The sequence below is a fragment of the Empedobacter tilapiae genome (assembly GCF_004785645.1).
Lineage (GTDB): Bacteria > Bacteroidota > Bacteroidia > Flavobacteriales > Weeksellaceae > Empedobacter > Empedobacter tilapiae.
Genome location: NZ_SRPE01000015.1, coordinates 1 through 57,671, shown reverse-complemented (window position 1 = coordinate 57,671; position 57,671 = coordinate 1). Strand labels below are relative to the sequence as shown.

Annotated in this window: 55 protein-coding genes and 1 rRNA gene (1 of these 56 running past the window's edge); 20 read left to right on the top strand and 36 right to left on the bottom strand. The window is 30.7% G+C overall.

Translation table 11 applies throughout. The features are described 5' to 3' along the window. From E4J94_RS16465 to E4J94_RS16455, 3 genes are all read right to left on the bottom strand, one after another. On the bottom strand, nucleotides 1–2,230 hold the 5' portion of the coding sequence (locus E4J94_RS16465) for a DUF748 domain-containing protein (protein ID WP_135836879.1). Its footprint begins 578 nt before the window's first position; 2,230 of the gene's 2,808 nt are visible here — the first part of the coding sequence; the start codon lies at nucleotides 2,228–2,230; the stop codon falls past the left edge of the window. Between the two features lie 62 nt (nucleotides 2,231–2,292). Then, the gene (locus E4J94_RS16460) at nucleotides 2,293–2,919 is read right to left on the bottom strand and encodes a carbonic anhydrase (protein WP_135836878.1); all 627 of its coding nucleotides are present in this window, start codon (nucleotides 2,917–2,919) and stop codon (nucleotides 2,293–2,295) included. Between the two features lie 5 nt (nucleotides 2,920–2,924). Next, complete coding sequence (locus E4J94_RS16455) at nucleotides 2,925–3,203, bottom strand: GNAT family N-acetyltransferase (RefSeq protein ID WP_038337243.1); 279 nt, start codon at nucleotides 3,201–3,203, stop codon at nucleotides 2,925–2,927. Nucleotides 3,204–3,472: 269 nt separating this feature from the next. Between E4J94_RS16455 and dnaN the strand changes: the two genes are divergently transcribed. From dnaN to E4J94_RS16440, 3 genes are read left to right on the top strand one after another with little or no spacing between them, the layout of a single operon-like run. After that, nucleotides 3,473–4,591, top strand: a complete 1,119-nt coding sequence (dnaN, locus tag E4J94_RS16450; RefSeq protein WP_038337242.1) for a DNA polymerase III subunit beta — start codon at nucleotides 3,473–3,475, stop codon at nucleotides 4,589–4,591. 36 nt (nucleotides 4,592–4,627) lie between these two features. Continuing rightward, complete coding sequence (gene pheT / locus E4J94_RS16445; protein WP_135836877.1) at nucleotides 4,628–7,057, top strand: phenylalanine--tRNA ligase subunit beta; 2,430 nt, start codon at nucleotides 4,628–4,630, stop codon at nucleotides 7,055–7,057. A gap of 13 nt (nucleotides 7,058–7,070) precedes the next feature. Then, entirely contained in the window at nucleotides 7,071–7,505 is a 435-nt protein-coding gene (locus tag E4J94_RS16440; protein WP_135836876.1) for an META domain-containing protein, read from the top strand. A gap of 37 nt (nucleotides 7,506–7,542) precedes the next feature. On the opposite strand, the gene E4J94_RS16435 is transcribed toward E4J94_RS16440, so the two are convergent. The 5 genes from E4J94_RS16435 to E4J94_RS16415 all read right to left on the bottom strand — a co-directional run bounded on the left by E4J94_RS16435 (nucleotide 7,543) and on the right by E4J94_RS16415 (nucleotide 12,781). Next, nucleotides 7,543–8,919, bottom strand: a complete 1,377-nt coding sequence (locus tag E4J94_RS16435) for an AAA family ATPase (protein ID WP_135836875.1) — start codon at nucleotides 8,917–8,919, stop codon at nucleotides 7,543–7,545. Nucleotides 8,920–9,049: 130 nt separating this feature from the next. After that, nucleotides 9,050–10,348 carry a cation:proton antiporter gene (locus E4J94_RS16430; RefSeq protein WP_135836874.1) on the bottom strand — a complete coding sequence of 433 codons (1,299 nt, stop codon included), beginning with the start codon at nucleotides 10,346–10,348 and terminating at the stop codon, nucleotides 9,050–9,052. Nucleotides 10,349–10,434: 86 nt separating this feature from the next. Further along, nucleotides 10,435–11,277, bottom strand: coding sequence for an OmpA/MotB family protein (locus E4J94_RS16425; RefSeq protein ID WP_185145655.1), 843 nt, complete (start codon nucleotides 11,275–11,277; stop codon nucleotides 10,435–10,437). 148 nt (nucleotides 11,278–11,425) lie between these two features. Beyond that, nucleotides 11,426–11,881 carry a peptidoglycan-binding protein LysM gene (lysM, locus tag E4J94_RS16420; protein ID WP_135836872.1) on the bottom strand — a complete coding sequence of 152 codons (456 nt, stop codon included), beginning with the start codon at nucleotides 11,879–11,881 and terminating at the stop codon, nucleotides 11,426–11,428. A gap of 63 nt (nucleotides 11,882–11,944) precedes the next feature. After that, a complete protein-coding gene (locus E4J94_RS16415; RefSeq protein ID WP_135836871.1) occupies nucleotides 11,945–12,781 on the bottom strand; it encodes a hypothetical protein in 837 nt (278 codons plus the stop codon). A 125-nt stretch (nucleotides 12,782–12,906) separates the two neighbouring features. Here E4J94_RS16415 and E4J94_RS16410 point away from each other — a divergent pair, with 125 nt between their 5' ends. Then, nucleotides 12,907–13,947 carry an asparaginase gene (locus E4J94_RS16410; protein WP_135836870.1) on the top strand — a complete coding sequence of 347 codons (1,041 nt, stop codon included), beginning with the start codon at nucleotides 12,907–12,909 and terminating at the stop codon, nucleotides 13,945–13,947. A 61-nt stretch (nucleotides 13,948–14,008) separates the two neighbouring features. Here the strand turns inward: E4J94_RS16410 and mdtD are convergent, their stop codons facing one another. Continuing rightward, nucleotides 14,009–15,412, bottom strand: coding sequence for a multidrug transporter subunit MdtD (gene mdtD / locus E4J94_RS16405; RefSeq protein ID WP_135836869.1), 1,404 nt, complete (start codon nucleotides 15,410–15,412; stop codon nucleotides 14,009–14,011). A gap of 73 nt (nucleotides 15,413–15,485) precedes the next feature. On the opposite strand from mdtD, the gene E4J94_RS16400 reads away from it, so the two are divergent. The 5 genes from E4J94_RS16400 to E4J94_RS16380 all read left to right on the top strand — a co-directional run bounded on the left by E4J94_RS16400 (nucleotide 15,486) and on the right by E4J94_RS16380 (nucleotide 19,690). Next, nucleotides 15,486–16,142 (top strand): TatD family hydrolase, encoded by a 657-nt coding sequence (locus E4J94_RS16400; protein ID WP_135836868.1) that lies wholly within the window; start codon nucleotides 15,486–15,488, stop codon nucleotides 16,140–16,142. 14 nt (nucleotides 16,143–16,156) lie between these two features. Then, the gene (locus tag E4J94_RS16395) at nucleotides 16,157–16,879 is read left to right on the top strand and encodes a tRNA threonylcarbamoyladenosine dehydratase (protein WP_135836867.1); all 723 of its coding nucleotides are present in this window, start codon (nucleotides 16,157–16,159) and stop codon (nucleotides 16,877–16,879) included. Nucleotides 16,880–16,939: 60 nt separating this feature from the next. Then, nucleotides 16,940–17,647 carry a hypothetical protein gene (locus E4J94_RS16390; RefSeq protein ID WP_135836866.1) on the top strand — a complete coding sequence of 236 codons (708 nt, stop codon included), beginning with the start codon at nucleotides 16,940–16,942 and terminating at the stop codon, nucleotides 17,645–17,647. A 96-nt stretch (nucleotides 17,648–17,743) separates the two neighbouring features. After that, complete coding sequence (locus tag E4J94_RS16385; RefSeq protein WP_135836865.1) at nucleotides 17,744–18,367, top strand: hypothetical protein; 624 nt, start codon at nucleotides 17,744–17,746, stop codon at nucleotides 18,365–18,367. 288 nt (nucleotides 18,368–18,655) lie between these two features. Continuing rightward, the gene (locus E4J94_RS16380) at nucleotides 18,656–19,690 is read left to right on the top strand and encodes a DUF3667 domain-containing protein (RefSeq protein ID WP_135836864.1); all 1,035 of its coding nucleotides are present in this window, start codon (nucleotides 18,656–18,658) and stop codon (nucleotides 19,688–19,690) included. Nucleotides 19,691–19,779: 89 nt separating this feature from the next. Here the strand turns inward: E4J94_RS16380 and carB are convergent, their stop codons facing one another. The 7 genes from carB to E4J94_RS16345 all read right to left on the bottom strand — a co-directional run bounded on the left by carB (nucleotide 19,780) and on the right by E4J94_RS16345 (nucleotide 28,666). Next, a complete protein-coding gene (carB, locus tag E4J94_RS16375; protein ID WP_135836863.1) occupies nucleotides 19,780–23,010 on the bottom strand; it encodes a carbamoyl-phosphate synthase (glutamine-hydrolyzing) large subunit in 3,231 nt (1,076 codons plus the stop codon). A gap of 11 nt (nucleotides 23,011–23,021) precedes the next feature. Then, the gene (carA, locus tag E4J94_RS16370; RefSeq protein WP_135836862.1) at nucleotides 23,022–24,110 is read right to left on the bottom strand and encodes a glutamine-hydrolyzing carbamoyl-phosphate synthase small subunit; all 1,089 of its coding nucleotides are present in this window, start codon (nucleotides 24,108–24,110) and stop codon (nucleotides 23,022–23,024) included. Then, nucleotides 24,103–25,239, bottom strand: a complete 1,137-nt coding sequence (locus tag E4J94_RS16365; protein ID WP_135836861.1) for an aspartate aminotransferase family protein — start codon at nucleotides 25,237–25,239, stop codon at nucleotides 24,103–24,105. Before E4J94_RS16365 ends, carA begins: the two co-directional genes overlap by 8 nt. A 56-nt stretch (nucleotides 25,240–25,295) precedes the next feature. Continuing rightward, entirely contained in the window at nucleotides 25,296–26,282 is a 987-nt protein-coding gene (argC, locus tag E4J94_RS16360; protein WP_135836860.1) for an N-acetyl-gamma-glutamyl-phosphate reductase, read from the bottom strand. Nucleotides 26,283–26,375: 93 nt separating this feature from the next. Then, complete coding sequence (gene argG, locus E4J94_RS16355) at nucleotides 26,376–27,557, bottom strand: argininosuccinate synthase (protein ID WP_135836859.1); 1,182 nt, start codon at nucleotides 27,555–27,557, stop codon at nucleotides 26,376–26,378. Nucleotides 27,558–27,564: 7 nt separating this feature from the next. After that, nucleotides 27,565–28,017, bottom strand: a complete 453-nt coding sequence (locus E4J94_RS16350) for an arginine repressor (RefSeq protein ID WP_135836858.1) — start codon at nucleotides 28,015–28,017, stop codon at nucleotides 27,565–27,567. Between the two features lie 70 nt (nucleotides 28,018–28,087). Then, nucleotides 28,088–28,666: a GNAT family N-acetyltransferase gene (locus E4J94_RS16345; protein ID WP_135836857.1), complete on the bottom strand. Its 579-nt coding sequence runs from the start codon at nucleotides 28,664–28,666 to the stop codon at nucleotides 28,088–28,090. Between the two features lie 251 nt (nucleotides 28,667–28,917). Between E4J94_RS16345 and argB the strand changes: the two genes are divergently transcribed. Further along, nucleotides 28,918–29,685, top strand: coding sequence for an acetylglutamate kinase (gene argB / locus E4J94_RS16340; protein WP_135836856.1), 768 nt, complete (start codon nucleotides 28,918–28,920; stop codon nucleotides 29,683–29,685). Next, nucleotides 29,679–30,746 carry a M20 family metallo-hydrolase gene (locus tag E4J94_RS16335; RefSeq protein WP_135836855.1) on the top strand — a complete coding sequence of 356 codons (1,068 nt, stop codon included), beginning with the start codon at nucleotides 29,679–29,681 and terminating at the stop codon, nucleotides 30,744–30,746. Before argB ends, E4J94_RS16335 begins: the two co-directional genes overlap by 7 nt. A 293-nt stretch (nucleotides 30,747–31,039) precedes the next feature. Here the strand turns inward: E4J94_RS16335 and E4J94_RS16330 are convergent, their stop codons facing one another. The 4 genes from E4J94_RS16330 to E4J94_RS16315 form a co-directional block, all read right to left on the bottom strand. Further along, on the bottom strand, nucleotides 31,040–31,984 hold the full coding sequence (locus tag E4J94_RS16330) for a hypothetical protein (RefSeq protein WP_135836854.1): 945 nt from the start codon (nucleotides 31,982–31,984) through the stop codon (nucleotides 31,040–31,042). 32 nt (nucleotides 31,985–32,016) lie between these two features. Beyond that, complete coding sequence (locus E4J94_RS16325) at nucleotides 32,017–32,553, bottom strand: ExbD/TolR family protein (RefSeq protein WP_135836853.1); 537 nt, start codon at nucleotides 32,551–32,553, stop codon at nucleotides 32,017–32,019. Between the two features lie 18 nt (nucleotides 32,554–32,571). Then, a complete protein-coding gene (locus E4J94_RS16320; protein ID WP_135836852.1) occupies nucleotides 32,572–33,162 on the bottom strand; it encodes a biopolymer transporter ExbD in 591 nt (196 codons plus the stop codon). A gap of 87 nt (nucleotides 33,163–33,249) precedes the next feature. Further along, a complete protein-coding gene (locus E4J94_RS16315; protein WP_135836851.1) occupies nucleotides 33,250–34,062 on the bottom strand; it encodes a MotA/TolQ/ExbB proton channel family protein in 813 nt (270 codons plus the stop codon). Between the two features lie 323 nt (nucleotides 34,063–34,385). Here E4J94_RS16315 and E4J94_RS16310 point away from each other — a divergent pair, with 323 nt between their 5' ends. Then, nucleotides 34,386–36,527 carry a type IA DNA topoisomerase gene (locus E4J94_RS16310; RefSeq protein ID WP_135836850.1) on the top strand — a complete coding sequence of 714 codons (2,142 nt, stop codon included), beginning with the start codon at nucleotides 34,386–34,388 and terminating at the stop codon, nucleotides 36,525–36,527. Nucleotides 36,528–36,666: 139 nt separating this feature from the next. Here E4J94_RS16310 and E4J94_RS16305 read toward each other — a convergent pair whose 3' ends face one another. The 7 genes from E4J94_RS16305 to E4J94_RS16275 form a co-directional block, all read right to left on the bottom strand. Beyond that, nucleotides 36,667–37,074 (bottom strand): hypothetical protein, encoded by a 408-nt coding sequence (locus tag E4J94_RS16305; protein ID WP_135836849.1) that lies wholly within the window; start codon nucleotides 37,072–37,074, stop codon nucleotides 36,667–36,669. A gap of 62 nt (nucleotides 37,075–37,136) precedes the next feature. Next, entirely contained in the window at nucleotides 37,137–38,051 is a 915-nt protein-coding gene (locus E4J94_RS16300; RefSeq protein ID WP_135836848.1) for a helix-turn-helix transcriptional regulator, read from the bottom strand. Between the two features lie 123 nt (nucleotides 38,052–38,174). Then, nucleotides 38,175–38,915, bottom strand: a complete 741-nt coding sequence (locus E4J94_RS16295; RefSeq protein ID WP_135836847.1) for a hypothetical protein — start codon at nucleotides 38,913–38,915, stop codon at nucleotides 38,175–38,177. 206 nt (nucleotides 38,916–39,121) lie between these two features. Continuing rightward, nucleotides 39,122–39,880: a triose-phosphate isomerase gene (gene tpiA, locus E4J94_RS16290; protein ID WP_135836846.1), complete on the bottom strand. Its 759-nt coding sequence runs from the start codon at nucleotides 39,878–39,880 to the stop codon at nucleotides 39,122–39,124. 70 nt (nucleotides 39,881–39,950) lie between these two features. Then, on the bottom strand, nucleotides 39,951–41,033 hold the full coding sequence (locus E4J94_RS16285; RefSeq protein ID WP_135836845.1) for an ABC transporter permease: 1,083 nt from the start codon (nucleotides 41,031–41,033) through the stop codon (nucleotides 39,951–39,953). 3 nt (nucleotides 41,034–41,036) lie between these two features. Further along, entirely contained in the window at nucleotides 41,037–42,158 is a 1,122-nt protein-coding gene (locus E4J94_RS16280) for a BT_3928 family protein (RefSeq protein ID WP_135836844.1), read from the bottom strand. Continuing rightward, nucleotides 42,155–42,703 (bottom strand): DUF1599 domain-containing protein, encoded by a 549-nt coding sequence (locus E4J94_RS16275; RefSeq protein ID WP_135836843.1) that lies wholly within the window; start codon nucleotides 42,701–42,703, stop codon nucleotides 42,155–42,157. The genes E4J94_RS16280 and E4J94_RS16275 overlap by 4 nt, the downstream gene beginning before the upstream one ends. Before the next feature lie 53 nt (nucleotides 42,704–42,756). On the opposite strand from E4J94_RS16275, the gene folP reads away from it, so the two are divergent. Beyond that, complete coding sequence (gene folP / locus E4J94_RS16270) at nucleotides 42,757–43,584, top strand: dihydropteroate synthase (protein WP_135836842.1); 828 nt, start codon at nucleotides 42,757–42,759, stop codon at nucleotides 43,582–43,584. A gap of 32 nt (nucleotides 43,585–43,616) precedes the next feature. On the opposite strand, the gene E4J94_RS16265 is transcribed toward folP, so the two are convergent. Continuing rightward, nucleotides 43,617–44,045 carry a hypothetical protein gene (locus E4J94_RS16265; protein WP_125350302.1) on the bottom strand — a complete coding sequence of 143 codons (429 nt, stop codon included), beginning with the start codon at nucleotides 44,043–44,045 and terminating at the stop codon, nucleotides 43,617–43,619. Between the two features lie 145 nt (nucleotides 44,046–44,190). Here E4J94_RS16265 and E4J94_RS16260 point away from each other — a divergent pair, with 145 nt between their 5' ends. Continuing rightward, nucleotides 44,191–46,341: a T9SS type A sorting domain-containing protein gene (locus tag E4J94_RS16260; protein ID WP_135836841.1), complete on the top strand. Its 2,151-nt coding sequence runs from the start codon at nucleotides 44,191–44,193 to the stop codon at nucleotides 46,339–46,341. A 52-nt stretch (nucleotides 46,342–46,393) separates the two neighbouring features. Here E4J94_RS16260 and E4J94_RS16255 read toward each other — a convergent pair whose 3' ends face one another. Beyond that, nucleotides 46,394–47,416 (bottom strand): DUF4407 domain-containing protein, encoded by a 1,023-nt coding sequence (locus E4J94_RS16255; RefSeq protein ID WP_135836840.1) that lies wholly within the window; start codon nucleotides 47,414–47,416, stop codon nucleotides 46,394–46,396. A 104-nt stretch (nucleotides 47,417–47,520) separates the two neighbouring features. After that, a complete protein-coding gene (locus E4J94_RS16250) occupies nucleotides 47,521–48,582 on the bottom strand; it encodes a branched-chain amino acid aminotransferase (RefSeq protein WP_135836839.1) in 1,062 nt (353 codons plus the stop codon). 80 nt (nucleotides 48,583–48,662) lie between these two features. Between E4J94_RS16250 and mnmD the strand changes: the two genes are divergently transcribed. The 3 genes from mnmD to E4J94_RS16235 all read left to right on the top strand — a co-directional run bounded on the left by mnmD (nucleotide 48,663) and on the right by E4J94_RS16235 (nucleotide 50,580). Next, entirely contained in the window at nucleotides 48,663–49,379 is a 717-nt protein-coding gene (gene mnmD / locus E4J94_RS16245) for a tRNA (5-methylaminomethyl-2-thiouridine)(34)-methyltransferase MnmD (RefSeq protein WP_135836838.1), read from the top strand. Nucleotides 49,380–49,451: 72 nt separating this feature from the next. After that, complete coding sequence (prmA, locus tag E4J94_RS16240) at nucleotides 49,452–50,279, top strand: 50S ribosomal protein L11 methyltransferase (RefSeq protein WP_135836837.1); 828 nt, start codon at nucleotides 49,452–49,454, stop codon at nucleotides 50,277–50,279. A gap of 4 nt (nucleotides 50,280–50,283) precedes the next feature. Then, a complete protein-coding gene (locus E4J94_RS16235; protein ID WP_185145654.1) occupies nucleotides 50,284–50,580 on the top strand; it encodes an ATP-dependent Clp protease adaptor ClpS in 297 nt (98 codons plus the stop codon). Between the two features lie 6 nt (nucleotides 50,581–50,586). Here the strand turns inward: E4J94_RS16235 and E4J94_RS16230 are convergent, their stop codons facing one another. Both E4J94_RS16230 and E4J94_RS16225 read right to left on the bottom strand, forming a co-directional pair. After that, a complete protein-coding gene (locus E4J94_RS16230; RefSeq protein ID WP_135836836.1) occupies nucleotides 50,587–50,994 on the bottom strand; it encodes a hypothetical protein in 408 nt (135 codons plus the stop codon). Nucleotides 50,995–51,027: 33 nt separating this feature from the next. Further along, the gene (locus E4J94_RS16225) at nucleotides 51,028–51,564 is read right to left on the bottom strand and encodes an RNA polymerase sigma factor (protein WP_135836835.1); all 537 of its coding nucleotides are present in this window, start codon (nucleotides 51,562–51,564) and stop codon (nucleotides 51,028–51,030) included. A 411-nt stretch (nucleotides 51,565–51,975) separates the two neighbouring features. Between E4J94_RS16225 and E4J94_RS17680 the strand changes: the two genes are divergently transcribed. Continuing rightward, a complete protein-coding gene (locus E4J94_RS17680; RefSeq protein ID WP_168801903.1) occupies nucleotides 51,976–52,125 on the top strand; it encodes a hypothetical protein in 150 nt (49 codons plus the stop codon). Between the two features lie 55 nt (nucleotides 52,126–52,180). Here E4J94_RS17680 and E4J94_RS16220 read toward each other — a convergent pair whose 3' ends face one another. From E4J94_RS16220 to E4J94_RS16210, 3 genes are read right to left on the bottom strand one after another with little or no spacing between them, the layout of a single operon-like run. Further along, on the bottom strand, nucleotides 52,181–53,137 hold the full coding sequence (locus E4J94_RS16220; RefSeq protein ID WP_135836834.1) for a hypothetical protein: 957 nt from the start codon (nucleotides 53,135–53,137) through the stop codon (nucleotides 52,181–52,183). Nucleotides 53,138–53,139: 2 nt separating this feature from the next. Continuing rightward, nucleotides 53,140–54,075, bottom strand: coding sequence for a hypothetical protein (locus E4J94_RS16215; RefSeq protein ID WP_135836833.1), 936 nt, complete (start codon nucleotides 54,073–54,075; stop codon nucleotides 53,140–53,142). A 5-nt stretch (nucleotides 54,076–54,080) separates the two neighbouring features. Further along, nucleotides 54,081–54,965: a hypothetical protein gene (locus tag E4J94_RS16210; RefSeq protein ID WP_135836832.1), complete on the bottom strand. Its 885-nt coding sequence runs from the start codon at nucleotides 54,963–54,965 to the stop codon at nucleotides 54,081–54,083. A 284-nt stretch (nucleotides 54,966–55,249) separates the two neighbouring features. On the opposite strand from E4J94_RS16210, the gene E4J94_RS16205 reads away from it, so the two are divergent. After that, nucleotides 55,250–56,050: a hypothetical protein gene (locus tag E4J94_RS16205; protein WP_135836831.1), complete on the top strand. Its 801-nt coding sequence runs from the start codon at nucleotides 55,250–55,252 to the stop codon at nucleotides 56,048–56,050. Further along, a complete protein-coding gene (locus E4J94_RS16200; RefSeq protein ID WP_135836830.1) occupies nucleotides 56,031–57,182 on the top strand; it encodes a hypothetical protein in 1,152 nt (383 codons plus the stop codon). The genes E4J94_RS16205 and E4J94_RS16200 overlap by 20 nt, the downstream gene beginning before the upstream one ends. A 362-nt stretch (nucleotides 57,183–57,544) precedes the next feature. Here the strand turns inward: E4J94_RS16200 and rrf are convergent. Then, a 5S ribosomal RNA gene (rrf, locus tag E4J94_RS16195) occupies nucleotides 57,545–57,653 on the bottom strand. Between the last annotated feature and the right edge of the window lie 18 nt (nucleotides 57,654–57,671).

The following is a 57,671-nucleotide window of genomic DNA, read 5'->3' as shown; positions in this document are numbered from 1 at the left end:
TGACCAATTGCAATTGTTTCACCCCTAAATCAAATTTCATTTCACGTAATTTTTGTGAAAACATTGTTTTACGTTTTGTGTCATCAGGTGGAACCAAACTTCTATAAATGTTAGCATAAAGCTGGTTCAATTTTATTTGATTAGCTTTCAAAAAGAAATCTTTGGATGGAGAAATTCCCCACTGAATTCCATTTCCTTGTAATTGATTGACAGAAACAGTGTATAAATCGGCTTGTTTATCTAATGAAGCTGTATACGTTTTTCGAGAAAGTTTTGGTGTTAATTTTAATTGATTTAACGTCAAATTTCCATTCTGAAACTGCAAAGCTCCAGTATTCATCTTATACGTTTTTCCTAAATCGAAATCAATTCCCGAAGATTTCAACAATACAGATTTATAAGAAAAAGGAATCGCTTCTTGAATTGTTTTTGGATCAACATTGATTTGATTAAAACCTAACTGAATTTGCTTCAACGTTAAATTCGGCGTTTTTTGTTGATAAGGAATCACATCTAAATGTCCATTTACCAACGAAATTTTATCAACTTTTATAACATCATTAAACTCTTTTGACGTTTTTCCTTCGCGCTGTGCCACTCGTCTTGGCTGTCCATAAATCGTAAATTTTGGATTTTTGAAAATAACATGATTAACATGAAGTTCTTTCCCATAATCATTTTTCAATCCTAAAACCGTCAAATTAACATTATTGAAATCAAATTTTTGTGAAGCAATAAAACGCGATTGTTTGATTTGAATCGTATCAATTCCAAGGTTAAAATTAATCAAGAACTTTTCTGTTGCTTTTTCAGCTTTCTTCGCAATAACTTTTTCATTCTTTTGATCGATGATTTTCACATTTACCTCATCCAATTTGATTGAACTTGTATGAAAATAGAAATTACCATTTTTTATTCCCCAACTATTATTATTTAACGTCAAAATTGGCGCTTCGACATCTAACAACGTATTTGATTTTGTATAGTTTCTATTAAATTGATTTTTTGAAATTAGCGGTTTCATTTTGAAATTTTTCAGAATTAATTTCTTTTCTGTCAAATCAAAATTAGAAGCTGTTAACGTGTGCATTTCATTCAAACGATAATACATCGAATCCAACTTAATACGAAAAGTTTTATAATCAATCGGAATATCATTTGTCCGTGTCAATGCATTCATTTTTATTCCTTCGATATTTAACGCAACATTATTTATTGCATATTTTACCGTTTTTGCATTCGAGAAAAGTGAACGAATTTTACCGTTTTCTATTTGCAATTTTTTGATATTAATTAACTCCGCATCTTCCGTTTTTATGCTTACTTTTTTGATTGTTTCTTTCTCAACTTTATTCTCTGGTTTAGCAGAAATAATGGTAATTTTTGGATTTTTGAATTTGATTAAATCTGTTTTAAAATATAATTTATCTTCCGAAGTAAATCCCCAATCCATCTTAGAAAGCGAAAGAAGTGGCGTTTCGATATCCAATAAATCATTTTCAGAATCGTTTGATACATAAAATTTTCCGTTCATTTTGAGCGGTTTCATCGAAAAATTGTCCAACTCAAAATCAGTTTCATTAAAACGAACTTTTCGCGCTCTAATCAATTGTTGATCTTTTACGACAAAAAACATCGAATCTAATTTGATGTCAAAAGCAGAATATCTGAACGGAATTTTTTTGTCCGCTGTTCGCTCGTTAAAACGAACGCCATCAAAATCGATCGAAAAATTAGAAACATTTGCAATATGTTTTTTCCCTGATTGAGAATACAAATTGAATTCGCCGTTGTTTATATTTACATTGGAAACGTCAATACTTTGTCCAACTTTAGATTGCACTGTATCTTTTTTGACCGATTTTTTTTTCTCTTTAAGATAATAATTTACAGAAGGATTATTGATATTAATTGAATATGCAGCAACTTCTTTTTGAGTAATTAGTTTGAAAAAATTAATTCCAACAACCTTTATTTCTTTCACTTTTCCTGTTGCGTCAATCGAATCTTTTGGAGAAACTTCGATATTTTTTAGCGATAAAGACGAATTAAAAATAGAGAAGCTCAAATCTTCGTAAGTCAGATTATAAGCCGTATCGTTTTTTTCTGCAATGATTTTTGGAAGACGATCATTCAGAAAATAAGTAATGTAAAAACTTAAAATAAAAAGTATCGCAATAATAGATATTAGAGCGATACTAATTTTTTTTATCCAACGGTTTTTAATCATTGATATAGTTTGGTTATTAATGGTTAAACAATTATTATACCAAACATAATAAAATGTTAAAACTATTCGTTTATATCATAAATTTCTTTGATATTTTCTAAAATTTCATCAAAATTTAAATTCAAGTCAATTAATTTTCCTGTAAACAAATCGAAAACCCAACCATGAACTTGTAAATCATTTTCCATCGCACGTTGTACAAAAGGATTTTTTACAACATTTATACATTGTTCTTGTACATTTAGTTCTACCAAACGATTGTAGCGCATCCCTTCATTTTCGATAGCGTTTAATTCTTCTGAATGTAAACGATAAACATCACGAATATTACGTAACCAAGGATTCATAATTCCTAAATCTTTCGGAATCATTGCTGATTTAATTCCTCCACAATTATAATGACCACAAACTACAATATGTTTTACTTTTAGATGTTCTACTGCATAATCCAAAACAGACGTTGTATTCATATCCAAACTGATTACCATATTTGCTATATTTCGGTGCACAAAAACCTCTCCTGGTTCTGCTCCTAACAATTCTTCTGCTGTAACACGACTATCTGAACACCCAATATAAAGTACTTCTGGATTTTGACCAGCCGAAAGCTTATCAAAATATTGCTCGTCTTGTCCTAAACGTTTATTTACCCACTCTTGGTTGTGTTCAAAAACTTTTTCTAAATTCATAATTTTTAAATTACATCTTGCACTTCTGGATGCTTACCAACATAAACGCTCACATAACTACAAAATGGTATGATTTTCAACTGATTTTTTCTTGCGTAATCTACAGCTTCTAGCACTAACTTTTCGGCCAATCCTTGTCCTCTCAATTCGGGATTAACACCTGTATGATTGATCAACATTTGTTCTTCTTTTAACATAAAAGTTAATTCGCCAACTTCTTTATTATTCTCATCAAGAAGTATAAAAACACCGTTTTTTCCTTCTAAATTCAATTCAATTTTCATAGAATATTATTTTAGATTCAAATTAACCTTTTTGGATGAGATTTGGTCAAAAATAATTGTTAAAAGTCTCGATATACAAGACAAATTTACGGGTGAAAAGTTTTTAATTCAAAGAAAATTTAAACAAAAAATAACAATCAATTTACAATCATCTTTCTATTTGATAATCAACAACAAACCATTCTATATAATATTTAATGTATAGGTTTGAGTTTTTTACTTGATTATTTATTACATTTGTTAGATATATTTAAGGAAATATTCTTCATATGAAATTTATTGTATCGAGCAACACGTTATTAAAAAATGTTAACTTAATCGGAGGAGTTATTAACTCTAATAATACTTTACCAATCCTTGATAATTTTTTATTCGAATTGGATGGTAGCCAATTAACTATCACTGGCTCTGATTTAGAAACAACAATTTCAACAACTTTAGAAGTTGAGTCTAATGATAATGGAAAAATTGCAATTCCATCAAAAATCTTAACTGATACGTTGAAAACTTTCCCAGCGCAACCGCTTACTTTTATCCAAAAAGAAGGAAATACGTTGGAAATTGTTTCAGAACAAGGAAATTATCAGTTAGCATTCGAAGACGCAAACGAATATCCTCAAACGCCAGATATCGAAGACGCAAGCTCTACAACACTTAGCGCAAGCATTTTATCAGAGGCAATTATCAAAACTATTTTTGCTACAGGAAACGACGAATTACGTCCAATTATGACAGGAGTTTTCTTCCAAGCAAATGCAGATATTTTCCGTTTTGTTGCAACAGATGCGCATCGTTTGGTAAAATATACACGCAACGGCTTAGACAATTTACAAGCTGCTGAATATATTATGCCGAAAAAACCACTTAACTTATTGAAAAATATTTTAGGAGGAAATAATGACGATGTAACAATCGAGTATAACAATACAAATACACGTTTTTCATTCCAAAATATCGTGTTAACTTGTCGTTTGATTGATGGTAAATATCCTAATTATGAAGCGGTAATTCCAAAAGAAAATCCAAACGTATTAACGATTAACAGGAACTTATTCTTGACATCTTTGAAACGTGTAGCAATTTTCTCTAACAAAACAACAAACCAAGTTCGATTAAAATTAGTTGGAAATTCATTGACAATTTCTGCTGAAGATATCGATTTTGCAAACAAAGCAGAAGAAAGACTTCCTTGTGATTACAATGGAACTGACTTACAAATTGGTTTCAATTCTCGTTTCTTAATCGAAATGTTGAACAATTTACAATCAGAAGAAATTACATTAGAAATGTCTGAACCAAATCGTGCAGGAATCATTAAACCAGTTGATGGACTTGAAGATGGTGAAGAAATTTTAATGTTAGTTATGCCAGTTATGTTAAACGCATAATCAAAAAGAATACATAAAATTCATTTATACAATACAATGAAAATTTCATACAATTGGCTAAAAACCTACATTGATACAGATATCACACTTGATGAAGTGTCTGCTACACTTACAAGTACAGGTCTTGAAGTAGAAGGTGTAGAGCAAGTAGGTGGAGCTAAAAATTATTTGGAAACCGTATTAGTTGGTAAAGTTCTCTCAGCTGTACCTCATCCAAATGCAGATAAATTAAAAGTTACTAAAATAGATTTAGGAGACGGAAAAGAAACACAAATTGTTTGTGGTGCTCCTAATGTCGCGGCTGGTCAAAATGTACCTGTAGCGACTGTCGGAACGGTTTTACCTTCGCCAGATGGTGAATTTAAAATAAAGAAGGCAAAAATTCGTGGTGAAGAATCTTTCGGAATGATTTGTTCTGAAGTAGAATTAGGAATTGGTACAGATCATTCTGGTATTTTAGTTTTACCAGAAGATTTAAAACCTGGAACTTCTACGTTTGATCTTTTCGGAAAAAATGATGAAGTTGACCACGAAATTGAAATTGGTTTAACACCAAATCGTTCGGATGCAATGTCACATTTCGGTGTAGCGCGTGATTTACATGCTGCGCTTAAAACTCGTGATATAGCGTCAACATTCAAAACATATGATATATCAAATTATCCTACAACAGATTTCGGAAAAAGTCTTATTTCTATTGAGGTTAAAGATACAGAAGCAGCGCCGCGTTATGCTGGTGTTTACCTAAAAAATGTAAAAGTTGCTGAATCACCAGATTGGTTAAAAAATCGTTTGCAAGTAATTGGATTATCACCAATTAATAATGTGGTTGATATTACCAATTACATTTTACACGATTTAGGACAACCTTTACATGCTTTTGATGCAGCTAAAATTGAAGGAAATAAAGTGATCGTTCAAAAATTAGCAGAAGGAACAAAATTCACAACTTTAGATGGCGTTGAACGTACATTAAAAGGACATGAATTGATGATTTGCAACGAGAATAATCCAATGTGTATTGCAGGAGTTTTTGGTGGTGAAGATTCTGGAGTTTCAGATGCGACGACAACTATTTTCTTAGAATCAGCATATTTTGAGCCGGTAACAATTCGTAAAGGTGCAAAAGCTCACGGATTGAATACAGATGCTTCTTTCCGCTTTGAACGTGGAATTGATCCTAACACAACAATCGATGCTTTGAAAAAAGCTGCCATAATGTTAGTTGAAATTGCTGGAGCTGAAATAGCGTCTAATATTGATGATATTTACGAAAATCCTATTCAAAACTTCAACGTAAAATTACGTTTACATAAGGTGGCTGAATTATTAGGAGTTGAAATTCCAGAACATAAAATCAAATCGATTTTAGAGAATTTAGAAATTAAAATTTTGTCAGAAAATGATGGAGTTTTAGATTTAGAAGTTCCTGCTTATCGTGTAGATGTACAACGTGATGTAGATTTAATCGAAGATATTTTGAGAATTTATGGATACGATAATATTGAAATTCCTTCAAAATTCTCTTATTCTTATGTTTCAAATCAAAAAGTTAGTCCAGATAAAATCGAAGATTTTATCGCACGTCAATTGATTTCTTTCGGATTCAATGAAGCGATGAATAACTCGTTAACAAAAAGAGAATACGAAGAAATTTTCTTTTATCCAGAAGGAGAAAGTGTTGCAATGTTAAATCCTCTTTCTGCTGATTTAGCTGTTATGCGTCGCACTTTGCTGAATGGTTTATTAGAAAATGTTGCATTTAATATCAACCACCGTAATTCGGATGTTAAATTATTCGAATTTGGGAAAGTTTACCGCAAAATTGATGGGATTTACGAAGAAAATAAATGTTTAGGAATCGTTCTTTCAGGAAACTTTAATAGCGAATCGTGGACAGGAAATTTACGTAAAGCTTCCTTTGCTGATTTGAAAGGTTTGATTAAACAAATTTTTGTTCGATTAGATATTCAAATTACAGATGAGTTACCTGCAAAAGATGATAATTTCTTAGATGGAATCGAATTTGTTTCTGGTCAAAAATCATTAGGAAAACTTGGAATCATCAGCAAAAAATTAGCAAAAAAATTAGGAGTTAATCAAGATGTTTTCTTTGCTCAATTAAATTGGGATGCAATGGTTGCTTTAGCAAACAAACACGATTTGAAATACAAAGAAATCTCTAAATTCCCAGGTTCTCGTAGAGATTTAGCTTTATTGCTTGATTCTTCTGTGAAATATGAAGAATTATACAAAGCAACAAAAGAAGTGAAAACGAATTTGTTGAAAGCCGTTAATTTATTCGATGTTTACGAAGGAGATAAATTGCCAGCTGGTAAAAAATCGTATGCTTTAAGCTTTATGATTCAAGACGAAAATAAAACATTAAGTGATCAAGAAATTGATGGTTTAATGAATAAATTAATCAAATTGTATCAAGAAAAATTCAACGCTGAGTTGAGATAAAATATTCCGAAAAATGAAAAAGATTGTAACTTTATTTTCAGCAACTATTTTGATGAGTTTTATAGCAACTTCTTGTTCTACAAGCGCAAGTACTGCTAAAATTAAACCTAAATCGGAAGTTTCGATTTCAAATCAAAATTGGTATTTGATCAACGATAACAACGTAGTAAAAGGTTTGTATGATAAAGACGTGATGTTGGTTATTGACGAAGCTAATTCGACTGTAAGTGGATTTGCAGGTTGCAACAATTTCAATGCTTCTTTTACAAAAGTTAGCGGCGTTACAAGCTTTGTTAATTTTTCTGAAACTAAAATGGCTTGTCCTAATTTGCAAGAAGAAAAAGCATTTTTATCGATGTTGAAAAGTGTAAATCGTTACGAAGTTTCAGGAAAAGAATTACATCTTTACAAAAGCAATATTTTATTATTAAAATTCAAAACAATTTAGTTTTTATAATAAAAAAGCTCCTTACAAGGAGCTTTTTTTATGTTTCTTTATTTTCTTCTACCGATTTTATCTCAACAGTATCATCACTTTGCTTAAAACCAATTTTAGCAATCGGAATTTCTTTTGTATTTAAATAAAACTCTAGATCTGCATTTATCTCAATTAATCTAGATGGAAAATCTTGTCCTACATTCTGTTTTGCCTCAGTCAAAAATATAGCACAATATTTCAAATATTCTGGAGTCAATTTAGCTTTAGCTTCTTGAAATGCAGAAAACAATACTTTTTCTGTCATCACAATATTTTTCATTTCATCTTTTCTGTATAACGCATACAAACGTTTCTTTAGTGATTGTGTAAAATCAATCAACATTGTATTTGAAAAAAGTTTCATTTCAGCTGCATAAGGTGTCCAAAAATCTTTGTTCAATGCATTTTGATTTTTCAATATTGTTAATAATGGAGAATCAGGAGCTAAATTAGCTGTTAAATGATGTAAAAGTAACTGTTTACGTTCATCTAAACTTGGTGGAAAAATTGGAATATGTAAGTCAAAACGTCCTGGTGCTACTATTTCATCATTCAATCCTGTTAAAGATTCTACTGAACCAACAATTAAAAGCTCTTGTTTATCATTCTTCTGAATATGTCGCAAAACTGAATAAACCAAATCAACCATTTCTGGATAAATTGTATTCTCTGAAGTTGAATGAAGCAACTCATCAAAAGAATCTATGAACAATAATGTTTTGGGTTGATTCATCTTTTTAGACAAAAAATCTGAAAATTTATTTTTCTTAGAATCAAAATTTCCTAATAAATAGTCATTAAAAACATGAACAAACTCGTAACCAATCATATCAGCAATTTTTCTTGCCCAATAAATTTTTCCACTTCCTGGAGCTCCATACAAAACAAGTCCCGCAGGTTTCGAAATCCCCCATCTTTCTATTTGATCTTTGCTAATAAAGGGATCTAACATATCTGTTAAATAAAAATATAAATCTGTATAACCGACTAATGTTTTACCTGAAAAATCTTCGCATTGTGGAAATGCTTTTTCTATAAAAGGATATTTACCTCCAATATAAGAATGAATCAAATAACTAGAAACTCCTGTTTTCATTTGTTTTGCAATCTCAGCAGGAATTCCATTCGAAACAAAAAAATTAAGCACATCTTCTTCTTTTGATCCTATTGTTTTTGCTATTTCTCCTATTGTTTTTTCTTTTAAGTAATCTTCAGCATATTTTTTTAAAAAGTCTTTATTTTCTTCTGAAAAAGAAATAAATTCTTTTGTTACATTAAAGTTTTCATCAATACAAAAACTTAAATCAATATTAAAATCATTAATAAAACTTTGTAAACTTCCTAAAGATATTTCAAGTTGATTAGATAAATCTTTTAATTTCATTTTGTTGGCTTATTGTAATTTCTATTAAAATTAAAGATTAATTCACGAATAAGACAATTATAATCTCTAAACTTCTGTTAAACAAGAAAGCGCATCAATTGATGCGCTTTCTTGTTTTTATATTTTCGAATTACAGTTTAGATGAATTAAGATAATCTTCCATTTCTTCATCTTTTGCTTCTTCAGATTCGTCTTTCAATACACGATGCGCAACTTTACCTACTGTTAAACCTTGAATAACAATTGAAAATAAAACAACAATATAAGTAATCTCTAATAACAAATCTTTCCATTCCGAATTTGGCATCGAAAGAACTAACGCTATTGAAACTCCTCCACGAATACCTCCCCAAACCAAGACAATAAGCGAACCTTTAGAGAACGTATTTTTCCGTAAAATAGTACGAGCAGGGATCACAATAGATAATGTCCGAGATAATAAAACGATAAAAATTGTGACAATTCCTAATAGAATTTGATCCATTAAATCTTCTATTAACAACAATTCGAAACCTATAAAAAGGAATAAAATGGCGTTCATTATTTCATCAATAAGCTCCCAAAATTTGTTCAAATAATCTTGAGTCGTTTTACTCATTGCAACTTTTTTCCCATAATTTCCAATAATCAAACCAGCAATCACCATAGCCAATGGACTTGAAATATGAAGTTCTTTCGCAATCAAAAATCCACCCATTACAATCGACAACGTAATTAAAGCTGAAACTTTATAATCATCAATTTTTTTCATCGAATTAGACGCTGTAAATCCTAATAAAAGTCCAAGTAAAATTCCGCCACCAGCTTCCATCAAGAATAATTTTGAAACACTTGCAAAGTCAGCATCAAAGCTTGGATTAGTTGCTATTTGTAAAACTACTGCGAACATTACAACGGCCACACCATCGTTAAACAGTGACTCTCCTGTAATTTTTGTCTCAATAACTTTAGGAACTTTTGCTTGTTTCAAAATTCCTAATACAACGATTGGATCTGTTGGTGAAATTAATGTTCCGAATAATAAACAATAGATATACGGAATTTGAATACCAAAATATGGTGCGATGTAATATAAAATTGCTGATATAATAAATGCTGATAATACTACCGAAATTGTAGCATAAGTAGCAATTGTCCATCTCAAATTCTTCAGATCGAGTATATTAACGTGCATTGCACCTGCAAAAAGCAGAAAATTAAGCATTGCACCCATCAATATTTCATTAAAGTCTAAACTATTAAAGAGTTGAAACATGTCTTTTGTAGCATCAGGAAAATAGCTATCTCCCAATAAACGGATAGCGACAGATACTAACATAGCGATAATCATAATTCCAATTGTTCCTGGCAATTTTAGAAATCGAAGATTTACATAGGAAAATAATGCTGCAAGGACAATTAGAACCGAAAAAGAATAATATAATTCCATTAGTATTGATAAAATTTTGAAAAAGTTACAAAAAAAGAGCCACTTAAAAGTGGCTCTTTATATAATAATTTGATTTTTTTATCTAATTAATTTTTTGGAGCTTGTCCAATTAAATCCATAAACTGATCTAATTTAGGTAAGATAATAATTTGTGTGCGACGGTTTTGAGATTTACCTTCTGCTGTAGCATTCGTTGTAATTGGATTAAACTCTCCACGACCTCCAGCTGTTAAACGTTTACCATCAACACCATATTGGTTTTGTAATGCTTGTACAACAGAAGATGCACGTAAAGCAGATAAATCCCAGTTATTACGGATGTTTGGTTTAGAAATTGGCACATTATCTGTGTTACCTTCAATCAATACGTCATAATCTCTATAATCGTTGATGATTTTCGCAATTTTACTTAAAGTTTCTCCTGCAGCAGGTGAGATTTCGTAGCTTCCTGATTTATATAGCATATTATCAGCTAACGAGATGTAAACAACACCTTTTAATACTTTAACATCAACATCTTTCGCTTCGCTACTTGATAAAGAACGTGTTAAGTTATTTGTTAAAACCATATTCAAACTATCTGATTTGCTTTTCGCATCGATCAAATGTTTAATGTATTTGTTAGACTGATTGATTTCATTCACTAATTCAGAAACGTTTTTAGAACCTCCATTAATACAATTTTTCAATTGTTCTTGTAATTGTTTAATTTGATTTCTTTCGCTCTGAACTGTATTCTCATACTGTCCTTGATTAGCTTCATAATTAGCTAATTTAGCTTTCGCTACAGCTAATTCTGTTTGACATCCTTGGTTCTCAGAATAAGCAGAATTGAATTTATTTTGTAACTCATCATACTTCTTCTGACTCACACAACTAAATAAAGTTGAAGCAGCGATTACCGCTACTGGCAAAATTGAAACTTTCATAATTATTTTTTTATTTCAGTTATACGAATATATGTTATTATTTTTTCATAGTTACTAACATTCCTCAAAAACCATGCTGTAAAAATATAAAACTCCTACAATTATTAGATTGTAGGAGTTTCAATGATGTAATTTTATTTATATTATACTAATCCTGAGGAATATATAAAACTTGACCTGGATAAATCTTGTCTTCGTGTTTTAACATTGGTTTGTTAGCTTCGAAGATTTTTGGATATTGCATTGGATCTCCGTATACTTCTTTTGCAATTTTAGACAAAGAATCACCACTTTTTACTGTATACATTGTTTTAGAAATATCTGGAATTTCAATTTTCAATGGCGTTTTTAACGTTAATTGATCTTCCACTCCTTCTACTCCATCTATATTTCCTGCTGTAGCTAAGATTTTTTGTTTTTCGTTGATATCTAATGCTTGTCCAGCTACCACAATTTTATCTCCATCAGCAGAAAAAGTTACTCCTGACAAATCAAATCCTTGTTTTGCAACTTGATCTTTTACTTTAGTTGCTTTTTCTTCTGGAGTTTCTGCTCCTCCGAAGACTTTTTCTCCGGCATTCTTAATAAATGAAAATAATCCCATAACGAGTTGATTTTAATAATATTTATTTGTTGATATTTAGTAAATATATAATTTCTATAACAATTATCGTGCAATAGATGAATATTTCTTCTTTAAATTTTCGGTCATTGAACGCTGTTGTTGAATTTGACTTGTTAATTGATTTATTTTCGTATCCAATACTTTATCATTCTCTTCAGCTATTTGGATCTTTCCATTCAATTTGACAACCTGATCTTCTATTGCTTTCAAAGTATTTTCTGTTTTTAACTTCTTTTTCATTAATCCATCAATAACTTTATCTTCAGTTTCTCTTTCCAATTGATTAACCACTAAATCTAACTTATCACCCAAAGTTTGCTTTTTATTTTCTAGTTTCAATAATGTATTATTATCTTTTAAATATGATTTTATTGAAGTGCCTTTTTTAAATTGCGCATCTGCATTTTCTTTGGTTAACCGAATCATATTTTCATTAGCTAATCTAAGTTCATTACGAACACAACCTTGTTTTGTTTTTATAGCTAAATCTTTTAATTGAATATATATTTTATCAAACTCTGCTGAATTACTATTAAACGTCATTCCGTTTTGATCAGTCAATGTATTAATAACTGTCGTTTTTCCATTTTCTTCATCAACCAAACTAATCACAGATTTATAAACGTCCTGAGAATTCTTAAACTTAACATTATTTGCTTCATGCTTTTTCAAAAATCCAAAAGAACCTTCTTTATTAGAAATCCAATTTTCCCATGATTTTACAATTAAATTTTGAGCACAATTATCTGTAGAAAATGCAAAAGATTTTAATTCTTGTCCATTCATTTCATATTCAACTTCAAACAATCCTTCATCTGATTGTGCATTAACATATACTGATGTTATAAAAGTAGAAATGGCTAAAAGTAATATTTTCATCAAATTAAGATTTAAAAATTCAATACACAATAATTTATCCAATTTACAAAAAATTGGAGTTTAAGAAAAGATGTTGTACAGATTTTTTATAATGGTTAATTTTAACCAGAAATTAATCAAACTGCATGCAAACAAAAATTTTATTAATCTATACAGGGGGAACTATTGGAATGGCGAAAGATTATGGTGACCAATCTTTAAAACCTTTCAATTTTGATAATTTATTAAAACAAATTCCAGAATTAGGATTGTTAGATTGTTCTTTCGATTATCATAGTTTCGATACGCCGATAGATTCGTCTGATATGAAACCAAAATATTGGATAGAAATTGCCGAAACTATTCAACAGAACTACGAAAACTATGATGGTTTTGTTGTTTTACATGGAACAGATACGATGGCATATACAGCTTCTGCAATGAGTTTTATGATTGATAATCTCGAGAAACCTGTTATTTTTACTGGATCGCAATTACCAATTGGAGATTTGCGTACTGATGCAAAAGAAAATTTAATTACTTCGATTCAATTAGCTTCGTTACGCAAAAATGATAAACCAATTATCAAGGAAGTTTGTGTGTATTTTGAATATAAATTGTTTCGAGCAAATAGAACAACAAAGATTAATGCAGAAAATTTTGACGCTTTCGAATCGCCAAATTATCCAGTAATTGGAGTTTCCGGTGTTCATCTGGAAGTGAAAGAAGATTTGTTGTTAAAAAATGTTATTACGGATAAACTTTCGATCAATAAAGATCTGAATGCTGATGTTGGTGTTTTGAAGATTTTTCCCGGAATGAATCGTTCTTTTATCGAAAGTGTTTTGAACGCTCCAAATATGAAAGCTTTTATTATTGAGGCTTTTGGAACAGGAAATATTTTTACTGATGATTGGTTTATTGAATTATTAGAAGAAGTAACGAATAAAGGAGTTCATCTTATTATCAACACGCAATGTGCGGGTGGAATGGTAGAACTTGGACGTTATGCGACAAGTGATGCGTTACTAAATATGGGAGCAATTTCGAGTTATGATTTGACAATGGAAGCTGCAATTACAAAAGCAATTTATTTATTAGGTCAAAATCTTTCTAAAGAAGAGTTTAAAACGCAATACGAAGCAAACTTGAAAGGTGAACTTCGCCATCATTTTTACAATGATTAAATCAAAATAATATAAAACGATAAAATCTCTACTTGGTAGAGATTTTTTTATGTTCTAAAATTTATTTCTTCCCTGACATCGAAGAACCATCAGATTCTCTTAATTTAAAAAAGATATAAGTTGATAAAATTGTCATAACTCCCATTGTTAAAAACGAATAACGGAAGGCCTGCACTTCCACTCCATCTACAAATCCTACTTGTCTAAAAACTCCTAAAATAAGTGCTGCCACTGAAATTCCAAATGTTAACGATAATTGTTGAGTTACTGATAATAAACTATTTCCTTCGCTAGACGTGTTTTCATCTAAATCTGCTAAAGACAAGGTATTCATTGCTGTGAATTGTATTGAACTAAAAAATCCATTCAAAACCATTAATGGAATAATATAATAAATTGGCGATTTCGATTCTAAAAAGAAAAACATACATATTATCAAACCTAAAATGATTGTATTTGCTATTAAGGTATTTCGATAACCAAATTTGTTCACAATAGGTACAACAAATGATTTTGCGATAATATTACTTGCTGCGGACGGAATCATAATTAAACCTGCTACAGTTGCAGAATATCCATAACCAACTTGCAATAAAAGAGGAATAAGAAAAGGCATTCCTCCAATTCCTAATCGCGTAATAAGATTCCCTATAATACCAATTCGCAAAGTTCTTATACTAAATAGTTTCAAATCGATTAAAGGATGTTCTTTATGCTTTGCATGATAAATATATAATCCTATCAAAAAAATAGAAAGAACAATCAGTGCCAAAACAGTTTGTAAACCAATAACACGAGAAGATGTTAGTTCCATAATTAATGTTAAAACTGTAACACCTCCACTAAAAAGAATCAGGCCTCTAATATCAAATTTAAAAACAGGATGTTTAAAATCTGGTAACGCAAAAGTAGTCATCCAAAGCGCAATAATTCCAAACGGAATATTAACTATAAAAATCCAATGCCATGATAAAGTTTCAACTAAAATCCCGCCAATTGTTGGTCCTAAAAGAGGGCCAATTAATCCAGGAATTGTAATAAAATTAATCACTTTCAATAATTCACTTTTCGGAAATGCATACAAAATTGCTAAACGAATAACAGGAACCATCATCGATCCTCCTATCGCTTGTATAATTCTCGAAATGACTAAAAAAGGTAAAGTTGTTGCAAAAGCGCAAAGAGTAGATCCTAGTGTGAAAATCAATATAGCAGATTGAAACACTTTTTTCGTTCCATATTTATCCGAAAGCCAACCACTCAAAGGAATCAACAATGCAATCGTTAACGTATAAGCAACTATAATCGACTGAATTTCCAAAGGAGATTTCCCTAATTCTTTTGCTATTGTAGGTAAAGAAGTATTTAAAATTGTGGCATCTAAAGCTTGCATAAAAATTGCCATCGCACCAAGCCATGGCAAAAACTTCAACATTTTTGGGCTTAAAATATTTTCTGAATTCATTAATTTTGACATAGCAAAATCTATTCCTATTTCAATATTTTATCAATTACATGAAAAAGATTAAATTTGAATTATGTTTCTCAATTTACATACACATCATTTAGCTCATCAAACAGATGTTTTGGAATTGTATAATCAGTTTCCAAGTGAGTTGAATAATGAAGCTAAATTATTTTCGATTGGTATTCATCCTGCTTATATCAAAACTTCATCAATAGAGGAAGAAATCGAAATTATCAATCAAACTATTTCAAATAAAAACTGTTTAGCAATTGGCGAAATTGGATTGGATAAATTATGTAAAACAGATTTTGAATTACAAATCAACATTTTCGAAAAACAGTTAGAAATTGCAACGCAACATCAACTTCCTGTCGTTATACATTCGGTTCGTGCTTATCAAGAAATTTTACAAATTCGAAAACAAATGAAATTAACGATTCCGTTTATTTTTCATGGTTTCAATAAGAATGAGCAATTGCTCAATCAAATTATTGCTCAAAATTGTTTTCCTTCTTTTGGTAAAAATCTTTTATTTAACAAAAACTTACAAATTATATTTGCAAATCTTTCTGCGAATCAATTCTTTTTGGAAAATGACGCAAGTGAAATTTCTATTGAAGAAATTTATAATTTTGCAGCAGATTTGAGAAAAATTACAATCGAGGAATTACAACTTCAACAAGCAGAAAATTGGAAAACAGTTTTCGGTTACGAAGTTCAATCATAATAAAATACATTTCAATGGCAGTTTGGCAAGAAAGAGCTGAATTATTATTCAAAGAAGAAGGTTTAGAAATCCTAAAAAATTCTAACATTTTAGTTGTTGGTTTAGGTGGAGTTGGCTCTTTTGCCGCAGAATTTATCGCACGTGCAGGTGTTGGAAAAATGACTATTGTTGATGGAGATACTGTTGACATTACAAATATTAACCGACAATTGCCCGCTTTGCATTCGACAGTTGGACAACATAAAGTAGATGTGGTTGGTGATCGTTTGATGGATATAAATCCTGAATTAGAATTAACACGTATCAACGAATTTTTGAGTCCAGAACGTACACACGAAATCGTCACTCCAGATTTTGATTATGTGTTAGATTGCATCGATTCTGTGACGCCGAAAATTAATTTGATTTTAGCTGCAAAACGCAAAAAAATTAAAGTCATCAGCAATATGGGCGCTGGTGGAAAATATTTGGCAAGCAAAGTACAAGTGCGTGATATTAGCAAAACAGATGTTTGTCCGTTGGCAAAAAATGTTAGAAAACGATTAAAAAAAGAAGGAATTAATAAAGGTGTAAAAGCTGTTTTTTCGACAGAAGTTCCTGATGAATCTTCGGTTAAATTAACGGACGGAAAAAATTATAAAAAATCGTTTTACGGAACTAATTCATGGATGCCAGGTTTATTCGGTTTACATGCTGCAGAAACGGTGATTCGACATTTATTAAAAAAAGATAAATAATATAAGTTCTTTCTTAAAGATTTAATTAATTTAGTTGCGAATTAACTAAGAAACAGAAAAATGAAAATCAATTACGATTATATCACATACGAGGATGTTTTGAGAGCGCGTCAATTTATGTACGAGCAAGCGTTAGAACAGAATGCGACTAATTCGTTGTTGAACACTGCGAGGGATCTATTTGGAAACAGTAATTTCGAGATGTGTATCAAAATTTGTGAAGGTTTATTGGATGCAAAAGACCCAAAACAATTGTATGATGCAAAGAAGTTAATTGCTTTATCTTATTATAGCTTACAAGATTTTGAAAATGCAGATAATGCATTTTTCGATTTAGCTCAAAATTCTGATAATTCAGACGATTGGTTTAATGTTGTTATTTCTGCAGCTTTAAATAAAAATATCGAACGTAGTAAAGAATCTTTTGGAATTGCATTAGAAAAATACACGAAATTTGGTCATCAACGTAATATGCCTTCAGTACAATTAATGTTGCATTACATGATTACGTTAGAAACTGTAAAAGAATACGTTTTGGCTTTGGAACAATGTAGAATGTTGGTACAAGTTTACGCTAAATTGAAAAAAACAGACGAAAAATTCTTAAGTTCTCGTGGTTTAGAACAAATCGAAAACTTTTTAGAAACTGCAAAACCAGTTTTGAAAAAAGCGAAAAAGAAAGAATTAACTGAAATCAAAAAAGAATTGGTTGAAGCCTTAGACACAAATGGCGTAGAAAAAGTAGAAGCTTTTTTTGCGGAGTTTTAAGACAACGATTTTTACAAGAAATAAAAAAATCCACTTCTCTCGAAGTGGATTTTTTGTTTAGATAAATATTGTAAATTAGAGAAAACATTAATTTGAATGAAATACTTTTTTACTTTCATATTTTTAATCTCAACTTTTACTTTTGGTTGTAGTTGTGCTCAATCTTCAATAAATGAATCTTTTAATAAAGCTGATGCTATTTTCATCGGAAAAGTTATAGCTGTAGATAAGTCCAAATATGATTTTTCTTCTAATCCAGTTTATACTTATACATTCGAGATAACAAAAGATTTCAAAAGGAAACATCCAAAAAATAAATCTGATAAATTTTATACAACGATTTATACTCCTCTAAGTTACACAGGAGGAGGCTGTGGAAGTACATTCAGTCTAAATGAAACATATTTAGTTTATGGATATCGTTCTGAAATTGGAACAATAACAAATATCTGTACAAGAACTTCTGATTTAAAATTTGTAGAAAAAATTGAAATAGACTCTGTACAACTTTTAAGTAATCAATTTTTCAAAGAGAAAAAAGAAATTGTTGATATTGATATTTATAATGACTATTCAGATCACAATAATGAATTATTGTCCGAATATGAAAATGAAATTCTAAAGCTAAAATCAGTTCATAAAATTTATATTATTTTAATTTGCAGTCTTGCTCTTATCTTAATAATTAGTTTATTTTTCAATTTTAGGAAAAGAAAATAGATTTAGATTCCTCCTCTTGTCTGAATGACATAAACTCAATTGCCATTTAAAACAAAACAGCATAGAAGTGAAGAACATATCTTTGATTTATCTAAAACAAGTTCAGGATGGCTTAACAAATCCGTCAATCTGAATTCATTTCAGCTTCGCATTAAATTTAGACTTCTCAACAAACTCGAAAAGATAAAAAAACTAATTTTATTAATCTATATTTAATCAAATATTTCTTCGTGGTTATTTCAAAATAAATAATCTTTTTATAGATTTATCATCACTAAGAATTAACACATGAGTCACGGAAAACTAAGAGAAGATCATAATTGCCAAAATTGTGGACATTACGTAGAAAAGCTTTATTGCACGCATTGCGGACAAGAAAATGTAGAAACGCGTCAACCATTTCACTTTTTATTTACTCACTTTATCGAAGATTTTGTTCATTATGATGGAAGTTTTTGGCAAACGATAAAAAAACTATTTTTAAAACCAGGAGTATTAACCAAAGAATATTTGAGTGGTAAGAGAAATAGCTCTGTTAATCCTGTAAAAATGTACATCTTTGTCAGTTTTGTAACCTTTTTTCTTATCTCAATTTTTCCTTCAAAAAATCATCTAATTAATGAAAAAAATGAAACTCCTAAAGAAACGGTTTCTACTGAAAAAATTGAAAAAGCAGTTAATGCAATAACTGATACTTTACAAAGCAAAGGATTTACTACTGTTGAACAAGGCACAAAAATAAAATCTGAATTTGAAAAAAATAAAGACGTAAACTCTTTGGACGATTTGAAACCTGAAACTATTTCGGATATTGAAAAAGGTGTTAAACAAGAAGCTCCGCTCCTTCACCCACTTGTAAGTAAATACAAAGAAATAAAGCAAAATAAGATTTCAAATGAACAACTAAATGATGCTATTACCGAAAAATCTTTGCATCTTATTCCAAAAGTTTTGTTTGTGTATATGCCATTTTTTGCGTTCTTATTATGGATTTTCTACAACAAGAAGAAATGGTGGTACTTTGATCACGGAATTTTTACCCTACATTATTTTACAGTAATTCTTTTATCTATTTTGGTAATTTTTCTTTTGAATCAATCCTCAAATTATATTGATAATAGTGCAGTAACAGCAATTTTAGCCTTTATTAATACACTAATTATCTTTTATCTCGTAGTATATTTTTTCTTAGCATTGAAAAAACTTTATAATCAAGGATTGATTAAAACCTCAATCAAAGGAATTTTACTTTTAGGAATTAATACGTTTATTTTTTCTATAATCGTTCTCGGAATTATTATCTATTCATTTCTTCATGTTTAATAAGTATTCTTTGGAAAACTAAGAAATAACAAAATGAAAAGCCTCGCAAATGCGAGGCTTTTCATTTATAATTTAATACTTAAACCATATTATTTATTACGATATTCGTTCCAAGTCTTGATTTTTAGATCATCCATTGATAATGTTGTAAATGCATTGATGAAAGCCGAAGCTAAACGTGCATTTGTCACCAACGGAATATTGAAATCTACTGCTGTACGACGAATCTGATAATCGTTGTCTAATTCCGCTTTTGTTAAGTTTTTTGGAATGTTAATCACCATATCAATTTTCTTATCGTGTAAATAAGACATTACATTTGGTTCTTTTTTATCAGATGGCCAATAAACAAGCGTAGAATACACATCATTTTCTGTAAAGAATTTATGTGTTCCTTCTGTTGCATAAATTTTGTAACCTTTCGCAATTAATTGTTTTGCAGGTTCTAATAAAGCAACTTTAGAAGCAATTGGTCCACCAGAAATTAAAACTGTTCTCTCAGGAATTTCATATCCAACAGATAGCATTGATTTTAATAAGGCTTCTTCTGCTGTATCACCAATACATCCAACTTCTCCTGTTGAAGACATGTCAACTGATAAAACTGGGTCTGCTCCTGCTAAACGTGTAAAAGAGAACTGAGAAGCTTTCACTCCAACATAATCTAAATCGTAAACGATTTCTGAATGTCCTTTTTCTACTTCTAATCCTAATAAAACTTTTGTCGCTTTTTCGATCATGTTATTTCCAGCAACTTTCGATACGAATGGGAACGAACGAGAAGCACGAATATTAGTTTCGATAACGCGAACTGTATTATTTTTTGACAAGAACTGAATGTTCATTGGTCCAGAAATTTCGAAACGCTTTGCAATTTTTGCTGCAACTTTACGTATTTGGCGAATTGTTTCGATGTACACTTTTTGTGGTGGATAATACATTGTTGCATCTCCTGAGTGAACTCCCGCAAATTCTACGTGTTCAGAAACTGCATAATCTACAATTTCTCCGTTTTGACAAACTGCATCCAACTCAATTTCTTTTGCACCTTGTACGAATTCAGAAACTACAACTGGATAGTCAGGAGAAACTTCTTTCGCTAATTTCAAGAAAGCATCTAATTCTTCTGTATTCGAAACTACATTCATTGCAGCTCCTGATAAAACATAAGAAGGACGAATTAACACTGGAAAATTAACTTCTTCCACAAATTTGTGAATTGCTTCTAAAGAAGAAAGCTCTTTCCAACGTGGTTGATCAATTCCTAATTCATCTAATATTTCTGAGAATTTATGACGATTTTCTGCATCATCAATTCTTAAAGGAGAAGTTCCTAAAATATTGATTGATTGATCGTACAATTTCATCGCTAAGTTATTAGGAATTTGACCTCCTGTTGAAATAATTGTTCCTTCAGGTTGTTCAAAATCTAAAATATCCATTACACGTTCAAAAGATAATTCTTCGAAGTATAAACGATCTGACTCGTCATAATCTGTCGAAACCGTTTCTGGATTATAGTTGATGATAATTGTTTTATAACCATTTTTTGATGCTGTGTGCGCTGCATTTACAGAACACCAATCAAACTCTACAGACGAACCGATACGATAAACTCCAGATCCTAAAATACAAACTGCTTTCTCAGTTTCTGGTTCCAAATCATTTTCAGTTCCGTGGTAGGTTACATATAAATAATTTGTTTGCGCAGGGAATTCTGCTGCTAACGTATCAATTTGTTTTACAACAGGTTTAATTCCGAAGTTTTTACGTAATTCACGAACCGTTAATTCGTTTCTGTGTACGTTTTGATCTCCTTTTACTAAAACTGCAATTTGTTGATCCGAAAATCCTAACAATTTTGCACGTTTTACTAAATCAGCTTCAACTTGTTCAAATCTTTCTAATGCTTCAAATTCTTTTGATACATTAAAAATCCTTTCTAAACGTTGTAAAAACCATAAATCGATTTTTGTTAAATCGTGAATTTTTTCAATCGAATATCCCGCTTTGAAAGCTTCAGTAATCGCATATAAACGCTCATCATTTGGTTCAGCTAACCATGTATCCAACGATTCTCCTTCTGGAATTTTGAATCCGTTTGCTACAAAACCTCTGTGTCCGATATCTAACATACGAACTCCTTTTTGAATTGCTTCTTCAAAAGAACGTCCAACTGCCATTACTTCTCCAACAGATTTCATTGCAGAACCAATGTTACGACGAACTCCGTAGAATTTATTTAAATCCCAACGAGGCAATTTCACTACACAGTAATCCAACGCAGGCTCGAACATTGCAGATGTCGTTTGCGTTACACTATTTTTCAACTCATCTAAAGAATAACCTAAAGCCAATTTAGCAGCCACGAAAGCTAAAGGATAACCTGTTGCTTTTGACGCCAAAGCTGATGAACGAGACAAACGAGCGTTCACCTCAATTACACGATATTCCTCAGAAACTGTATCGAAAGCATACTGAATGTTACACTCTCCAACTACGCCAAGGTGACGAATTGTACGGATTGCAACTTCACGTAATTTGTGATATTCTGAATTTGATAAAGTTTGAGAAGGAGCAATAACGATTGACTCTCCAGTATGAACTCCAATTGGATCGAAGTTCTCCATGTTACAAACTGTGATACAGTTATCATAAGAGTCACGAACTACTTCGTACTCGATCTCTTTCCAACCTTTTAATGATTCTTCCACTAAAACTTGAGAAGAATAATTGAATGCCTTTTCAACTAAATCTAATAATTCTTCTTCGTTATTTGCGAAACCAGAGCCTAAACCTCCTAAAGCGTATGCTGCACGGATGATTAATGGAAAACCAATTCGTTTACCAGCTTCCATTGCATCAGCAACAGTTTCTACCGCTTCTGAACGAGCTGTTAAAACTCCAATTTGGTTTAATTTTTCGATAAAAATATCACGGTCTTCTGTTGCTTCGATTACTGGAATTTGAGTTCCTAAAACCTCAACACCATATTTCTCGAAAATATTTTCTTTGTTCAACTCAACTGCACAGTTTAAGGCAGTTTGTCCTCCAAAAGCAACCAAAACTCCGTCTGGTTTTTCTTTTTGAATTACTTTTTCTACAAAGTAAGGTGTTACAGGTAAGAAGTAAACTTCGTCTGCAATACCTTCAGAAGTTTGAACAGTTGCAATATTTGGATTGATTAAAACTGTTTTAATTCCTTCTTCTTTTAACGCTTTTAACGCTTGTGAACCAGAATAATCAAACTCACCAGCTTGACCAATTTTTAATGCTCCTGATCCTAATACTAATACTTTTTTAATATCTTTTTTTAACATCGTGATTCTGATTATGCGTTTGCGTTTTTATATTTTTTTACTTCTTCGATGAATTCATCAAATAAATATTCTGTATCAACTGGTCCTCCCATTGCTTCTGGGTGGAATTGAACTGTAAAGATTGGTTTTGATTCGTGACGAATTCCTTCACACGTTCCATCATTTAAGTTCGTGAAGAATGTTTTGAATCCTTCTGGTAATTTTGAATCATCAACTGCGAAACCGTGGTTTTGAGATGTAATGAAACATCTTTTTGTTCCAACTAATTGTACAGGTTGATTGTGCGAACGGTGTCCGTATTTTAATTTGAAAGTAGATGCACCAGCAGCTAAACTTACCAACTGATTTCCTAAACAAATTCCGAAAATTGGTTTATCCGCCTTCAAAGATTCTTTGATATTATTAATTGTAGGAATACATAAAGCTGGGTCACCAGGTCCATTCGAAATAAATAATCCATCATATTCTAATGTTGAATAATCATAATCCCAAGGAACTCGAATTACCTCTACATCACGATTTACAAAACAACGGATGATGTTATTTTTCACTCCACAATCAATCAAAACAATTTTGATCTCAGCACCTTCGTTGTAACGAATCACTTCTTTACAAGAAACTTGATCAACTAAATTATCTTCGTTTGGATCGTAATATGCAACATCTTTATCAGCTACAATTTTTCCTAAAGTAGAACCTTGCTCACGTAATTTTTTTGTAATCATACGTGTATCAACTCCATAAATACCAGGAATGTTTTGACTTTCTAACCAAGCTCCTAATTTTTGAATAGCATTCCAGTGCGAATAATCATCAGCATAATAAGAAACAACCAATCCAGTTACTTGAATTTGGTTCGATTCCATCCAAGCTTCAATTTCATTAATCATTGCTTTATCATCAGGAACACCGTAGTTACCGATCATTGGAGCTGTCATCACCATAATCTGCCCTTTGTAAGAAGGGTCAGTCAAACTTTCATTATATCCAACCAGAGCTGTGTTGAATACTACTTCTCCTGCGGCAGAAGTATACGCACCGAAAGATTTTCCTTCGATTTCTAATCCGTCTTGGAATACTAATTTTACTGTCTTATCCATTGATGATAATGTTAATTTCAGTTTCTAAAGCTGATATGAATTTATCTATGTATTGTTTTGTTACTGTTAAAGGCGGCAATAAACGAATAACGTTTGTACCAGCGTAGCCTACAAAAATATTGTGTTTTGTAACTAAGTTATTTTTTAATTCGCCAATTGGGAAATCAAATTCGATTCCGATCATTGAACCACGTCCACGAACTTCTTTAATTTTCGGGAATTTATTTAATTGGATTCCTACATATTCTCCAATTTCTTTTGCATTTTCGATTAAGTTTTCTTGCTCAATCACATCTAAAACTGCTACTGCTGCAGCACAAGCTAAATGATTTCCTCCGAAAGTAGTTCCTAATAATCCATAAGAAGCTTTAAATTCTGGAGAAATTAAAACTCCTCCGATTGGAAATCCATTCCCCATTCCTTTTGCCATTGTAATCAAATCTGCTTTGATACCAGAATGTTGATGAGCAAAGAATTTTCCAGAGCGTCCGTAACCACATTGAATTTCATCTGCGATTAAAACCACTCCGTTTTCAGTACAAACTTTTCTTAATTCTTGTACAAATTCGTCAGAAGGTAAAATAATTCCTCCAACTCCTTGAATTGGTTCGTAAATTAGTGCTGCAACATCTCCTCCAGCAATTACTTCTTTTACTTGATCAATATCAAATTCTACGAAAGATACTTTGTGATGAGAATTGAATGGAGCTACAATTTTTGGATTATCTGTTAAAGCTACTGTTCCAGAAGTACGCCCATGAAACGCATCTTTGAACGCAATTACACGATCTTTTCCTGTATGAAAAGATGCTAATTTTATAGCATTTTCATTAGCTTCAGCTCCAGAGTTGATTAAGAATAATGTGTAATCTTCGTAATCAGATGCTTTACCTAATTTTTCTGCTAATTCTTGCTGAATCGGGATATTGACTGAGTTTGAGTAAAACCCGATATTATTAATTTGTTCTGTTAATTTCTCAACATAATATGGATGCGAGTGACCGATAGAAATCACTGCGTGACCTCCATAAAGGTCTAAATATTCTTTTCCGTTTTCGTCCCAAAGAATACAATCTTTAGCTTTAACTGGAGTTACATTCATTAATGGATATACATCGAATAGTTTCATTTTCTTTTAAGTTTTACGTTTAATCGTTTACTGTTAATCTTTAGATCTTAAGTGTTCTAAAACGCCACTGTTTTAAGATTTAATCCTAAGTTTTCTTCCCAACCGAACATTAAGTTCATATTTTCTACGGCTTGTCCAGAAGCTCCTTTTGTCAAATTATCGATGATAGAAGTGATTAACAATACATCATCTTGTTTCTGTACGTGTAAAAAACATTTGTTTGTATTTACAACTTGTTTCAGAGCAATTGGCGCATCAGAAACATGTGTAAAAGGTTCGTTTTTGTAATAGTCGTTGAAGATATTTTTTGCTTCTTCTTCTGTTAAATCAGATTTTAAATAAACACCTGCTAAAATTCCGCGCGCAAAATCTCCTCGCATTGGTAAGAAATATACTTTCTTATTGAAATCTTTTTCTAATTGATTCAATGTTTGATAAATTTCACCTTCGTGTTGGTGTGTAAATTCTTTGTAGAAAGAAACGTTATTATTTCGCCAACTAAAGTGTGTAGAAGCAGATAAACTTTGTCCGGCACCTGTAGAACCCGTTACAGCATTGATGTGAATATCATTTTTGATTTCATTTTTCGCTGCCAATGGTAACAATGCTAATTGAATAGCCGTTGCAAAACAACCTGGATTTGCAATATTTTGAGCTGTTTTGATTGCTTCACGATCTAATTCCGGTAAACCGTAAACAAACGTTCTATCTTCGAAAATGTGGTTCGCATTTAATCGAAAATCGTTACTCAAATCAATAATTTTTGTGTTGGCTGAGTAAGTATTGTTTTGTAAAAACTCTGCCGATTTTCCGTGACCAAGGCATAAAAAAACGACATCAGCATTTTCGTCTATTTTATCCGAAAATACGATGTCAGTTTCTCCAAACAAATCGTCGTGCACTTTGGTTACGGGGTTGCCTGCATTTGATGTACTGTACACAGACGAAATATTAACCATCGGGTGATGTATCAATATTCTTAGCAGTTCGCCTGCTGTGTAGCCAGCACCTCCTACAATGCTTACGTTAATTTTGTTTGTCATTTGTTATGTTTTGCGCGTGTTTTTTAAGGTATAATTCCTATACTATACTTCTAAAATAAAGTGGACTCGTTGGAATCCACTTTAAAGAATCAATTAATCGAAACTATGAACAATCTTTAATTGATTACCGAATATTTTGATGAAACCTCTTGCATCTCTACTGTCCCAAGCTTCGTTTTCTTCTCCATAAGTAGCGACTTTAGATTGCATCATATCATAAGGTGATTCGATTCCAATCATTGAGAAATGATAAGGATTTAATTGTACTTTCACTTTTCCTGTTACATGATTTTGAGAAGATTCTAAGAATGCTTCAATATCACGCATTACAGGATCCAAGTATTGTGCTTCATGCAATAAAGTTCCGTACCAGTTTGATAACGAATCTTTGTGCAATAATTGCCATCTTGTAAGTGTATGTTTTTCTAATAAGTGGTGTGCTTTGATTAATAAATAAGCTGCTGGCGCTTCGAAACCTACACGTCCTTTGATACCTAAAATTGTATCTCCTACGTGGATATCACGACCAATTGCATATTCACCACCTATTTCGTTTAATTTCTGAATTAAAGCTACTGGAGATAATTTTTCTCCATCTAAAGCAGTTGGAATACCTTTCTCAAATTCAATTTCAATAACAGATGGTTCTGTTCTTGATAATTGAGTTGGATAAGCATCTTCTGGCAATGCTTGGTTAGATGTTAATGTTTCAACTCCTCCAACAGATGTTCCCCAAATTCCTCTATTAATAGAGTATTTAGCTTTTTCCCAACTATAGTTTACACCGTTTGCTTGTAAATATTCAACTTCTTGTTGACGAGATAATTTTTCGTCGCGAATTGGTGTAATGATTTTAGATTGTGGTGAAATAACTGCAAAAGCAACATCAAAACGAATTTGATCGTTTCCTGCTCCAGTAGATCCGTGTACAATGTATTCTGCATCTACATCTTTTGCATACTGAGCAATTGCAATTGATTGAAACATACGTTCTGCACTTACTGATAATGGATAAGTGTTATTTTTCAAGATGTTTCCGTAGATTAAGTAGCGAACACAATTGTTGTAATATTTGTCTGTAATATCAATTGTCACGTGTTTAGAAGATCCTAATTCGTAGGCACGCGATTCGATATCTTTTAGCTCTTCCTCCGAAAATCCACCAGTATTTACAATTACTGTATGCACTTCCATTCCTTGATCTTTTGTTAAGTTAACCAAACAGTACGATGTATCTAAACCTCCACTGTAAGCTAAAACTGCTTTGTTGCTCATTGTTTGTTTATTTGTTTATATTGGGAATAATTCTTCTTAATTCATTAGTAACCTCTTCTCGGCTACTCTCTTCTTTCATTATAATCAATACGGTATCGTCTCCAGCTATTGTTCCAATTATTGTATTGAAATGTGTATTGTCAATCTCAAAAGCAATTCTGTTAGCATAACCTGGTTTAGTTTTTATAACTCCTAAGTTTTTAGAAAAAACCAACATCATTTGTTCATTATGCGTAACTGTTGGAGCAACAATAGTATTTTCTGTAAGGCGATAAATGTATTGTCCCGAGCTATTAGGAACTTTTGAAACTTTCAATTCGCGCAAATCTCTAGATAAAGTAGCTTGAGTAACTGAGATATCTAAATCGATTAATTTTTTTAATAATTCGTCTTGACTACTTATTTCTTGATCTGTTATTAAATCTTTTATAATCTGGAATCTGTATTTTTTATTACTCATTTTGAATATTTATTCGAAATTTTATGCAAATATACTCATTTTAGACAAAAAAAAACCTTAACTCGTATATTTATTCACTTTCTTTTTTACTCTCATTTTCTTTAGCACGTTGTGCGTACTTATCATCTAGATTATCATAAACTAATCCAGTACAAATACAGCGCTCACGATCATTATCCATTAAGATGTGATAATTCTTACAACTCTTACATCCATTCCAAAATTCATCCGATTGTGTTAATTCCGAAAATGTTACTGGCTTGTATCCTAATTTTGTGTTCATACGCATTACAGCTAAAGAAGTTGTAATACTAAAGATTTTTGATTTCGGGAACTTTGTACGAGACAATTCAAAAACAGCTTGTTTGATTTCACGTCCAATTCCTGAACTCCTTAAATCTGTACGAACAATTAAACCTGAGTTTACGACGAATTTTTCTTCTTCGTACGTTTCAATGTAGCTAAACCCTGCTATTTGATCATCATTATCAAAAGCGATCACAGCATTTCCATTACGCATTTTGCGCTCTAAATAAACTGGATTTCGTTTAGCAATACCCGTTTTTCTCATACGAGCGGATTCTTCGTACCATTCGCACAACAATTCTGTGTACTTGGCATCATCTGCATTTGCTATTCTAACATACATAATTTAAGGGAGGGTTGATTAATAAAGAGGAACCTGAAAAAGATGACCATTTGTCATCACACTTAAGTAAAATACGAGAACCAAAAAGATTGCTTTCTGTTAGAAAGCGGTTCTCATAATTGAGAAGAATAATTTCAATAATTTCTTCCATTAATCAACAAGATATTCAGTTATTATACTGAGATGCAAAGTTAAATATTATATTTTTGTAACACCAAAAAAAAGCAAACAAAATTTACATATTTATTAAGATGTTGAAAATTATTAAAATCGGAGGCGGAATTATAGACGATAATCTAGAGTTAGAGCAGTTTCTAAAAACTTTCACAGCAATTGATAGTCCAAAAATATTAGTTCATGGAGGAGGAAAAGGTGCTTCGAAAATGTTAAATCAACTAGGAATAGAACCAAAAATGATCGAAGGTCGTCGCATTACAGATCAACCAACGTTAGATGTTGTGACTGGTTTGTATGCCGGAAATATCAATAAAACAATTGTATCTAAACTACAGAAATTTGGTTGTAACGCTTTGGGTTTATCTGGTGCTGATGGTAATGCAATCAAAGGTTCTAAGCGACCTATAAAGACAATTGATTATGGTTTTGTTGGAGATTTAACTACCGAAAGCATCAACAAAGAATTGTTTCAATTATTAATTGATAACAATATTACACCTGTTGTTTGTGCGATTACACATGACGGAAATGGGCAATTATTAAACACAAATGCTGATACAATTGCTTCTACAATCGCTGTAGCAATGTCACAAAAAAATGAAGTTGAGCTCAATTTCTGTTTTGATAAAATTGGTGTACTTCGTGATGTAAATGATGACACAACATTGATTCCAAAAATTAACGAAACTTTATATTTGCAATTAAAAGAAGAAGGTGTAATTTTCGAAGGAATGATTCCGAAATTAGACAATTCATTCAAAGTAATTAATGCGGGTGTAAAAAATGTATGTTTAGTACATGCGCGCAACATTAACTCAGAGATTAAAACAATTTTATGTTAGAATTAGCTGTTCTAAAAAAGAAAGCTGTCGATTTGTTATGTCAATTAATCGAAACTCAATCGTTCTCGAGCGAAGAAGATAAAACGGCCGATATTATTTTCAACTTTTTAACTGATCATGGAGCTACTGCTCATCGTCAGGATAACAATGTTTGGAGTATTCATCCAAATTTCGATGAGAACAAAAAAACAATTTTATTAAACTCTCATCACGACACTGTAAAATTTGGTTCTTCTTGGACTTACAATCCATTGAAAGCAACTATAGAAAGTGACAAATTAGTAGGTCTAGGAAGTAACGATGCAGGAGCTTCTGCGGTAAGTTTATTAGCAACTTATATCAATTTTTTGAACGAAGAATTACCATTTAATCTAATTGTCGCTATTACAGCTGAAGAAGAGAGCTCTGGACAATTAAATGTTGCAAGTATTTTACCGAATCTACCAAAAATCGACTTAGGAATTGTTGGAGAGCCTACACAAATGGATATGGCAATTGCTGAACGTGGTTTGGTTGTAATGGATGTTACTGTAAAAGGAAAAACTGGACACGCAGCTCGCAACGAAGGTGTAAATGCCATTTACGAAGCGATAGATATTATGAATTGGTTCAAAACGTATCAATTCGAAAGAATTTCGGATATGTTAGGACCAGTAAAAATGACGGTTACGCAAATTGAAGCAGGAAAGCAACACAATGTTGTGCCAGATGAATGTCGTTTGGTTGTAGATTGTCGTGTAAACGAATTATACTCAAATCAAGAAGTAGTAGATATTATTTCAAGTTGTTTACCAAAAGCTGAAGTAAAAGCACGTTCGTTACGTTTAAATTCTTCTCGTATTTCGGAAAATCATCCAATTGTACAAAAGGGAATCGAATTGGGTTGTACTACGTATGGCTCACCAACAATGTCGGATCAAGCAATGATGAATTTCGAAACGGTAAAAATGGGACCAGGAGATTCTGCACGCTCTCATACTCCTGACGAATATATTTATTTATCAGAGATAGAGCATGGGATTGAACGATATACAAGTTTATTAAAAGATTTTACGTTTTAAATTTTGAGATAGAATAGTATTAACTATACATTAAGAAAGCATCTTCAATAGTATTGAAGATGCTTTTTGTTTTGATTAAAAACGTGATTGATTATACTCTTGCGCAATAACGAATTAAAACCTAAGCAGTAATCAACCAAAACCTAAGCAGGTTTCGGGTAACTTCTGCTTAGGTTTCACTCAAAAGCCGCGCAGCTTTTATTAGAAACATTAGCAAGAGTTTCTAAAGTTTAAAGCATAAAAAAAGAGGCTAATAATTATTAGCCTCTTTTTTATGTATATGAAATTAAGTCTTACTCAATTTGCATTTTAACTGGAATGTTGAAATTCAACTTCGCAGCACGACCATCTTCTGTTTGAGCAGGTTTAATCGTTTTACCTCTTTTTTGTTGACGTTGTGTAATACGCTCTAAAGCTTTTTTAGCTTCAGGTCCTAACTTAGCGTCACCCATTGGAGAGATACCAACAATTCTACCTTCTGTATCAATTTGGAAAGTCAATTTAGCTGAAACAATACCTGACCCTTGACCAGCTTGATCATTAGCAAAGTCTTGTAACTCATCAGTTAAATCTTGTGATAACTTTCTAGATAAACAGTCTGTTGCAGCTTGTTTTCCTTTCGCAGCATCTTTTTCACAACCTGGATATACAGCCATAATAGCAGCAGTACGAGCTGTTACTGTAGCAGGAGCTGCTGGCTCTGTACCTTTCCCTGGATTAGGAGTCGCAGGCGTATCTTTTGGTGCTTCTTTCTTTGTATTTACTTCATTAGCACCTCCAGTTTGTGTTGTTGATTTTGGTCCTTCTCTATCTACTAAACCTAAATCTTTATTCGCCATTTCCTTAACTTCAGGAACAGTTTCCTCTTTTTTAGGCTGAGCTTTTGGTTCTGGCATAATCACTTTCACCTGAGCTGTCTCTTCTTGATATCTTTGTTCTGGCTCTGGTTTTACTGGCTCTGGCTCTACCACTTCCTCTTCAGGTGGAGTTTCAGGCAAACTTAAATCCTCAAGTTGAACATCTACAACTACATCTTCTGACTTTTTACTTTCAAACATTCCTGTTGCAGAAGCAATAAGTGCAAAAGCTAAAATTGCAATTACTATAAATCCACGAATGAAAGCTTTTAATAACGTACTCTTCTCAGACATTCTCATGTCATAAGCGCCATACGCTTTATTTCTACCTTCAAATACTATCTCGTCTAAGGATTTTAGTTTGTTGTTATTTTCTGACATTTTAATTCTTTTAAATTTAACAATTAAACTAATTATTTACCTACTTTCTCGTCATACACTTTTTGTTCAAAAGGTGCAACAGGTACGATACCGTATCGTGTAGATTTAGTAATCTCCATTTCGTCTAATATAGTTACTAAATTATCATACGTAGCATCATCCATTGGTTTGATAATTACAGTAAATTTATCCTTCTTCGGCGCTCTTTCAGTTGCACTCGTAATTTGTTTACGAATACCTTCTGCAGAGTAATCAGTCTCATTCAATGTTCCTACATTTAATCCTGCCTGATCTTGTTGATGCCAAAATAACTTGTTATCCTTAGAAATCAATATTGTAATTTGGTTTTTCAAATCAATTTCTGGAATTTGATCTACTGGTGGCTTATCAATTGTTGGAGGCATATTCAAGTTCATTACGTTTGGTTTGATCGAAGTCGCTGCAAACATAAAGAAAGTAATTAATAAGAAACCTAAATCAACCAAAGGAGCCATATCGACCGTAGTCGAATTCTTTTTGGAACGGACTTTCTTTCCGCCACCGTCATCGTGACTTTCTATTTGTGCCATTTTCTAATTTCTTAATAATTATTCTTGAGATGTAATTAACTGGAACTTATTCATATTTTTCGCTTGCAATTGAGCAATTAAAGTCTTGAATTGTTTATATTCAAACTTTTTATCACCTCTAATAGCTAAGAAAATATCTGGGTTCGCTTCTTTTGCTTCAAATACCCAATCAATTAATTCTTGATTTTTGTTAGGTATCGTATCTAATGGAATACCAGGATGATATGATTGTTGTTTATCAGTAGACTGATTTAAATAATTTCTCATCTCTTTCATTGGTACACCAAACTCTACTATGCTTTTGAATGCATTCTTTTCAGCATCTGTAAACTTTACTCCGTACTTATCACCCATTCTCTCTAATGTAGGAATACGATCTTTTTCTTCTAATCCGAATAAGAACTTACCTTCACCATCAATTTTAATGATCATCATGTTTTCAGCAGCCATTTTTTGGTTCGAAACAGATGTTGGTGTTACGACAGGAACAACTTCAGGTTCTCTAAAGTTAGATGTCAAAATAAAGAAAGTTAACAAAAGCCAAGCCATGTCAGACATAGCTGTTAAGTCCATCGAAGGACCTCTTCTTTTTGGTTTTACTCTTGCCATTTTCTCTGTATTATTAATTAATATTCTAAATTGTTTGTTGTTTGATTTTGTCCTTATACTATCCTTCTAAGGCTTCGTCAATGAATATTAATTGTGAGCAGAGAAAGATTGTTGAATACTCATTCCTACTTCGTCAATTTTGAATGTTAAATCATCAATTTTAGAAGTTAAGAAAGCATACATAATAATAGCAAATGCAGAAGCACCAATACCCATACCTGTATTAATTAAGGCTTCGGCAATACCTACTGATAATTGTGCAGCATCTGGAGATCCTCCTCCTTCACCTAATGCGAAGAATGCTTTAATCATACCAATTACAGTACCCATTAAGGCAATTAACGTACCTACAGAAGCAATTGTAGAAATGATTGTCATGTTTTTCTCTAACGTTGGCATTTCTAATGTAGTAGCTTCTTCTAACGTTTTACCTAATTGAGCTAATTTTTGCTCTTTATTTAAAGTAGTATCGTTTTCTAAAGCTTTGTAAGTTGTTAAACCTTCTTTAACTACATTACCTACAGCTCCTTTTTGTTTGTCACATAATTCAATTGCTTTGTTAATTTCATTTTTGTTTAATAAAGCACGAATGTCATTTACAAACTTTTCAGCAGATCCAGTTCCTTTAGCTTTATTTAAAGCGATAACACGGTCAATTGAGAAAACGATTACCATAAAGAAGAAAGACATTAAGAATGGAATAATCACCCCTCCTTTATGAATAATTCCTAAAAAGTTTAAAGGATTACCTTTTTCTACATCACCTCCTTCAAAATTACCTTCTGCTCCAAATACAAATCTGAAGATCCCCATTGCAATTGCAATTAAAATGATCATAGTAATCACAGGGTTAAGACCTCCCTTTTTAGTTTTAGCTGGTACTGTTACATTCTTTTCCATTTACTAATTCTTTTAAATATTATGATTTTTATTAATGTGGGTGTAAATTAAGTGAAAATTTTTTAATTCTTCTAAATTTTTTACGTTGTTATCATATTAAATTTTCAATCTACTTGAAATCAATAGAATTTTTTACTGATTTGATAATTAAAAAATAATCAAAACAATATATCCAATATTAAACAATGCGTAATTTTATTAAAATCAGCCTTCCCACAAAAGATAACCTATCGCAAATTTATTCAATAATTATACATATTTATATTTTTTTTTAAGAATTAAATTATTATTTTGACTTTTGTACTTCAATAATTATAAATGCTATGAAAGTTTGTATCGCCGAAAAACCAAGTGTTGCTAAAGATATTGCCAAAGTAATTGGTGCGGATCAAAAGCACGATGGATACTATGAAGGAAATGGATTTCAGGTCACTTGGACTTTCGGACACTTGTGCACTTTAAAAGAACCGCAAGATTATACACCCGAGTGGAAAAGCTGGGATCTTAATTATTTACCAATGATTCCGCAAAGCTTCGGAATTAAATTAATTGCAGATAAAGGTGTCTCGAAACAATTTCATATCATCGAAAAATTAGTCACAAACGATCAAGTCGACGAAATTATAAACTGTGGTGATGCTGGACAAGAAGGAGAATTGATACAACGTTGGGTGTTATTAAAAGCACGTGCTAAAGCTCCAATGAAACGTTTGTGGATTTCTTCATTGACAGAAGAAGCGATTAAAGAAGGTTTTGATAATCTGAAAGATGGAGAAAAATATTTCAATCTTTTTTCTGCTGGACAAGCGCGTGCAATCGGCGATTGGTTATTAGGAATGAACGCTACGCGATTATTTACTAAAAAATTTGCACCTCCAAAAACAGTTCTTTCAATTGGTCGTGTACAAACACCTACTTTGGCGATGATTGTTCAACGTCAAAAAGAAATCAATGCATTTATTATAGAGGAATATTGGGAATTGAAAACAATTTTCAAAGAAGTAGAGTTTAATGCGACAATACCTCGTTTAAAATCGGAAGAAAAAGCCAAACAAGGTTTAGATTTCATCAAAGATCGAGAGTTTGAAATTATTGATTTCGAAGTAAAAGAAGGACGTGAAAAGAATCCGCGTCTATTTGATTTAACAGCTTTACAAGTAGAAGCCAATAAAAAATATGCATTTTCGGCAGAGAATACCTTAAAATATATACAAAGTCTTTACGAGAAAAAATTTGTCACTTATCCTCGTGTTGATACCACTTATCTTTCGGAAGATATTCACCCTAAAGTTCCTGGAATTTTAAATAAATTAACCGCTTATCAAAATTTGATTGCTCCTTTGATGACGCAACCAATTCCGATGTCGAAAGCAGTTTTTGATAACACAAAAGTAACCGATCACCACGCTATTATTCCGACCGAAATCTTTCCACAAGGTTTATCGAACGAAGAAAAACGTATTTATGATTTGGTTGCGCGACGTTTTATTGCTGTTTTTTATCCTGAATGTAAAGTAGCGAACACAACTGTCGAAGGAAAAGTTGAAAATAATGGAAAAGATGGACAACTTTCTGCAATAAATTTTAAAGCAACGGGAAAACAAATTCTCGAAATGGGCTGGCGTGAAGTCTATGCAAAAGATAAAAAGGAAGACGAAAAAGATGAGGAAAAAATAATGCCGATTTTTGAGATTGGAGAAAAAGGTCCTCACGAACCATTTATTCACAAAGGAAAAACAACTCCGCCAAAATATTATACAGAAGCAACTTTATTGCGAGGAATGGAAACTGCCGGACGACAAGTAGATGATGAAGAAATGCGCGAATTGATGAAAGAAAATGGAATTGGTCGACCTTCTACGCGTGCTAATATTATAGAAACCTTGTTTCGTAGAAAATACATAGAAAAGAAAAAACGTAATATTGTGGCGACACAAACTGGTATTGATTTGATTGATACTATTCAAGATGAATTATTAAAATCTCCTGAATTGACTGGTGTTTGGGAACGAAAACTTCGTTTAATTGAAAAAGGCGAATACGAATTAGAACAATTTAAACAAGAATTGATTGAAATGGTTTCGAAACTAACATTTGATGTAAAAAATAGTTACTTCAGACCGATTGCTTCGCATCAAAATTCAGTTCAAACAGAGGAAAAACCTAAAAAGGAACGTAAACCAAAAGAAGAAATTAATTTGGAAGACGCTACTTGCCCAAAATGTAAAACACATAAACTAGTAAAAGGAAAAGCAGCTTATGGATGTGCAAACTTTAAAGAATGTGGATTCAAAATTCCATTTGAGTTTATGAGTAAAAAATTAACCGATAAACAAATTTTGGATTTGGTAACCAAACAAAAAACTGGGAAAATGGCTGGTTTAATCAATTCTGAAAATGGAGAAAAAGTTACTGGTAAAGCTATTTTGGGAATGAATTTCGATTTAGAATTTGAAGAAATATAAAAAAAGTGAGTTTTGAAATTTAAAACTCGCTAATTATATTTTCCAACGTTTCTTTTAAAATTAAAATTATTCTTCTGATTTTTCTAAAAAATATATCTTATTATTTCTTAAAATATTAATTCATATACTATTAACTAATTTAATCCCTAAAACACCAAATTGCTCCTCCAGCAAAAACAGCAATTGATAATAATATTAAAAAATTATTGCTGGTTGCTAAGTCTCCTCTAATATGATTTTCTTCAATTAATTGCTTATTATTCATTTTCATTGAAATAATTCGTTTGGCATCATTATTTTGAATATTTATCAATTTCACTAATACTGAATCTTTTAAATAATGTGTTGAATCCATGAAATTATGACCAAAAAAAGATAAATCATCATCATAAAAAATATAATTACGATTTACAAACTGATAATATTTTACTTGGCGCTTACCTTTTCTATAATAATCTACTAAAATCGAATCATCTACATAAATGGGAACTTCTTGTACATTAGATAATTCTTTTTCGTTATTTGTTTTCTTATTATATCCTATCATGAATAGAATAATACTTACAATTATCACGAAAATTAAGTTTCTTATTTTTTCTAACATACTACTTATGAATACTTTTCTAATATCTCTTTTAAAATTGTTTTCACTTTTTCTTTCAATTTTTTGGGTTCGATAATTGTAACCGAACGGCTCATAGAAAGAATTTCACTGATAAAATCTTCGGTCAAAAATAATTCTAAACCAATTAAAACTTCATCGTTATTAGTTTCTAAAATTTGTTGAGATTCATGCAAAGGTAAAGATTCTAAATAGGCCGCTTGTTTTTTGGTAACAGAAAGAACAATTTTTTCATGTTTTTCTGAGCTTGGAACAATAATCCCGTACGAATACTTGTATTTATCATTGTAATTAAACTCTATATTATCATCAATTTTTTCTTTCAGAATCGAAACTTTATTCATTCGTTCCAAGCCAAAATTTTTGACAATTCCTTTGTCATCAGCAATCAGATACCATCGGTTATTGTGCTCTCTAATTGCAATTGGTGAAACTTTACGAATTGTTTCTTTTTCCTCTCCAAACTTTTGATAATGAAATTCAATTTTCTTTTTTCCTTGAATTGCTTGTACTATATCTGGTAAAAATTCGGCGCGTTTTGGTTTTCTTTTTTCCAAATACACAATCGATTCGAGCGAATTTGTCAATTTCAAAGCAGAAAAACTATTAATTTCTTCTAAAGTTTTCAGAAATAAATCAGAACTATAATCATCTTGAATAATATAATATCCTCGCTGACTGCGACTATACATTATATCAATTCCCAAAATATTTCTGATTTCTCTAATATCGCGCTGCAATGTACGTTTAGAGAAATTAAATTCTAACGTATCATCATTAATCTGAAGCATTTCAAATTCTCGTTCCAAAAAACGCTCTAAATCCTCATAAGAACAATATTTTTGTTGTGATAATTTACGAACAATATTGAAATAACGCGCAATATAACCTTGTTTTGACATTGAATTGGAAGTGTTTTAACAAACTTAAGTTATCTCTAACTAAAAACAAAAAAAAGTAACATTTCGTTACAAAATGTTACTTTTTCATCATTAATAAAAATGAAATATTCGAAAAAACGGATTCTATTTTTTAGTTTTTTTCACTTTTGTTTTTACATCTTTTGCTTCTTGCACAACTTCATCAGCTACTGTTGCTACAGAATCTACAGCTGCTGTAACAGTATCAATTGTAGCAGTTGTTGCTTCCACTACTCCTGATTCGTTTACTTGAGCTGTCTCAATAAAATTAGAAATTTTATCAATAATTTCTGCATTTGAAGTAGGCTCGTTCTTCACTTTTACACTTAAATATATTGAAGGAGCTGCATTATCTTGAATATAATTTGAATCATTTTGATATACTCCATCATTTTTAACAGCTGTTGAATTTAAATTATCTGTTAATTCTTTTGCTACTTTTATTGTTTCATCAAAAGCAACATTTTGTTTAAAAACTACTGCTGCAACTTTATTTGTATTGTCATCAGTTTTATCAAAGTTTAATGTCATAATTAACTCAGGTTTTAAACTATCGATGATTGATCTTTTCTCTTCTTCTTTTAATCCTTTTGTTAAATCTTTCCATAAAAGAACTTGAACATTTTCTTTATTCAAAGATTCAACTTTAGATTTAAATTCAGTAGCTATATTAGTCCCTGAATCTGCTGCAATGTTATCAACAATATCTAAAATAACAACTTTTGGTGCATCTTCTACAACTTTGTATGATGATTGCGTTGCTACCGGAATTTCATTTTTTGTAGTAAAAGAGAAAGAAACTAACCCTATTGCTACGATTCCTAATACTTGCGTCAATTTTTTCATAATAAATGTGTTTTGTTTAAAAATGATACTTTTTAAATAGTTAGTACATTATAAAACTTTGCAGACACTGTTCCGAAAAATCTTAATTAATCCTAAGAAATGTTATAATTTTCTTAAATCAGACAATAAATCTATTCTAACGTTGATTAATAGAGAGATTGAAAAAGGAAATAAAAAAACTCAATCTTTCGATTGAGTCATTATATTTATTTACATGCAGCAATAATCTGCACAAAATCATCATATTTTAATGAAGCTCCACCAACAAGACCGCCGTCAATATCTGGTTGAGCAAAAATTTCGTCCGCATTCTGTGCATTTACACTTCCTCCGTATAAAACACTTGTATCATTCGCTACTTCAACTCCAAATTCATCATTCAAAACTTTACGAATAAATGCATGAATTTCTTGCGCTTGCTCTGGTGTAGCTGTTTTTCCAGTTCCAATTGCCCAAACTGGTTCGTAAGCAATAATCAAACGAGAAAGATCTTCTGGTTTTTGTGCAACTAAAGCGTCTAACAATTGAGTTTTTACAACATCAAAATGTTTCTCTGCTTCACGTTCCTCCAATTTTTCTCCAACACAAAGAATTGGATTTATTTGATACTTGAACGCTTGTTTTAATTTCTCAGCAATGATAATATCTGTTTCTCCTTGATATTCTCTGCGCTCAGAATGTCCAATAATAGCAAAATCTAATCCGATACTATCTAATTGTTCAGCCGAAATATCCCCTGTATACGCTCCTTTTTCATGAGCCGAAATATCTTGCGAAGAAACTTTTATATATTGTTCATCTACAGCTTCTAATAATGTTTGCAAATAAATAGAAGGAGGCGCAATAATAACTTGAGCAATCGGCTGATTATCTGCTACCCAAGCATTAAGATTTGTTGCCAAATGAATTGCCTCTTCATAGTTTAAGTTCATTTTCCAGTTTCCTGCTACGATTCTATCACGCATAAAAAAGTGTATTTTATTTTGGTTTAATATTTACTGCAAGATAATTATTTCTCTTGAAATTAAAACTGATTTATTTTATGCGAACACGAGGATCTAAAACTCCGTAAAGAATATCTACTAAAATATTAATTACAATAAACATCACAGCAATTACTAAAACAGCTCCCATAACAATTGGTAAATCTAATGTATTCAAGGCGTTTACGATTTCTTTTCCTAAACCATTCCAACCAAAAACAAATTCTACAAAAACAGAACCTGCCAACATCGAAGCGAACCAACCAGAAATCGCTGTTACAACTGGATTCATTGCATTTCGCAAAGCATGTTTTGTAATAACAGTTTTTCTTGATAAACCTTTTGCAAAAGCTGTTCTAATATAATCTTGATTCAAAACTTCTAACAAAGAATTTCGCGTTAGTTGTGTAAAAACAGCTAACGGACGAGATCCTAATGTAATCGCTGGAAGAATAAGATTTTTCAACATCAAATGTTTTCCTTCTCCCAAATCATCCACTTCATACAGACTTCCAATCATATTCAGTCCTGTAATATCATGCATCAAAAATGCAAAAATATAGGCAATGATAATCGCCGAAAAGAAAGATGGAATACTCATCCCAAAACTTGTAACAACTAACAAAACACGATCAATCCACGTATCTTTCATCAAAGCAGAAACAATTCCTAACGCAACCCCAATTATCGTTGCAATAATAATAGCCGCAATTGCTAAAACCATTGTATTTGGCAAAGTTTCTTCAATAATTGTACTGACGCTTTTTCCTTGTTTTTGAAAAGATTCACGTAAATAAGGCGTTTTCAAAACCATTTCATTTGTTCCGAAATCCATCAATTTTGTGTAATTGTATTTATCAGAACTTAATGAAGTATATGTTGTATTGTTTTCGTCTATATTATGAAATGAAATCGGCGATAAATCATTTATATAAAAAGCATATTGTTTCCATAAAGGTTGATCTAAACCTAAGTTTTTTCTAATTTGAGCCAATTGTTCAGGATCTTCTTTCTGATCGAGCATCATACGTGCAGGATCTCCAGGAAGAACAGAAAACAATAGAAAAACTACAGTCACAACACCAAAAAGCGTTAGAAATCCGTAGAAAATTTTATTTAAAATATAATTAATCACTTTTTAAAATAATTCTTCTAATCGATTAATTGATGGAAAATCGTTGTCATGATATTTCGCTTTTACCGTTCCTTTTTCTAAAATCATCACACCAGGATTTGAACGAATAATTGTTTTCATCGTTGTTTGATCCATGAAACAATTCTCTAATTCTAAACCTTTAATTGGATTGTTCGAAACCGCTGACACAACAAAACCTTTTGCTTTCGCTTCCTTTCCTAAAGTATTTAATTTCGCAATTTGTTCCTCATTTACCTTTTCAACAAAAGGAATGACAAAAACAATCGCTTTCGAGGCATTTAAAATTTCAGAAGTTTTATCAACACCATTGCAATCAAAATTAAAATCGTGAATTGGTGGTTCGTAACCTTTTTTCTCTACAATTGTACGCGTTTTATCCGCTTCAATTACCCAAGGTGTTCCATGTTTGTACCACTTATCATCCGCAATATATTGTGCATCATCAATTTCTACAACCTTTCCATCTACACTATTTTTCATGGTGTAAATCGTTTTATACGTTGTTGGTTTCAAACCTAATTCTTGCGGAGACTTCATTCCTTCAATCAAATTTTTGCCAACTGCATAAGGTCTAAAATCAATGATTGGTAAATGATTAATTCCGATATAAGCAATAATTGCAGAACCTAAAATTGTAATAAAATTAATCGCATAATTCGCTTTTTCGACGAATAATGGTTTGATATATTTTTGACCAATCACTAAAACAATTATCAACATCAAAAGCACAACATCTTTGTAAAATGATGCCCAAGGTTCTAGTTTTAGCGCATCACCAAAACACCCACAATCCGTTACTTTATTGAAATAAGCTGAATAAAATGTCAAAAATGTAAAGAAAATAATCGTTAACAATAAAGCTATTGTTGTAAATCTTTTCCAAACGCCAAGCAATAATAAAACGCCTAAAACTATTTCAAAAATGGAGAAAAATGTTGCCAAAGGCAAACTCAAACTTTCTAAAAATGGAATATTAAGAACTGTTGGCGAAAAATATTCTTCTAATTTAAAACTTAATCCAATTGGATCAACGTTTTTTACAAATCCAGAAATTATAAAAATGACACCAACTATAATTCGTGCAAATTGAACTAAATATTTCATAAAGCTTTCTTTTCGTTAATTAAAATCATTGCGAAAATCGAATAATTAATCATATCTAAATAATTTGCATCCAAACCTTCAGACACAATTGTTTTTCCTTTATTATCTTCGATACTTTTTGTACGTAAAACTTTCTGATAAATTAAATCTGTAATCGAACTTACACGCAAATCTCGCCAAGCTTCACCGTAATCATGATTTTTTTTCATCATCAAATCATGCGCGATTATCGCATATTTATCATAAAAATCGATCGCTTGTTCGTCCGTTAAATCTGGCTGATCTGCAAAACCAAGTTCCAACTGAATCAATGCCATAATTGAATAATTAACAATCGCAATAAATTCTCCTTCTTCGTCTTCATCAACCAAACGTTCCGTCGCTTCTTGCAACGTACGAATACGATTTACCTTGATAAAAATTTGATCTGTCAACGACGGTAAACGCAGTACACGCCAAGCTGGACCGTAATCTTGTAATTTTTTTGTATATAAATCTCGACAAACAGAGATGATTTCTTTAAATTGAATTGAGGTATTTTTCATAATTTCGTTTCGATTTCAAAAATAATTGAAATTGCTTAAAGAACTTCTAAGATATGACAATTAATTGTAATGGTCGTTTGATTGATTTGAACGAGCCTAAAATTATGGGAATTTTGAATACAACGCCAAACTCTTTTTATGATGGTGGTAGTAATCAATCAATGAATTTGATTTTAGAAAAAGTTGAAAAATACTTGTCCGAAGGTGCCGATATAATTGATATTGGTGGTTATTCGACAAAACCTGGAGCAGAAAATATTTCAGAGCAAGAAGAAATTGATAGAACTGCGCCAATTATCGAAAAAATTATTGAAGAATATCCAGAATTAATTATTTCGATTGATACTTTTCGAGGAAATGTGGCACGCGAAGCTATAAAAGCTGGCGCTTCAATTATAAATGATGTTTCGGGTTGGGAATTGGACGAAAACATGTTTGATGCAATCAAAGAACTTCGAGTTCCATATATTTTAATGCATATGAAAGGATCGCCGAAAACGATGCAAAATAATCCTGAATATGATGATATTACATTGGAAGTGAATGAATATTTTTCTAAAAAAATTGCTCAATTAAAAGCTGCAAAAGTAAATGATATTATTTTGGATCCTGGTTTTGGTTTTGCTAAAACATTGGATCATAATTACGAATTATTCAGTAAAATGGAAGCTTTAGGTTTTGAAGGTTTTCCTTTATTAGTCGGAATTTCGAGAAAATCGATGATTTATAATTTATTCGGAACAACTCCACAAGAAGCTTTAAACGGAACTTCTGTACTAAATATGGTTGCGTTACAAAAAGGTGCAAAAATTTTGCGTGTTCATGATGTAAAAGAAGCAAAAGAAACCTTAAAAATTTTTCAGAAATTGAATCAAAAATAAAGAAGAAAGCCACTTTTTAGTGGCTTTTATTTTTAATCAATGATTTTACTATTTGGAAAGAAAACTTTGAACGTATCTACAATATTGATATCAGAAGTCAAAATTTGCCAATGTGAATCTTTCACAAATTCAAACACGACTTCATTGTCATATAAATTTTCATCCTCAATATTTACATGCAAATTATTTTCTTTTCGATCTCCAATAATCAACGCCTCTGTTACATGTTCCATTTTATAACACAAACTTTCTAGCTGATCATATTCCACAAAAATTCCGTCTTGTTGATCAATCACTTCTTGCAATTCGAAAACCGAATATTCGTCCGTTTCACTTTCACCATCAACCCAAAGAATTTTCCAAAAATAATCTTGTATATCTTTTATAGGAGCAATCACCTCTTCCATTCGTTGAATTTGGTTTTCGTCTTCTCCGTAAATTTCTATTTTATAAGTTTCCATATCTTGTGCAAAATTAAAAAAGTATTCTCGATTACACTATTTACTACTTGAGATAATCAAAAAGAAAATTTACATTTACTATTTAGCTTTATGTTAAAATAATTTTATATCTCTATAATACATATATTTACAAAAATTAACGCTTATGAAAAAACATTTATTTTTTATTTTAACCTTTATCTCTTGTTTTATATCTGCACAAAAATTAAGCCTTAAGGAGAATACAAAACTTTTAGGAGAACGAACTGTAATACATAAATTGGCAAAAATGCAAGATTATTATTTTGGATTCAATAGGAATAATAATATTATATATAAAAGTGATGATAAAGGAAAAACATGGACGAAAAAATTTCAAGGAGATTATAACTCAATTGGTATATTAAATAACAAAGAAATTTTACTTTATACTAGTCGATATTATAATTTTTATGTTTCATATGATAAAGGGGAGAATTTCATACAAGTGAAAAATAATAAATATATAAGTAATATAAAATTATTAGAAAATAATCGTATTATAATTTCTTCAAGCGAAAATAATACTGAAAGCTTTTTTTACATGAATAACTTTTCTGGAGAATGGATAAAAGCGCAAATAAACACTGATGTAACGAAGATTGGTATTTATAGTTTTGCTTTTAAAAATGATTTAGAAGGAAAAGCATTTATCTATGCTAATAATAAATATTGGATATACTCTACTCAAGATGGGGGAGCCACATGGAATGCTCAACATGAAATTGAAAAGCCAAACAGCTTTGTTGGCACATACAGTAGAATATTTTATACAGACCAACTAACGGCCTTATATATTTCTGAAAACGAAATCTATACAAGTAAAGATGATGGAAATAGTTGGAAAATTACAAGTTTACCTGATATTAATTTAATACCTCAAACTATACTTAAGGGAAATACATTTTATGCTTATGCTCAAAAAAGAAGTCAAGAAAATAAATATCTCTACAAATTTGTAGAAGATAGTCAAAATTTAGAAAAAATTAAATTGCCTTACCCTATAGAAGATCTTTTTATTGACGATAATGAATATTTAGGTGTATACGAAGGACAAACGATGCTTTCGTATGATTTGAAAAATTGGGAAATTTATAATAAGTTAATTTACTTCAATTACCAAAATATTACTGACCATTTGGATATTGTTTCTGATGAAGAAATTTGGGGACAAAATGCTAATCTACAACCAACTTTATACAATTTCAAAACCAAAGAGTCAATCGATTTCCCAGCTCCTATAGAAATTAGTTATCATTCTATTGGAGTAGATTTTATTAATAAAAATATTGGATATTTTGTTGTGAATCAATTTGTAGATTTTTCAATTTTTAAAACCGAAAATGGTGGAAAAAACTGGAATCTTGTATACAACAATCCAGCTATATTTCATGCAGATGGATTTAGAAAAATCAAATTCATTGATGAAAATTTTGGTTTTATATCAGCTTATCCAAATGGAAAATATGCTAATATAGTAACAAAAGATGGTAGTAAAAATTGGGAAATAAAAGATATACCAGAAAATATGCAATATGGTACGTATTTGGATTTAGAGACCATTTGGTGGTATGACTACACAAACAGAACTGTTAATATTACATATGACGAAGGGAAAACAAAAGAAACTTTATTCACTATACCTACAGAAGAAACCGAAAGTCATAAATATGTAGACAAAACAGGGGTAGTCATTTATCTTTATCAAATTAATGAAATTCCTTATATCAAAACGTCGACAGATTTTGGTAAAAACTTTGTTTCGGCACAATACGATTATCCAAGCTACGGAAATTTTGCAGTTACTATTTATAAAGAGTTTATTGTTGCCATTGTAAATGGAGAAGTCCTTGCTTCTGCTGACAAAGGAATTTCGTGGTTTCCATTGTTTGGCCAACCAAAGAATGAAAAAGAAAATTTCCCTAAAAACTGGAGTAATTTCCAAATTGTAAAAGATAAATTATACTTGGTAAATCAAAATTATAATTTGTATCAATATGACCTAACAACTTTAGCAGTACATGATATCAATAATCAAGAAGTTGGAAAAGTAGTTTTAGCGCCAAATCCAACAAATGGAGAGTTTAATTTAATTTCAGAAGATAATAACAAAATTCAACAAATCTTAATTTACGATACGACAGGAAAAATAGTTTTAGAGTTTAATCAATTGAATATAGCTCGTTTTACACAAACTATTCAATTACCAAAAGGCGTTTACTTTATTAAAGTAAAAACCAAAAAAGGAATTGCACAACATCAACTTATCAAAAAATAATTATAGTTAAAATTAAAAAAGTAACTTCAATTTGAAGTTACTTTTTCATTATTTATGCTTTTTCAAATTCATGTTTGACTCGTTTCTCTGATTTAATATCCATAATCTGAATTGATTCTTTACTAAAAATCTTGAACGAATGTTCATGTTTTTCTAATAGAAAATCATAAGGTCCTTTTGGAGCAATTAATTTCACTAAAACTGGTGCAGTTTCTAAGGAAATAAATACAAGAGCTATAAAAATAGCTGCAGTCCCTAAAATTGGATTATTAACTGACAATTCGTCTAAAGCTTGCATACGAGCTGCAAATCCATTGTAATTCTCTTCCGTTGGTTTAGCCGCATCAATTTCTTTCTCTTTTGCAATATTCAATCGATCCAATTCTTTGTTAATTTCAGCCAAACGAGGCGCAGATTGTTGAATATAGGTTTCAATTTCGGCAGCTTTTTGTTTTTTCAATTCTGCTTTTCGTTTCGCATTTGGTCCATAACCTTCGCGTCCAGTAGTTGTTTCGGTTTGAGTTCCTACAACTTCTTTTTCCAATTCGGTAGAAGCAGAATTATACTCATTTCTTAATTTATCTATTTCTGCATAAATTTCTTTTCGTTCATTCGAAAAAGGTGTTCCCAATTCAGCATAACGCGCATCAATTCCTTTTTGTAATTCCGCTTTATTACGATTGACAATAATATTTAATTGCTTGTTAATTTCTTTCTCGAAAATTTTTAATTCTAACGGTTTCGAAATCACAATACCTAATAAAACTGCAACCAAAATACGTGGTAAAGCAATAAAAAACTGACGAAAAAATCCACCTGATTTTTTCATTGATGTGACAATATATCGGTCAAGATTAAAAATCATCAATCCCCACAACAAACCAAAACCTGTTGCTGTATATATATTATCAAAAACAGTATTCAGCGCATATCCAGCAGACAAAGCCGCCAAAATTCCTGTAAATAATATGACACCTCCAATACCTACATGTTTGTTGATATCTGTTGGTGTTTTTTTCAAGAGTTCAAGACTACTCCCTGAACAGATGATTAAAAATTTCTGTAGTCCATTCATTTTGCAAATATAGTACTTTGTATAACATATTATTAAATATCGTGCCAAAAAAAGCTGACAATCAAATTGTCAGCTTATATTTAAAATAACTTACTTAAACAAAATTAAGCTTGTTCTTCGATTTTAATTCTCCATCCATAAGGATCTTCTGCTAATCCGTATTGAATATCTTTTAATTTCTTTTTCAATTGTAATGCAAAAGAATCTTCTTCAGCTAAAGTTGGTAATTGAGCACGTTCTTCACCAAATCCAACTGCATCATACTGTGTAATTACAACAGCTGTTCCACATCCAAATACTTCTTTTAATTCTCCTGATTTGTAGGCATCATACAATTCTTGTACTTCTACAGGACGTACTTCTACTTCATATCCACTATCTTTTGCTAATGTTAAAACAGAATCACGTGTAACTCCATTCAAAATACGCTCAGAAGTTGGAGCTGTTAAAATTTTATTTCCGATACGTACCATCACATTCATTGTTCCTGCTTCTTCAATGTATTTATGCTCGATAGAATCTGTCCAAATCACTTGATCATAACCATCTTTTTGAGCTTCAGAAGTTGGAAAGAAAGAGCCTGCATAGTTTCCTCCACATTTTGCAAAACCAACACCTCCCTGGGCTGAACGACTATAATAATCAGCAATTTTTACTGATAAAGGTTTATCGTAATAATTAGGAGCATAAGCTAATAAAATAGCAAAAATGAATTCATTAGAAGCTCTTGCAGAAACCGCTTCTTCTGTTGCGAACATTACTGGACGAATATATAATGACGTTCCATAATCTTTTGGTACCCATTGACGATCTAAATCAATAATTGCTTCTAAACCATCAATAAAAATTTCTTTCGGAATTTGAGGCATATTAAGACGTGCCGCAGATAAATTAAAACGCTCGAAGTTTTTCTCTGGACGGAAAATAAATACTTCTTCGTTATCATTTTTGTAGGCTTTCATTCCTTCAAAAATTGTTTGACCATAATGGAAAGACATCGCTGCTGGTGTCATTGAAATTGGTCCATAAGGAACAATTTTAGGTTCATCCCATTTACCATCTTTGTAATGCGCGATTAACATATGGTCTGTAAACTCTTTACCAAAAACAGTAGAGTTGAAAACTGAATCGTTAAATTTTGATTCAGCAATTTTTTCTATAATCATTTTACGATATATTTTGTTTGTGCTTATCAAAGGTACATTTTATTTGCACTTTTTCATAATAAATATCATAACTTTCGACGATGAAAAGAATTATTCAAGAGACGGAAGATGGATCTAAAACTATCTATATTGAAGATTGGGATGAATCTTATCATTCTAAGCATGGCGCTGTACAAGAGGCTTTTCATGTATTTATAAAAAATGGTTTTCATCATTTTACCGAAACAAAAAATCTTATAAAAATTATAGAAATTGGATTAGGTACGGGACTTAATTCTTTTATTACTTTGATGGAAGCGGAGAAACATAAAATTCCAGTTCAATATGTTGGAATCGAAAAATTTCCAGTTTCGAATGAAGAATTTGAATTGGTGAATTATTTCGAAAACGTTTTCAAACTTTATCCAGAATTAGCACATCGAAAAGATGAGTTTTTAGATTATTATAAACAATTATTTCATTCTAATTGGGAAAATTGGCATAAAATTTCTCCATATTTTGAAATTAAAAAAGTAGAAGAAGATTTTTTCAATCTGAAAAATATCAACGAAAATAATTTTGATTTGGTCTATTTTGATGCATTTGGTTCTCGTGTTCAACCAGAATTATGGGAAAAAGAATTGTTAGAAATTGTTGATTCTTTAACTAAAAAATCTGCCATTTTTACTACTTATGCAGCTAAAGGAAGCATAAAAAGAGGATTGAAAGATTTGAACTATATTGTACAAAAACGTCCTGGACCTCCAGGAAAACGTGAAATGATGGTTGGTTTAAAAGACTTTCCATTTGATAAATAATCTCCTTTATCATTAATTATAAAAATCGTAAATTTGCAGCTGAAAACAATTGAATGTTTTCCACATTTTTTTATGACAAATTATATCGAATATAAATTTAAAGTTGCGGAAGTAGAGCCTTTTAATGAAATTATTATTGCAATGATTTCTGAATTACCTTTTGAAAGTTTCGTTGAAAACGAAGAAGGTTTTGATGCTTACATGCCAAAAACTGACGAAAATATTGACCAAGTAAAAGAAGTGATTGATTCTATCGAGAATATTGATTTTTCTTATACGCGTCAAGAAATTGAACAACAAAATTGGAATGCAACTTGGGAAGAAAATTTTACGCCAATTTTAGTGAACGACCAATGTTTAATTCGTGCTGAATTTCACGAAACAGTTGAAAATATTCCATACGAAATTATCATTCAACCAAAAATGTCTTTTGGGACTGGACATCACTCTACAACACATTTGATGGTAGAATATATCTTGGAAACTGAATTTACAGGAAAAGATATTTTGGACATGGGATGTGGAACGTCAATCCTTGCAATTTTAGGAATGAAACGTGGTGCAAATTATGCTGAATGTATTGATATTGACGAATGGGCTGTTGAGAATTCTATCGAAAATGGAAAACGAAATGGTGTTAGTTTGGATGCGAAAATGGGTGATAATTCACTTTTAGGAAGCAAACAATTTGACATTATTTTAGCGAATATCAACAAAAATATTTTAATCAGTCAAATTCCTTCTTATATCAACGTTTTGAATGAAAATGGAGATTTATTCTTAAGTGGATTGATGGAGCAAGATTTTGATGATATCTTGGCTTTTTGTACAGAAAATGGTTTGAAATTTATATCTAAAAAACAACGAAATGAGTGGATTGCACTTCATTTCAAAAAATAATATTATGATAAAATACGCAACGCAACCCATGTGGGAAACGGAAAAAGATTCGGCTGTTGATGTATTGGAACAGGAATCTCACAAATATCAAATTATTGTTTACAATGATGATGTAAATACATTTGATTGGGTAATAGAGTCGTTAATTGATGTTTGTGAACATACACCTGAGCAAGCTGAACAATGTTCAATTTTGATTCACTACAAAGGAAAATGCGAAGTCTTAACTGGTGAATTAGAAGATTTAAAACCTCGATGCACAGAGTTATTGAACCGAGGTTTGAGTGCGGAAATTATTTAAAATTTCTTAATAATTATATATAACAAAATCAGAATCGTCTAATGTTACATTGGACGATTTTTTATTTTGATCACTTACTATATAAGAATCATATATTTTTTCGTACACCTGATTCTCCGTTTTTGTATCCACAATTTCTGTTGATTTTTTAGAAGAACTAATCACAAAAGGAAGCATAACCAAAGCGATAAACAATATGCAAGCTGCAGCCCACCAAATATTGAAATGTATAACTTTTGTTTCTTTTTTATCAATAGTTTTCGATAAAATTGACTGTTCTAAATCATCAAAATAATTAGTTGGAGTTGTATAATTTTCCCTTTGTTCTAAGCTTTTTAGAAAAATCTCATTTTCTAAATTCTTAAAATAATTCTCAGGAACTTTAAAATTATTTTTTAATTCATTTTCTTTCATATCACTAATAAGACAAAAAAAAGTTAAAAAGGTTTAATCTTCATTCTCTAAAAATTCTTTAATTTTTGTAACTGCATGATGATAAGACGCCTTTAGCGCACCAACAGATGTTCCCGAAATTTCAGAAATCTGCTCATATTTCATTTCATCATAATATTTCATCATAAATACTACACGCTGCTTTTCTGGCAAACTTGCAATTGCTTTTTGTAACTTCAACTCAATTTCATCACCTGTAAAATACTCATCCGTAGATAAATCATCTGCTATATTCATCGAATAATCTTCGAACGAAACATTTTGTTCTTTAGCATTTTTATGAATAAAATTTATCGTTTCATTATAAGTTATCCTAAAAATCCAAGTTGATAATTTTGACTCATTTTTAAACGAACTTAGATTTTGATAAATTTTAATAAATACATTTTGAGCAATATCATCAGCATCTTCATGAATCAAAACCATACGACGTACCTGCCAATAAACTTTTTGATGATAATCTTTTATAATAAGTTTAAATGCTGTTTCTAAATCTTTATTAAGAATATAATTTAAAATAATTTGATCCAATAGATTAATTTATGAAGTTGTAAACTTATTAAATTTGAATGTATAAAAATGGTAATTGTATATAATAAAACAATATTTACCATTTCTTTAAGATATATAATTTCAAAACCATAGCTTCTAGAAGAATTAATTATTTAATAAGTGTTTATTTTTTAACAAATTAGAAAAGCTATTGTATTCCAATTTTTTAAAAAAAATAATTAATTGTCATATTTAAAAATCTTATAGTAAATTTGGAATACCAAACTATAACTCTCATTACCTATGATACTACATATTCTTCATATTATATAAATGCACAAGTAGCATTTTACACAATCCTATAAATATTATTAAACATAGAATATTTACATTAATAATTTATGTAATATATTCTTATAAATTTCATTAACCCTTAAAAACTATTTAATTATGAAAAAGTCAATCAATGCTTTTCAAGTAGAAAAATTAGAAGACAGAAAAGAATTTATTTTTTACTGTTTATTACACATGTTCTGCAAAGGTCATCACGGAGGAGGTACTAATCCTGACGTAGAAAACCCAGGTGGTGGTAACAATTAAAATCAATAAAAAAGAGCTTAGTTAAACTAAGCTCTTTTTATTTTATACTATTTTTTTAATTAGATACTCCATAGACTGTTATATTTACTGGAGACTCAAAAGCAGACATTCCACATCGTGTCTGATCTGTTCCTGATATTGTATTAGCAAAAGCCTCTCCTACCATAATATCTGATTTTAAAGAATAATTCTTAAAACTTAAAGAGCCACTATTAAAATAGTTGTTACCTATAATTCTAAATCCTAGTTTTATTTTATAATCAGTATTCGCTACAATTCCATTAAAAGGAGCTAATAGTGTTACTTTTTTACGAAAACATATTGTTTGAGCGTTTAAACTTGAAAACTGATAAACTTTTGTCGCTACTAATTTATCATTAATAAAAACTCCCATAGCTATATCATAATCAAAACTTCCTCCTCCTGGTTTTACTAATAATGCATTTACTTTAATCAACCCTTTTGCATCTTTAGAAAATTTGAACGATGGCTGAAAATCAGGTCCAAAAACTCTCCAATATATGTCATCTATATCTGCTCCGATTTCATGTTTAGAATTAATAGTTTCACTTAAAATGGAATTATCAGTATTACTGGTTCTTGGTCCAAAAGTTGAAGGGAGAATAATACCTGTACTTTTTTCATTTACTGAATTAAAATTAGAGAAAAAGTATGGTACATTATAATCTACATTAGACACAAAAGAATTGGCATCTAATAATTTAACCCATCTATTTCCATTCCAAAAAAAGTACCCATAGTAATCTTCATTCGTTCCATTATTTTTATTTTGACTAAAGACTATAGAGCCTTCTTTTGGAGCTTTATTATATGGATGCACTGTAAAATTAGTAATATTATATTCAGGAAAAGCTACTCCTTGTCTATCTGATCTAGCTTCAAAACCAACTGAAGAATGTACATTAAGATTAGCAGTTTCTCTGGATATTAAAACTTGTGAAAATGCTGTATTAGCTAATAGTATTGATAGTATATAAATTGTTTTTTTCATAATTAGAAGTTAAGGATTGAAGGATTTTCTTGAATCTGAATATTTAAAATTCCATCATTAATTGCTTGGAGAGGTAATGATTTATTTTCAGAGTTTATATTATTACAATTAGAGTTTCTAGTATTATACTCTACCCTTACAGAATTACTCCCATTTGCTGATAATACATTTCTATTTTTTACTGCAACTTTTATTGTATGATTTCCAACGGATAAATTTTGTAATAATCCTACAAGGTTATAAGTTTCATATGTACATTTTCTATTTTTATTATTTGTAATGACAAAAGGACTATAAACTGCTAATTTATCATCAATAAAAATTCCTACTTCGAAACTAAAATTTGAAGCTGTTGACGCTGAATAATAGGCTTCTGCAAATCCAAATAATTTTAAGTTTAGGATATTTCTTGTATTGTAAATATTAAATGAAGATGAATAAGAAGGCATAACTTGCCATCTTTTTGAAGCTGTATTAATATCATCTCCTATATTATTTATCCATGAATCTTTATAAGAGCCTGAATCTGGATTATTAGTTGCAGAATATATATCTGATCCTGATGCCCCTGTTCTATTCGTTAAATAATTAAGATTCAATAAAACATCTTTGTTTAAAGAATTTACAAATGGTGTCCAAGCACCTTGAGTAGAACTATAATTAAACCAAAAATAAGGACCTTTAGCATTACCTATGGTATTTGTATTATAGATTAATAGGCTTGACTCTAAATTAGTATTAGTAGTTATATTGACATTTGTTTTATCTTTACGGTCTGCTTTCATTGCATTTAATGGTAAAACGAAAGGTTTATCACCTGTTGCAACATTTTGCTTCATATCTATAATCAAATTATCATTCATATTATTTTCTAAAGATATTTGCGCATTAAGCATTCCCGAAAATGCTACAATAAAAAGTATATTTCTTTTCTTCATCTTACTTATTCTTTTACAGTTATAATTAATTTAGGCCTCATACTAACATCTTCTAAATTTCCACAGCTCCCTGTTTTTTTACCAAATGTATACTCCCTTTCAGCACCTGTATTATTTAGATCATAAGCTCTACGAGGATGAAATTTGACTTCTATTTTATGAGGAACACCCACTGTTAATCCTTCCAAAATTCCATCTAAATCTACATTTACGAAACCACAACCTGTTTCGTCAAATGTTCCAGAAAAACTTTCAACGTATTTTAATTTATCTTCTACAAATACACCTACACCAAAGGACAAAGCAGATTTATTTGCTTCTACTTGTGCAATACCTGTAAATGTAAATGACACTTTATTTGTATTACGATGAACTGTTAGGTATTGAGTTATATTAGGTATATCTAAAAATTTTTTAGATTGATCACCTGACAACATACTAACCCCTTGTTGATATTGATAAGCAGGTATTTGTTCTTGAGAATTGGAAGTATTATCGTAACTCGCTGTACCAGGAATAGTAATCCCTGAGCCTTCTTTGTAATACATTATTGATGAATTTAATTGAGCAATCACATTTTCAAAATCCAAAAGCGCACGCCATTTTGTTCCATCCCAAAAATGATATCCTTCTCCTAATGCCTTGTTAGTATTATAAACAATCATCTGAGATTGATCTCCTTGTACTGGGAAATTATCACCATTTAAGTTTTTAAGTTCTGTTAATGACTTTAATGGTATACGAGGTAATAAAACTCCTTTATCAGAAAAATTTGCAAACACTCCATCTGTTGCATTATCTATTTCTGGTTTTGTTTTATTCGATATCTCTACTTGAGCAAAAGCTGAAGATAGAAATAAGGTAGCTAAAAAAGTAAGATTCTTTAACATAGGTTTATAGTAAATTTAAAATTATAAAAAACGCGTAAAACTAAATAACTCACATCTTTGTAAGTTTTTAGTAAAAAAATAAGTATATCTAATTATGATATTATAAAATCTGCAGGAAGTTTTTTGCAGAGAAAAATAGTAAAGAGATTTTTCATAGTATGGTAGTTTATTGTTTAGGTTTGATAAATATATCACTAAATATATTAACTATCAAATATTTAACTAAAATATTTTTATTCTAAGTTTAAAAATTATACTTTAGCATTAACTTAAAACTAACCTATATGAGTCAAATAAACCAACTCTTTTTTCAAGATGTTGTCGACTTTCTTACTGAAAATGTTGAGATTAATTCAGAAAATAAAAATCAACTAGATCTTATTGCTAAAACTTATTATAATTATATAATTCATTTGGATAAATTAATTGATAATGAAATTCCAATTAATCAAAATTTACTTACATCCAATCCTTTATTCAATTTAACCAACCATTACGAATTATGTATTAAAACGCTTATCAAATTATTTGGTGAAGATTCTTCAATTTTTGAAAGCAAAGCAAAATACAGTAAAATATATTTTGATGCATTAATTAAAGAAAAACTATGGAATTTTGATTCAACTATTTTATCAAAAGAAGAATTTGAACAAATTGCTGTAGAAAAGCATATTCCAGTCTTTTTTATTGTTGACGGAATAAACCTTTTGCAATCTAATTATCCATCAAAAGATATAAAATTGATGTTATCTTATATTTTTAAAGGAATTCAAATGTACGATGACATTACAGATATTGGTGACGATTTGCAAACAAAACAATTCACTTATATAATCTCAAATACTATTCAGTATCTTAAAAATGATAACGATTATTATCCCGAAAATCAACTTTATACTCACAAAGCTTTCTTTGCCCTTGAAGAATTATCTAATCCTCAGTTTGACTTTATGCAGGAGCAGTTTTCTTCTGCAAAAGAAATTGCACAGAAGTATAATTTAGTAAAAATTGTCAAGTGGGTAGATGCAATAAATACTCAACTTAAAGATTGGAGAAATCAAATAGATGAAATCAGAAATGCTTAATACAATGACAGATATAAATTTTTCATTCACAAAAAAGAATGATCAAAACTGGATATTAGAACATTCTGAAAAATTTTTCATTGTTAGTGATGAAATAAAATCACTTTTAGAACTTCTCAAAAAGAATCAATTCAACTTAGACGAATCTTACAAAGACTTTATCTTAGAATTTGATTATGTCTCTACTGAAGATTTTAATCATATTGTAAAAGACAATTTAGAAACCCTTGAACTTAATCAAACAAACAATGATAAATCTATAAAAAAGAAATCATTTATACTTTTTGAAACAAAATTAATCTCGAAAGAAAATGCCGCTAAAATATCTAAAATATTTCAACCTTTATTTCAGCCAACTTTCTTTTGGATAGCATTTACATTATTATTTAGTTTTTCTATTTATAACCTTACTCAAATTCATCATTTCCACTTAGAAAAAGAGTATATGCTATTTTTATTTATTTTCTATATTTTTAGTGCATTTATTCATGAGTTTGGACACATTGCTGCATGTAATCGCTTTACGAAAAGAAGTGGAGAAATAGGTATAGGAATTTATTTTATTTTCCCTGTATTTTATTCCAATATTACCCCTATTTGGTCAGCAAAAAAACAAGAACGAATTATTACAAATTTAGCAGGAGTTTATGTCCAATTATTTATTATTTTAGGATTATTTATAACTTACTTATTTACTGCAAATCATCAAATACAGGATGTAATAGCAATAAGTACAATTATAATTCTTTATCAACTTATACCATTTATTCGCTCCGATGGATATTGGATTATTTCTGATTTAACAGACACTCCTAATCTACTACCAAGTAGTTCTAAAAAAGTAAAAGAATTTCTCAAAAATCCTTTTAAATTTAAAGTTCAGAATAGAAAAGATTGGCTAATCCTTTTATATGGATTATTCAATCAAATTATCATGATATATGTAATTATTAGTATAATTAGAGCTTACAGATATCAATTAATAGCAGGTCCTATCGAATTAATAAAAACCATATTCAACCAACCAACAGAAACATTAACTTACCTCACTAGCAATATAGAATTAATGATCATATCAATAGTCTTCTATATGATTCTATTCAACTTAATCAAACGACTTCTAAAAATATAAACACTCCAACACACTCAATTGCTTTCGAGCAGAAATACAAAAAAACCATTCTTTTACTCCTAAGCTCATCGGACAATCATCGCATGCCCATCCGTGAACTCGCCGGCTATAACCCGTAAGATTTCCTTTTAAACTAGTGAGTTCTGAGAGTTATAAAGGAAGCTTTTTGTTCTGAGAGTATAAGATGTTCAATACTTAATACTTAATACTTAATACTTAATACTTAATACTTAATACTTAATACTTAATACTTAATACTTAATACTTAATACTTAATACTTAATACTTAATACTTAATACATTGTACAAAAAAGTATAAACACAAAAAAGCCTCAAGTTGTTCACTTGAGGCTTTTAATAAAAACTGGCGACGACCTACTCTCCCGTAAGTAACAGTACCATCGGCGCAGGCAGGCTTAACTTCTCTGTTCGGAATGGGAAGAGGTGAGCCCTGCAGCTATAGTCACCCTAATATTTTTAAATAGGTTT

Bases quoted from the DNA above. Each gene is read 5' to 3' on its own strand.
- E4J94_RS16460 (WP_135836878.1), bottom strand. From the start codon at position 2,919: ATGAATTTAGAAAAAGTTTTTGAACACAACCAAGAGTGGGTAAATAAA.
- E4J94_RS16455 (WP_038337243.1), bottom strand. From the start codon at position 3,203: ATGAAAATTGAATTGAATTTAGAAGGAAAAAACGGTGTTTTTATACTT.
- dnaN (WP_038337242.1), top strand. From the start codon at position 3,473: ATGAAATTTATTGTATCGAGCAACACGTTATTAAAAAATGTTAACTTA.
- pheT (WP_135836877.1), top strand. From the start codon at position 4,628: ATGAAAATTTCATACAATTGGCTAAAAACCTACATTGATACAGATATC.
- E4J94_RS16440 (WP_135836876.1), top strand. From the start codon at position 7,071: ATGAAAAAGATTGTAACTTTATTTTCAGCAACTATTTTGATGAGTTTT.
- E4J94_RS16435 (WP_135836875.1), bottom strand. From the start codon at position 8,919: ATGAAATTAAAAGATTTATCTAATCAACTTGAAATATCTTTAGGAAGT.
- E4J94_RS16430 (WP_135836874.1), bottom strand. From the start codon at position 10,348: ATGGAATTATATTATTCTTTTTCGGTTCTAATTGTCCTTGCAGCATTA.
- E4J94_RS16425 (WP_185145655.1), bottom strand. From the start codon at position 11,277: ATGAAAGTTTCAATTTTGCCAGTAGCGGTAATCGCTGCTTCAACTTTA.
- lysM (WP_135836872.1), bottom strand. From the start codon at position 11,881: ATGGGATTATTTTCATTTATTAAGAATGCCGGAGAAAAAGTCTTCGGA.
- E4J94_RS16415 (WP_135836871.1), bottom strand. From the start codon at position 12,781: ATGAAAATATTACTTTTAGCCATTTCTACTTTTATAACATCAGTATAT.
- E4J94_RS16410 (WP_135836870.1), top strand. From the start codon at position 12,907: ATGCAAACAAAAATTTTATTAATCTATACAGGGGGAACTATTGGAATG.
- mdtD (WP_135836869.1), bottom strand. From the start codon at position 15,412: ATGAATTCAGAAAATATTTTAAGCCCAAAAATGTTGAAGTTTTTGCCA.
- E4J94_RS16400 (WP_135836868.1), top strand. From the start codon at position 15,486: ATGTTTCTCAATTTACATACACATCATTTAGCTCATCAAACAGATGTT.
- E4J94_RS16395 (WP_135836867.1), top strand. From the start codon at position 16,157: ATGGCAGTTTGGCAAGAAAGAGCTGAATTATTATTCAAAGAAGAAGGT.
- E4J94_RS16390 (WP_135836866.1), top strand. From the start codon at position 16,940: ATGAAAATCAATTACGATTATATCACATACGAGGATGTTTTGAGAGCG.
- E4J94_RS16385 (WP_135836865.1), top strand. From the start codon at position 17,744: ATGAAATACTTTTTTACTTTCATATTTTTAATCTCAACTTTTACTTTT.
- E4J94_RS16380 (WP_135836864.1), top strand. From the start codon at position 18,656: ATGAGTCACGGAAAACTAAGAGAAGATCATAATTGCCAAAATTGTGGA.
- carB (WP_135836863.1), bottom strand. From the start codon at position 23,010: ATGTTAAAAAAAGATATTAAAAAAGTATTAGTATTAGGATCAGGAGCA.
- carA (WP_135836862.1), bottom strand. From the start codon at position 24,110: ATGGATAAGACAGTAAAATTAGTATTCCAAGACGGATTAGAAATCGAA.
- E4J94_RS16365 (WP_135836861.1), bottom strand. From the start codon at position 25,239: ATGAAACTATTCGATGTATATCCATTAATGAATGTAACTCCAGTTAAA.
- argC (WP_135836860.1), bottom strand. From the start codon at position 26,282: ATGACAAACAAAATTAACGTAAGCATTGTAGGAGGTGCTGGCTACACA.
- argG (WP_135836859.1), bottom strand. From the start codon at position 27,557: ATGAGCAACAAAGCAGTTTTAGCTTACAGTGGAGGTTTAGATACATCG.
- E4J94_RS16350 (WP_135836858.1), bottom strand. From the start codon at position 28,017: ATGAGTAATAAAAAATACAGATTCCAGATTATAAAAGATTTAATAACA.
- E4J94_RS16345 (WP_135836857.1), bottom strand. From the start codon at position 28,666: ATGTATGTTAGAATAGCAAATGCAGATGATGCCAAGTACACAGAATTG.
- argB (WP_135836856.1), top strand. From the start codon at position 28,918: ATGTTGAAAATTATTAAAATCGGAGGCGGAATTATAGACGATAATCTA.
- E4J94_RS16335 (WP_135836855.1), top strand. From the start codon at position 29,679: ATGTTAGAATTAGCTGTTCTAAAAAAGAAAGCTGTCGATTTGTTATGT.
- E4J94_RS16330 (WP_135836854.1), bottom strand. From the start codon at position 31,984: ATGTCAGAAAATAACAACAAACTAAAATCCTTAGACGAGATAGTATTT.
- E4J94_RS16325 (WP_135836853.1), bottom strand. From the start codon at position 32,553: ATGGCACAAATAGAAAGTCACGATGACGGTGGCGGAAAGAAAGTCCGT.
- E4J94_RS16320 (WP_135836852.1), bottom strand. From the start codon at position 33,162: ATGGCAAGAGTAAAACCAAAAAGAAGAGGTCCTTCGATGGACTTAACA.
- E4J94_RS16315 (WP_135836851.1), bottom strand. From the start codon at position 34,062: ATGGAAAAGAATGTAACAGTACCAGCTAAAACTAAAAAGGGAGGTCTT.
- E4J94_RS16310 (WP_135836850.1), top strand. From the start codon at position 34,386: ATGAAAGTTTGTATCGCCGAAAAACCAAGTGTTGCTAAAGATATTGCC.
- E4J94_RS16305 (WP_135836849.1), bottom strand. From the start codon at position 37,074: ATGATAGGATATAATAAGAAAACAAATAACGAAAAAGAATTATCTAAT.
- E4J94_RS16300 (WP_135836848.1), bottom strand. From the start codon at position 38,051: ATGTCAAAACAAGGTTATATTGCGCGTTATTTCAATATTGTTCGTAAA.
- E4J94_RS16295 (WP_135836847.1), bottom strand. From the start codon at position 38,915: ATGAAAAAATTGACGCAAGTATTAGGAATCGTAGCAATAGGGTTAGTT.
- tpiA (WP_135836846.1), bottom strand. From the start codon at position 39,880: ATGCGTGATAGAATCGTAGCAGGAAACTGGAAAATGAACTTAAACTAT.
- E4J94_RS16280 (WP_135836844.1), bottom strand. From the start codon at position 42,158: ATGAAATATTTAGTTCAATTTGCACGAATTATAGTTGGTGTCATTTTT.
- E4J94_RS16275 (WP_135836843.1), bottom strand. From the start codon at position 42,703: ATGAAAAATACCTCAATTCAATTTAAAGAAATCATCTCTGTTTGTCGA.
- folP (WP_135836842.1), top strand. From the start codon at position 42,757: ATGACAATTAATTGTAATGGTCGTTTGATTGATTTGAACGAGCCTAAA.
- E4J94_RS16265 (WP_125350302.1), bottom strand. From the start codon at position 44,045: ATGGAAACTTATAAAATAGAAATTTACGGAGAAGACGAAAACCAAATT.
- E4J94_RS16260 (WP_135836841.1), top strand. From the start codon at position 44,191: ATGAAAAAACATTTATTTTTTATTTTAACCTTTATCTCTTGTTTTATA.
- E4J94_RS16255 (WP_135836840.1), bottom strand. From the start codon at position 47,416: ATGAATGGACTACAGAAATTTTTAATCATCTGTTCAGGGAGTAGTCTT.
- E4J94_RS16250 (WP_135836839.1), bottom strand. From the start codon at position 48,582: ATGATTATAGAAAAAATTGCTGAATCAAAATTTAACGATTCAGTTTTC.
- mnmD (WP_135836838.1), top strand. From the start codon at position 48,663: ATGAAAAGAATTATTCAAGAGACGGAAGATGGATCTAAAACTATCTAT.
- prmA (WP_135836837.1), top strand. From the start codon at position 49,452: ATGACAAATTATATCGAATATAAATTTAAAGTTGCGGAAGTAGAGCCT.
- E4J94_RS16235 (WP_185145654.1), top strand. From the start codon at position 50,284: ATGATAAAATACGCAACGCAACCCATGTGGGAAACGGAAAAAGATTCG.
- E4J94_RS16230 (WP_135836836.1), bottom strand. From the start codon at position 50,994: ATGAAAGAAAATGAATTAAAAAATAATTTTAAAGTTCCTGAGAATTAT.
- E4J94_RS17680 (WP_168801903.1), top strand. From the start codon at position 51,976: ATGAAAAAGTCAATCAATGCTTTTCAAGTAGAAAAATTAGAAGACAGA.
- E4J94_RS16220 (WP_135836834.1), bottom strand. From the start codon at position 53,137: ATGAAAAAAACAATTTATATACTATCAATACTATTAGCTAATACAGCA.
- E4J94_RS16215 (WP_135836833.1), bottom strand. From the start codon at position 54,075: ATGAAGAAAAGAAATATACTTTTTATTGTAGCATTTTCGGGAATGCTT.
- E4J94_RS16210 (WP_135836832.1), bottom strand. From the start codon at position 54,965: ATGTTAAAGAATCTTACTTTTTTAGCTACCTTATTTCTATCTTCAGCT.
- E4J94_RS16205 (WP_135836831.1), top strand. From the start codon at position 55,250: ATGAGTCAAATAAACCAACTCTTTTTTCAAGATGTTGTCGACTTTCTT.
- E4J94_RS16200 (WP_135836830.1), top strand. From the start codon at position 56,031: ATGAAATCAGAAATGCTTAATACAATGACAGATATAAATTTTTCATTC.